At 31.9% G+C, this 57,671-nt stretch carries 41 protein-coding genes, 2 tRNA genes and 1 pseudogene (2 of these 44 cut by a window edge); 24 read left to right on the forward strand and 20 right to left on the reverse strand.

All coding sequences use genetic code 11. From position 1 onward, the window contains the following. The 5 genes from PK35_RS07225 to PK35_RS07245 all read right to left on the reverse strand — a co-directional run. On the reverse strand, positions 1-1,883 hold the 5' portion of the coding sequence (locus PK35_RS07225) for an OstA-like protein (RefSeq protein ID WP_044626011.1). The gene continues 277 nt to the left of window position 1, outside the view; 1,883 of the gene's 2,160 nt are visible here — the first part of the coding sequence; the start codon lies at positions 1,881-1,883; its stop codon lies beyond the left edge, outside the window. A gap of 112 nt (positions 1,884-1,995) precedes the next feature. Beyond that, entirely contained in the window at positions 1,996-3,270 is a 1,275-nt protein-coding gene (locus tag PK35_RS07230; RefSeq protein ID WP_044626012.1) for an adenylosuccinate synthase, read from the reverse strand. A 9-nt stretch (positions 3,271-3,279) separates the two neighbouring features. Then, a complete protein-coding gene (locus tag PK35_RS07235; RefSeq protein ID WP_044626013.1) occupies positions 3,280-3,735 on the reverse strand; it encodes a Fur family transcriptional regulator in 456 nt (151 codons plus the stop codon). Between the two features lie 23 nt (positions 3,736-3,758). Beyond that, entirely contained in the window at positions 3,759-5,984 is a 2,226-nt protein-coding gene (locus PK35_RS07240) for a RelA/SpoT family protein (protein WP_044626014.1), read from the reverse strand. Positions 5,985-6,031: 47 nt separating this feature from the next. After that, entirely contained in the window at positions 6,032-6,625 is a 594-nt protein-coding gene (locus PK35_RS07245) for a non-canonical purine NTP diphosphatase (RefSeq protein ID WP_044626015.1), read from the reverse strand. A 185-nt stretch (positions 6,626-6,810) separates the two neighbouring features. Here PK35_RS07245 and PK35_RS07250 point away from each other — a divergent pair, with 185 nt between their 5' ends. From PK35_RS07250 to PK35_RS07260, 3 genes are all read left to right on the forward strand, one after another. Beyond that, a complete protein-coding gene (locus tag PK35_RS07250; protein WP_044626016.1) occupies positions 6,811-10,986 on the forward strand; it encodes a PAS domain-containing protein in 4,176 nt (1,391 codons plus the stop codon). 9 nt (positions 10,987-10,995) lie between these two features. Further along, positions 10,996-11,412 (forward strand): response regulator, encoded by a 417-nt coding sequence (locus PK35_RS07255; protein WP_044626017.1) that lies wholly within the window; start codon positions 10,996-10,998, stop codon positions 11,410-11,412. 97 nt (positions 11,413-11,509) lie between these two features. Beyond that, positions 11,510-11,809: an HPF/RaiA family ribosome-associated protein gene (locus tag PK35_RS07260; protein ID WP_044626018.1), complete on the forward strand. Its 300-nt coding sequence runs from the start codon at positions 11,510-11,512 to the stop codon at positions 11,807-11,809. On the opposite strand, the gene rlmH is transcribed toward PK35_RS07260, so the two are convergent. After that, a complete protein-coding gene (gene rlmH / locus PK35_RS07265; RefSeq protein ID WP_044626019.1) occupies positions 11,806-12,279 on the reverse strand; it encodes a 23S rRNA (pseudouridine(1915)-N(3))-methyltransferase RlmH in 474 nt (157 codons plus the stop codon). The two genes, PK35_RS07260 and rlmH, sit on opposite strands and share 4 nt — an antisense overlap. Positions 12,280-12,408: 129 nt before the next feature. On the opposite strand from rlmH, the gene nadC reads away from it, so the two are divergent. The 7 genes and pseudogenes from nadC to priA all read left to right on the forward strand — a co-directional run bounded on the left by nadC (position 12,409) and on the right by priA (position 19,477). Continuing rightward, complete coding sequence (nadC, locus tag PK35_RS07270) at positions 12,409-13,269, forward strand: carboxylating nicotinate-nucleotide diphosphorylase (protein WP_044626020.1); 861 nt, start codon at positions 12,409-12,411, stop codon at positions 13,267-13,269. Positions 13,270-13,364: 95 nt separating this feature from the next. Further along, entirely contained in the window at positions 13,365-14,306 is a 942-nt protein-coding gene (locus tag PK35_RS07275) for a YihY/virulence factor BrkB family protein (protein WP_044626021.1), read from the forward strand. A gap of 452 nt (positions 14,307-14,758) precedes the next feature. Next, on the forward strand, positions 14,759-15,025 hold the full coding sequence (locus tag PK35_RS07280) for a hypothetical protein (RefSeq protein WP_044626022.1): 267 nt from the start codon (positions 14,759-14,761) through the stop codon (positions 15,023-15,025). Positions 15,026-15,314: 289 nt separating this feature from the next. Next, positions 15,315-15,489, forward strand: a pseudogene (locus tag PK35_RS17510) (YhjD/YihY/BrkB family envelope integrity protein); the annotation flags it as partial. A gap of 136 nt (positions 15,490-15,625) precedes the next feature. Continuing rightward, positions 15,626-16,057, forward strand: a complete 432-nt coding sequence (locus PK35_RS07285) for a hypothetical protein (RefSeq protein WP_044626023.1) — start codon at positions 15,626-15,628, stop codon at positions 16,055-16,057. Between the two features lie 13 nt (positions 16,058-16,070). Then, positions 16,071-16,976: a tetratricopeptide repeat protein gene (locus tag PK35_RS07290; protein WP_044626024.1), complete on the forward strand. Its 906-nt coding sequence runs from the start codon at positions 16,071-16,073 to the stop codon at positions 16,974-16,976. 47 nt (positions 16,977-17,023) lie between these two features. Next, on the forward strand, positions 17,024-19,477 hold the full coding sequence (priA, locus tag PK35_RS07295) for a replication restart helicase PriA (RefSeq protein WP_044626025.1): 2,454 nt from the start codon (positions 17,024-17,026) through the stop codon (positions 19,475-19,477). Between the two features lie 119 nt (positions 19,478-19,596). Here the strand turns inward: priA and PK35_RS07300 are convergent, their stop codons facing one another. Next, on the reverse strand, positions 19,597-20,292 hold the full coding sequence (locus PK35_RS07300) for a LytR/AlgR family response regulator transcription factor (protein ID WP_044626026.1): 696 nt from the start codon (positions 20,290-20,292) through the stop codon (positions 19,597-19,599). Positions 20,293-20,499: 207 nt separating this feature from the next. On the opposite strand from PK35_RS07300, the gene rpsF reads away from it, so the two are divergent. The 5 genes from rpsF to hisS all read left to right on the forward strand — a co-directional run bounded on the left by rpsF (position 20,500) and on the right by hisS (position 24,062). Then, complete coding sequence (gene rpsF / locus PK35_RS07305) at positions 20,500-20,838, forward strand: 30S ribosomal protein S6 (protein ID WP_044626027.1); 339 nt, start codon at positions 20,500-20,502, stop codon at positions 20,836-20,838. Positions 20,839-20,841: 3 nt separating this feature from the next. Next, positions 20,842-21,141: a 30S ribosomal protein S18 gene (gene rpsR, locus PK35_RS07310; protein WP_042245715.1), complete on the forward strand. Its 300-nt coding sequence runs from the start codon at positions 20,842-20,844 to the stop codon at positions 21,139-21,141. 13 nt (positions 21,142-21,154) lie between these two features. After that, positions 21,155-21,598, forward strand: a complete 444-nt coding sequence (rplI, locus tag PK35_RS07315; protein ID WP_044626028.1) for a 50S ribosomal protein L9 — start codon at positions 21,155-21,157, stop codon at positions 21,596-21,598. A 214-nt stretch (positions 21,599-21,812) separates the two neighbouring features. Further along, positions 21,813-22,283 carry a DUF6495 family protein gene (locus PK35_RS07320; protein WP_044626029.1) on the forward strand — a complete coding sequence of 157 codons (471 nt, stop codon included), beginning with the start codon at positions 21,813-21,815 and terminating at the stop codon, positions 22,281-22,283. 111 nt (positions 22,284-22,394) lie between these two features. Further along, a complete protein-coding gene (hisS, locus tag PK35_RS07325) occupies positions 22,395-24,062 on the forward strand; it encodes a histidine--tRNA ligase (protein WP_044626030.1) in 1,668 nt (555 codons plus the stop codon). A gap of 85 nt (positions 24,063-24,147) precedes the next feature. On the opposite strand, the gene PK35_RS07330 is transcribed toward hisS, so the two are convergent. The 9 genes from PK35_RS07330 to PK35_RS07370 form a co-directional block, all read right to left on the reverse strand. Continuing rightward, positions 24,148-25,230, reverse strand: a complete 1,083-nt coding sequence (locus PK35_RS07330) for a GDP-L-fucose synthase family protein (RefSeq protein ID WP_044626031.1) — start codon at positions 25,228-25,230, stop codon at positions 24,148-24,150. Positions 25,231-25,284: 54 nt separating this feature from the next. Further along, positions 25,285-26,412 (reverse strand): GDP-mannose 4,6-dehydratase, encoded by a 1,128-nt coding sequence (gene gmd, locus PK35_RS07335; RefSeq protein ID WP_044626032.1) that lies wholly within the window; start codon positions 26,410-26,412, stop codon positions 25,285-25,287. 164 nt (positions 26,413-26,576) lie between these two features. After that, positions 26,577-27,377, reverse strand: coding sequence for a 4'-phosphopantetheinyl transferase family protein (locus PK35_RS07340; RefSeq protein WP_044626033.1), 801 nt, complete (start codon positions 27,375-27,377; stop codon positions 26,577-26,579). Further along, complete coding sequence (locus PK35_RS07345; protein ID WP_044626034.1) at positions 27,343-31,365, reverse strand: non-ribosomal peptide synthetase; 4,023 nt, start codon at positions 31,363-31,365, stop codon at positions 27,343-27,345. The genes PK35_RS07340 and PK35_RS07345 overlap by 35 nt, the downstream gene beginning before the upstream one ends. Positions 31,366-31,430: 65 nt before the next feature. Further along, on the reverse strand, positions 31,431-37,667 hold the full coding sequence (locus PK35_RS07350; protein ID WP_052825918.1) for a hybrid non-ribosomal peptide synthetase/type I polyketide synthase: 6,237 nt from the start codon (positions 37,665-37,667) through the stop codon (positions 31,431-31,433). Positions 37,668-37,817: 150 nt separating this feature from the next. Then, positions 37,818-43,238, reverse strand: coding sequence for a type I polyketide synthase (locus PK35_RS07355; RefSeq protein WP_052825919.1), 5,421 nt, complete (start codon positions 43,236-43,238; stop codon positions 37,818-37,820). A 394-nt stretch (positions 43,239-43,632) separates the two neighbouring features. Further along, on the reverse strand, positions 43,633-44,613 hold the full coding sequence (locus PK35_RS07360) for an Acg family FMN-binding oxidoreductase (RefSeq protein ID WP_044626035.1): 981 nt from the start codon (positions 44,611-44,613) through the stop codon (positions 43,633-43,635). A gap of 186 nt (positions 44,614-44,799) precedes the next feature. Then, positions 44,800-44,884: transfer RNA gene (locus tag PK35_RS07365), tRNA-Leu, on the reverse strand. A 77-nt stretch (positions 44,885-44,961) separates the two neighbouring features. Continuing rightward, positions 44,962-45,034: transfer RNA gene (locus tag PK35_RS07370), tRNA-Lys, on the reverse strand. Between the two features lie 140 nt (positions 45,035-45,174). Between PK35_RS07370 and PK35_RS07375 the strand changes: the two genes are divergently transcribed. Continuing rightward, the gene (locus PK35_RS07375; RefSeq protein WP_044626036.1) at positions 45,175-45,696 is read left to right on the forward strand and encodes a shikimate kinase; all 522 of its coding nucleotides are present in this window, start codon (positions 45,175-45,177) and stop codon (positions 45,694-45,696) included. Here PK35_RS07375 and PK35_RS07380 read toward each other — a convergent pair. Beyond that, positions 45,688-46,191, reverse strand: a complete 504-nt coding sequence (locus tag PK35_RS07380; protein WP_044626037.1) for a phosphoribosyltransferase domain-containing protein — start codon at positions 46,189-46,191, stop codon at positions 45,688-45,690. The genes PK35_RS07375 and PK35_RS07380 overlap by 9 nt on opposite strands. Before the next feature lie 30 nt (positions 46,192-46,221). After that, positions 46,222-46,593, reverse strand: coding sequence for an RNA-binding S4 domain-containing protein (locus PK35_RS07385; RefSeq protein WP_044626038.1), 372 nt, complete (start codon positions 46,591-46,593; stop codon positions 46,222-46,224). An 82-nt stretch (positions 46,594-46,675) separates the two neighbouring features. Here PK35_RS07385 and PK35_RS07390 point away from each other — a divergent pair, with 82 nt between their 5' ends. After that, positions 46,676-47,689 (forward strand): FKBP-type peptidyl-prolyl cis-trans isomerase, encoded by a 1,014-nt coding sequence (locus PK35_RS07390; RefSeq protein WP_044626039.1) that lies wholly within the window; start codon positions 46,676-46,678, stop codon positions 47,687-47,689. Between the two features lie 56 nt (positions 47,690-47,745). On the opposite strand, the gene PK35_RS07395 is transcribed toward PK35_RS07390, so the two are convergent. Next, positions 47,746-48,339: an outer membrane beta-barrel protein gene (locus PK35_RS07395; RefSeq protein WP_044626040.1), complete on the reverse strand. Its 594-nt coding sequence runs from the start codon at positions 48,337-48,339 to the stop codon at positions 47,746-47,748. A gap of 244 nt (positions 48,340-48,583) precedes the next feature. On the opposite strand from PK35_RS07395, the gene tgt reads away from it, so the two are divergent. From tgt to PK35_RS07430, 7 genes are all read left to right on the forward strand, one after another. Next, positions 48,584-49,714, forward strand: a complete 1,131-nt coding sequence (gene tgt / locus PK35_RS07400; RefSeq protein ID WP_044626041.1) for a tRNA guanosine(34) transglycosylase Tgt — start codon at positions 48,584-48,586, stop codon at positions 49,712-49,714. A gap of 75 nt (positions 49,715-49,789) precedes the next feature. Further along, positions 49,790-50,866 (forward strand): LptF/LptG family permease, encoded by a 1,077-nt coding sequence (locus tag PK35_RS07405; RefSeq protein ID WP_082048544.1) that lies wholly within the window; start codon positions 49,790-49,792, stop codon positions 50,864-50,866. Beyond that, entirely contained in the window at positions 50,853-51,749 is an 897-nt protein-coding gene (locus tag PK35_RS07410) for a DMT family transporter (RefSeq protein WP_044626043.1), read from the forward strand. Before PK35_RS07405 ends, PK35_RS07410 begins: the two co-directional genes overlap by 14 nt. 69 nt (positions 51,750-51,818) lie before the next feature. After that, complete coding sequence (locus tag PK35_RS07415) at positions 51,819-52,772, forward strand: acetyl-CoA carboxylase carboxyltransferase subunit alpha (protein WP_044626044.1); 954 nt, start codon at positions 51,819-51,821, stop codon at positions 52,770-52,772. A gap of 168 nt (positions 52,773-52,940) precedes the next feature. Further along, the gene (dnaB, locus tag PK35_RS07420; RefSeq protein WP_044626045.1) at positions 52,941-54,479 is read left to right on the forward strand and encodes a replicative DNA helicase; all 1,539 of its coding nucleotides are present in this window, start codon (positions 52,941-52,943) and stop codon (positions 54,477-54,479) included. A gap of 46 nt (positions 54,480-54,525) precedes the next feature. Then, positions 54,526-55,539, forward strand: a complete 1,014-nt coding sequence (locus PK35_RS07425; protein WP_044626046.1) for an AI-2E family transporter — start codon at positions 54,526-54,528, stop codon at positions 55,537-55,539. 228 nt (positions 55,540-55,767) lie between these two features. After that, the gene (locus PK35_RS07430; protein ID WP_202903821.1) at positions 55,768-56,985 is read left to right on the forward strand and encodes an asparagine synthetase B; all 1,218 of its coding nucleotides are present in this window, start codon (positions 55,768-55,770) and stop codon (positions 56,983-56,985) included. 638 nt (positions 56,986-57,623) lie between these two features. Here the strand turns inward: PK35_RS07430 and PK35_RS07440 are convergent. Beyond that, a protein-coding gene (locus tag PK35_RS07440; protein WP_131474400.1) for a hypothetical protein crosses the window boundary here: on the reverse strand, positions 57,624-57,671 show its final stretch. The gene runs 396 nt beyond the window's last position; the window shows 48 of its 444 coding nt (coding positions 397-444); its start codon lies off the right edge, out of view; its stop codon occupies positions 57,624-57,626.

The following is a 57,671-nucleotide window of genomic DNA, read 5'->3' on the forward strand; positions in this document are numbered from 1 at the left end:
AAATATCCGTTTTTTGAGCCAGTTCCTACAATTTTTGTTGCTTCCAAAGCTCCATTAGGCGCACTTATACTATTTGATTCTACTTTAACCTGATGTTTGGCCCATTTAGGATTGTTAAAATCATTAAAAAACTGTAACAAGTTTTTATTGGAAATGTCTTTGTTTAATTTTGTTGTTACATTGTTTAGTAAGTGAGGAGACATTTTACCTGCCAATTCAATACGCCCCATCATTTCGTCATTAAAGAAGACATCTTGCGGTACATAATCTTCTAAACCTTTGATAATAGGTAATTCAAAAGGCGGATCGTCTTTAAATAAATCCTCAACACTAAGCGGTCGCTCGTCTTCTCTCCAATCAAAATCTTTAAGAATACGTTCTTTTTCGGGTGATTTTGATTCAGGTGATAGGGTACCATCAACTTGATTAAATCTGGTATATTCTTCAATGTCTCCATTGGCGAAAAGCATGGTAATACTTCCCGATTTTGCTTTATCAATACCAATAAGGGCTTGTTGGTCATCTCTAGCCCAAATAATAGATTCTGCGTTTTTGGTTATATCGACTTGTCGTAGTTGGTTTTCATCATTAAATAGACCAACTAAACTTAAGCCTTTTATTTGATTAAACCCTGTTTTACTAATGGTATCTTGACTAATAACAAAGGCATTATTAAACACCAAAAGCGAATCGAGTTTTTCCGTTTCGTTATTCGATATTAAATGAATGGTATCACCCGTCATTTGATTTTCATAATTCCATAAAATAGGTTTTCTTTTAGTTGAAAACTTATCGTTGGTTGCTAATTTTGAAATGTTGATAAGCTTGGTTAATCCAGTTTTTTGGTTGGAGTAAATTGAATCGGATTTTCCGCTAATGTCCGATTTATAAATTTTAGCATTATAATAAGCATTTACAATACGGTTTTCGGGCTTACCTGTTACCATAATTTTATCGGCATGCATGTAAATAGAATCATTTTCTTGAACAGTAATAGCCAAGGCTCGCTTGGTTATAAAAACGGAATCTTTGGCTTTGTAAACTTCGGCGTAATGCCCTTTTATAATACTATTATTTAAAGTATCGGTGACTTTAATATTATTTGTAGCCGAAGCAAAACTTTTATTATTATCGAAATACAAACTATCACCTTCAACAATTCGATTGTCGTAATGAATTTTTGAATTCTTTACAGCGTAACCTGTTTTATTTTTGGTGTCGTAGAAGCCTTTTTCGCAATAGGTTTTACTTTCAGGGTTTGTTATAGTTGAAGGACCAAAAAGATAGGCGTGACCAGAATCGGAATAAAAATCGAAGTAGTTGGAGTTTACGGTTGTACTATCGTTTGCTAAAACAACATCTTCAACGAATTGATATTTTTTCATGTTCATGTAGTAACGTCCAATTTTACTCGTAATGGTTCCTGAAGAATCCTTAACTACTGTGCCGCCGGTTCTATAAAAAGCCTGTTGATTTAGTTTATCATAATATAAGGTATCTGTTGTAATTGTTGAATTTGGGTCTTTTAAAACTACATCGCCATGAGCAAAAGCTAATTCGGTTAATCCACTATATTCAATGTATTTTGAAGTCATATTGATGGTGTCTCCTTGTATTAGCTTAACATTTCCATAAGCTTCAATAAAATCTTCTTTACCATAGTGAATAGCTTTGTCGCACCACATATGTGTTCCTTGATGATGTATTAGAACTTGTTGGGCATCATCACGGGTTAAAATTTTAGCTCCAGGGTAATTGGCTTCATCAATAGTTAATTTACCAGCATATTCGATTTCAATTTTTTTGTTTTCTTGAGAAAATGTGTTTGAAACAGAAATAAAACTAAAAACGAACGCTAAAAATAGAACTTGTAGTGTATTCAAAATATTAAAAGTTTGTCGCAAAAATAACGATAAATATGATGTTTAATTGCTTGTAAACAAAAAACGCTCCAAATTTATATTGAAGCGTTTTTTGAATATTAATTTAGAATTATTAATTCCTAAAAATAGTTTGTTTTCTATCTGGGCCAACAGAAACAATAGTAATTGGAATTTCTAATTCTTTTTCTAAAAATGCAATATAATCGTTTAACTCGCTTGGAAGTTGCGACGCTTCAGACATACCAGTTAAATCTTCATTCCAACCTTTAAATTCGGTATAAATAGGCTCAACATTTTCAGGTTCGATATTGTATGGTAAATGAGCAATTTCTTCACCATTATATTTATAAGCGGTACAAACTTTAAGGGTTTTAAAACCTGAAAGCACATCGCCTTTCATCATCATTAATTGGGTTACGCCATTTACTTGACATGCGTATTTTAAAGCGACCAAGTCCAACCATCCGCAGCGACGACGACGACCTGTGGTTGCACCAAATTCGTTCCCTACACGTCCCATAGTTTCACCATCTTCATCGAATAACTCGGTAGGGAATGGACCAGAACCAACACGGGTAGTGTAGGCTTTAAAAATACCAAATACATCGCCAATTTTGTTTGGAGCAACACCTAAACCTGTACATGCTCCTGCAGCGGTTGTGTTACTAGATGTTACAAATGGGTATGTACCAAAATCTATATCTAAAAGGGAACCTTGAGCGCCTTCTGCTAAAATAGATTTTTCATCCTTTTGAGCTTGGTAAATATATTCTTCAGAATCGATAAAAGTTAAAGATTTTAAAACTTCAACAGCATTAAAAAACTCTTCTTCTAATTCCTTTAAATTATACTCAATATCAACATTGTAAAAGGCAATCATCGATTCGTGCTTATCGGCTAAATTACGGTAGCGTTCTTTCCAGTCGCTAAGTTCTAAATCGCCTACGCGAATACCATTACGTCCAGTTTTATCCATATACGTTGGACCAATACCTTTTAAGGTAGAACCAATTTTAGCTTTACCTTTCGAGGCTTCGCTAGCAGCATCTAATAAACGATGTGTTGGTAAAATTATGTGTGCTTTACGAGAAATGAGTAATGTTTTTTTGTAATCTATATTTTGCTCGTCCAGCTTATCTAATTCGCCTTTAAAAATTACAGGATCGATAACTACGCCGTTACCAACAAGGTTGATGGCATTATCGTGAAAAATTCCTGAAGGAATAGTATGTAAAACATGCTTTTTGCCGTTAAAAACTAATGTATGTCCTGCATTTGGACCACCTTGAAAACGTGCAATAATATTGTAATTTTGGGTAAGCACATCAACAATTTTTCCTTTGCCTTCGTCTCCCCATTGAAGTCCTAGTAGTAAATCTACTGCCATTGTAAAAAGTTAGTTGTTTGTATTAGGTTTTCTGTTTCCGTAAAAATAAAGCGAGTGGTTGTTTATTTCGATGTCGAAAACTTCTTCGATTGTTTTTTTTATAGATTGAATTCTTGGATCGCAAAACTCAATAACTTCACCTGTATCTGTTAAAATAACATGATCGTGTTGTTTATCGAAGTATGATTTTTCGTACTGAGATTGGTTTTGCCCAAATTGATGCTTTCTAACTAAACCACATTCTAAAAGCAATTCGATGGTATTATAAAGCGTAGCACGAGACACACGATATTTTTTGTTTTTCATGTTTAGATATAGTGATTCTATATCGAAATGCTCGTTGTTATTATAAATTTCTTGAAGTATAGCGTAACGCTCGGGTGTTTTACGATGCCCCTTTTTTTCTAAAAAGTTTGTAAAAACACTTTTTACTATCTCTTGGTTTTTATCTGCTGTTGTCTCCATAATATCGTCGCAAATTTACACTTTTATACTCTTGTAACCTTATCTATACCATTAATTTTTTTAAGTTTTTGAAGAAGTGTTTTAATTATTGTATTATTTTTAACAATTACGCTAACTTTTCCCGAAAATAATCCATCATTGCTTTTAAAACTTATACTTTGCATGTTAACATGCATGTTTTCTGATATTATTTTGGTGATATCGTTAACTAAACCAATATGGTCTATTCCTGTAATAACAATTTTTACTAAAAATTCTTGCTGAGTGGAATCGATCCATTTAGCCTGCATAATACGGTAGGCGTAGTTAGATTGTAAGCTTACAGCATTAGGGCAGTTGTATTTATGTACTTTTATTCCTTCGTTTACAGTTAAAAAACCAAAAACAGCATCGCCAGGAATTGGGTTACAACAATTAGAAAGTTTATATTCAAGTTTTTCTTCTTCTTTACCAAAAACAATTGAGTCATAGTTTACTGTTATTTCGGGTTTATCGAGTTCTTCCTTTTTAATTGGGGTTTTTCTAGATATTTTATTTTTTATGTACGACATGATACTATTGCTTCTGGAGGAAGCAAAGTTTTTTATCATTGTATTGTCGATAGATCCAACACCGACTCTGTAAAATAGATCTAAGCTAGTTTTTAAGTCGAAAAAGCGTACTAAATCGTTTACAGCTTCTTCGTCGAGGTTAATTTTGAGGTGCTTTAATTTTCGTCTTAAAATTTCTTTACCATCTTCACCAATTCGTTTTTTATCTTCTCGTAAAGCCGATTTAATTTTAGCTCTAGCTCTAGCGGTTGTTGCATAATCGAGCCAGTTAGCGTTTGGTTTAGAATTTTCTGCAGTGATAATATCGACTTGATCGCCACTTTTTAAACTATGACTTAAAGTAACAAGTTTACCATTTACTTTTGCACCACGCGTACGCATGCCAACTTCGGTATGTATGCTAAATGCAAAATCGAGTGCTGTGGCACCTTTTGGTAAGGATTTTAGTTCTCCTTTGGGCGTAAAAACAAAAATTTCTTTGGAGTAGAGATTAAGCTTAAATTGTTCTACAAAGTCTACCGCATTTAATTCTGGGCTTTCTAGAGCTTCTTGCAAACGGTTTATCCAGCTTTCTAAATTATCTTCTTTTTCGTTGGCTTGTTTGTATTTATAGTGTGCTGCGTAACCTTTTTCGGCAATCTCGTTCATTCGGTTACTACGAATTTGTACTTCAACCCAGCGTCCTTTTGGCCCCATAACCGTAATGTGAAGTGCTTCGTACCCTGTACTTTTTGGTGATGAAATCCAATCGCGCAAACGGGTTGGGTTGGGTCTAAAATGATCGGTTACAATGGAGTAAATTTTCCAAGCTATAAACTTTTCGGTTTTAGGGTCGGCATCACATTGATAAATAATTCTAATAGCAAATTTATCGTAAACTTCTTCAAAAGGCACGCCTTGGTTGAGCATTTTTCGGCGGATGGAAAAAATAGATTTTGGACGTCCTTTTATGGTATAATCAAGGTTTTCTTTGTTTAAAGAATTCTCGATAACTTCACTAAACTGTTCAATATATAAATCTTGTTCTTCTTTACTCTCTTTTATTTTACCTAAAATATCATTGTAAACATCGGGTTCGGTATATTTTAAACCTAAATCTTCAAGTTCGGTTTTTATGTTATAAAGCCCAATACGATGTGCTAAAGGGGCATAAATATATAATGTTTCCGATGCTATTTTTATTTGCTTATCGGATCGCATGGAGTCCATAGTTTGCATATTATGCAATCTATCGGCAATTTTTATAATAATTACACGTACATCATCATTTAATGTAAGCAGCATTTTACGGAAGTTTTCTGCTTGTAGCGAAACATCCATATCTTGCTCTTTACTAAGTGAAGAAATTTTGGTAAGTCCTGCCACAATGGTAGCTACAGTTTGCCCAAAAAGTTTTTCTATGTCTTCAATTTCGTAATCTGGACTGTCTTCAACAACATCATGAAGTAGAGCAGAGGCAATTGAGGTGGCATCTAACCCAATTTCTTGAGCTACAATTTTAGCCACGGCAATAGGATGAAAAATATAAGCTTCACCCGATTTACGGCGTTGGTTTTTATGGCCATCTAAGGCAATATCAAAAGCTTTACGTATAAGTTTTTTGTCATCATCGGTTAGGGTGGTGTAGCTAACTTTTAATAACTCTTTGTAGGCTTTGGTAATGGCAATATTTTCTTTTTCTATAGCTTCTTCAGTCATAAATTAAATTTATAACAATATTGCTTAATTCGCAACAACATTATTCATTATTTGTTCGAGGCTAATAGTTTTTTGTTAAGATATGTAATGAGTTTTTTTGTTGCTTTACCGCGATGTCCTATTTCATTTTTGAGTTTTAAATCCATTTGGGCAAAAGTTTCGTCAAAATTTTCGGGCTTAAAAATGGGGTCGTACCCAAAGCCGTTATCTCCTGCTTTAGAGTGTGTAATTATGCCTTTACAAATGCCTTCAAATGTAAAAATACTATCATCTACAGCTAATGCAATAACCGTTTTAAACTGGGCATTTCTGTTTTTGTTTTTAGATAAATTAGTGAGTAATTTATTCATGTTATCGTCTGCGTTTTTTTGTAACCCAGCATATCTGGCAGAAAACACACCTGGTTCGCCATTTAATGCGTTAACTTCAAGGCCTGTATCGTCTGCAAAACAGTTGTATCCATACTTGTTTTTTATATAACTTGCTTTTTGTTTGGCATTTCCTTCAATAGTGTTTTTAGTTTCAGGAATGTCTTCAAAACACCCAATATCTTTTAAACTCAAAATGGTTAAATGCTTAGGAAGTAATTTTTTGACTTCAATAATTTTGTTTTTATTGTTGGTTGCAAAAACAAGTTTCATAAGGTTTCGTGTTTTTTTGATATAAAATAACTATATTTACTACAATACAAATCTCAGTTCTATAAATTATTTAAGATTTTCTCTCACCTTAAGATTTGTATTTATAGATCAAAGATAAAATGAAAATGAAATTTATTTAGCTTCAAGCAAAGAATAAATTACAATGATGAATTAATGAGAGAATAATGAATCAAACAGCCAACCTAGTTAAAAACTACCATAAGCTTATTGTAGAACAAGCTCCTGTATCTATTGCCATGCTAGATACAAACATGGTATATATTGCCGTTTCGAACAAATGGTGTAAAGATTATAAAAAAGAAAAAGAAATTATAATAGGAAGATCGCATTATGATGTTTTTCCCGAAATAGGAGACGATTGGAAAGAAAAGCATAAGGCTTGTTTAAATGGAGCAATCGATGTTTGCGATGAAGCGCCGTTTGTAAGGCGTGATGGGACAGTACAATGGATTTATTGGGATGTTAGACCTTGGTATAATGAAGACGACAGCATTGGAGGTTTATTAATGTTTACAGGCGACATTACAGACCAATACAAATTAAAAAAAGAAAGTGATAAGGTAAAAAAAATATTGGATAGTACCAATAAAATTTCTAAAATAGGTATTTGGGAACTTGATTTAGCTACAGATAATTATACCTTAAATTCTGTTGCAAAAGAAATATTAAAACTACCTGATAATTACCAGCCCAAAGGAAAAGATACCTTTAATTTTCTTAGCGATAATAATAAAAAACGTTTAGAAGAGGCTGTTAAAGAAGTTATTGTAAATAAAACACCATTTGATATTGAGCTTCAAGTTGAAACCTATACAGGCGAGGTAATTTGGATTCGAGATATTGGCCAAGGCGAGTTTTTTAACGATAAATGTATAAGGCTTTATGGTTGTTTTCAAGATGTAACGCATATAAAAGAGGAAAATTTAAAGACTCAAAAGCAAAATGAAAAATTAAATGAAGCGCAAAAAATTGCTAAGTTAGGTCATTTTAGCATTAAAATTCCAAGTGGACAGGTTGTCTGGTCTGATAACTTGTACAATATTATGGGAATGAGTAGAGGTGTTGAAGATATTTCTATTAACACCGTAATTAATTTAACTGTTGAAGAAGATCGTGAAAAATTAAATAAACATTTTGAAAAAACTCTTGCAGAAAAGCAATTTGGAGAAGAGTTAGTACATCGTGTTTTAACACCAAAAGGCGATTTAAAATATATTCGTGTTTTAGGAGAGGTTGTAACAAATGAAGACTCAAGTATAACGGAGGTTATAGGTACTTGCCAAGATATTACGCAACAACATGTTGCAGAATTAAAGTTTAAAGGTTTACTAGAATCTGCTCCAGATGCCATGATAATAGCCAATGTTAACGGTGTAATACAAATTGTAAATAAAGAAGCTGTAAAACTATTTGGATATGAGCCTCACGAAATAGCAGGTAAACCAGTTGAGGTTTTAGTTCCAGATAGGTTTTTGGGGCATCACAAAAGTTTACGAGATGGATATCATAAACAACCTAAACATAAACAATATCTTCAAAATAAAGATTTGTTTGGAAAGAAGAAAAATGGAGAAGTTTTTCCAATACAAATAAGCTTAAGCCCAATACAAACCGAAGAAGGAAAGTTGGTATCTGCTGCCATACGTGATATTACCAGCCAAAAAAAAGCAGAACAGGAAATTTTAGATAAGAATAGAATGCTAAATTTTACTGAAAATTTGGCTAAAATGGGAAGTTGGGAGTACAACCTAGAAACCAATATTATAAAGTGGTCTAATGGTATGTATAAGTTGTTGGATTTTGAAGAAACAGGTTTTCCAATTACATTAAAATATTATTATTCTTTTATTCACCCAGAATACAAAGAATATGTAGAAAATGAATTTGTAAATATTTTTAAAACCAAATCTTACGGTGATGTAAAAGAATACAAAATTATAAGTAACACAGGTGCAATAAAAATATTACAATCTAAAGGGGAATTAATAAAAAATAGCAACGGACGTATAATCTCCATAAAAGGCACAAGTCTAGACGTAACCAAAGCGAGAGAAATAGCTCAAGAGATTGAGAAAAAACAAGAGATGTTAACTTTTGCAGAAGATTTGGCTAAAATTGGGAATTGGCAATGGAGTGCTAAAACAGATGTGTTTTATTGGTCGGATGGATTATATAACTTATTAGAACTAGATAAAGCTACTGTGCCCAAAGTTATAGATGCAGATTATTACTTAAAATTTGTTCACCCAGACGACCTTGAATATGTGTTATTAGAAATAAACAAACTATCCAAAACAAAAAAGAAAGAAAAAGTAATAATTTATCGGGTAATTACAGCAAAAGGCAATACTATAATTGTAGAAGCTAAAGGAAAAGTTGTATTAGATGTTAATGGTAACATTGAACTGGTTAAAGGTACCATGCAAAACGTTACCAAAGAAAAGGAATTAGAATTAGAGCTAACCAAAAAAAACGATATGCTAAATTTTGCCGAAGATTTAGCAGTGATGGGACATTGGCAATGGGATGTGGTTGATGGTACAACGAAGTGGTCTAAAACAATGTACAAAATTTTTGGTGTTGATAAATCTTTAAAAGCAATAACTGATAACTTTTATTTAAAGTTAATTCATCCAGACGATAGGGAGTATTTTAAACTTCATATGGAAAAAGTAATGCGCGTTAAAAAGTTTTCGGGTACATTAGTTTATAGAATTTTAACCAATAAAGGTGTGGTTAAAACAGTTCATTCCAAAGGTAAAATTTGGCTTAATAGTATAGGAGATATTATTAAAATAAACGGCACAACTCAAGATGTAACTAAACAAAAAAAGCTTTCTGAAGAAATTACGGAAAAAAACGATATGTTAAGTTTTGCCGAAAACATCGCTTTGCTTGGTAATTGGCAATGGAATGTGCAAACAAATTCCGTCGTATGGTCACAGGGATTTAATAATATTATGGAAATAGATAAACCAATAGATAATCCAACTTTTGAGTATTATTTCGAGAATTTTATTCACCCAGACGATAAATTACGTTTTGCAGAATATGTTCAAGAAGTAATTACTAAAAAATATTTTGATGAATCTATAGAAGTTAAGGTTGTAACTGCCAAAGGCAAAACAAAAATTATAAGTGTAATAGGCGAAGTTATAATCGACGAAAACAACGAGGTTTTAATATTAAAAGGCGCAGCACAAGACGTTACAAAGCAAAAACTTAATGAAATAGAATTGCGGGAAAAAAATAGAATGTTAAGTTATTCTGAGAATTTGGCAACTATTGGGAATTGGACTTATGATGTTAATAATGATGATTTTACATGGTCTCAAGGGGTGCTAAATATTCTTGAAATAACAAGTCCTCCTAAATCTATTTCATTTTTTAATTATTATGTAGCAGAATTTGTTCATCCTCAAGATAAAGAAGAACTTATTAAAAGGTTTAATAGAATATTAATAGATAAAGAGTTTGATAATGATATTGACCATAGAATAATAACCAAAACGGGTAAAATAAAAGATATTGTTATTGAAGGAGGTGTAGTTTTAAACAATAATGGAGATATTGTAACAATAAAAGGCTCGTATCAAGATCTAACTAAACATTTACAGGAACAAAAACGTATGTTAAAAACAAATTTGAGGTTAGAAGTTTTAGCAAAACGTCTTATTAATCAAAATAAACAACTATCAGACTTTGCACAAATTACATCACATAATCTTAGAGCGCCGGTTAGTAATTTAAATTCGCTTTTAGATTTATACCATACGAGTGAAACGAACACCGAAAAATCTCAACTATTTGATAAGTTTGAAAATGTCGTAGGGCATTTAACCACAACCTTAAATACCCTGGTTGAAGCTTTAAAAACTAAAAACGATGCTTCAAAAATTACGGAAATTAAGTTTAGTAATGTTTTGAAAAAAACACAAGAAACACTGGTGGCTCAAATACACGAAAGTAAAGCTGTTATACATTCCGATTTTTCAGAAGTAAGTAAAATTTCATATAATAAATTTTATTTAGAGAGTATTTTACTTAATTTAGTAGAAAATGCCATAAAATATAGAGCAAAAAACCGCAAGCCAGAAATTTTTGTAAAAACAGAGTTAATTAATGGTAATATTAAATTAATGGTAAAAGATAATGGCTTAGGTATTAATTTACAACGGCATGGTGACAAATTATTTGGTTTAAATAAAGTGTTTCATAGGCACCCAGAAGCAAAAGGAGTAGGTTTATTTATGACTAAAGTGCAGGTAGAAACCATGGGAGGTAGTATATTTGCAACCAGTGAGGTAAATGAGGGCTCAACCTTTACTGTATTATTTTAAAATATATATATGAATAGCAATTTAAATATTTGCATAGTTGATGACGATGAGGTGTATCAATTTACAGTAGCAAAAGCTTTAGAAACTATCAATTTTAACAAAAACATTTTAGCGTTTTATGATGGTGAAGAAGCATTTAACTATTTAATAGAGAACCTCGATAATTCTAGCCAACTTCCTGATGTTATTCTTTTAGATATTAATATGCCTATAATGGATGGTTTTCAATTTATGGAGGAGTACGTAAAAATTAAACCCAAAGTAGGTAAACGTATTACCATTTATATGGTGTCTTCATCTGTAGATCCTTACGATTTAGAAAAAGCAAAAAGTATTAGCGACATATCCGATTATATTATTAAACCTATTAAACGTGGCGAACTTACAGCCATATTTAAAAAATTAAATGATAACGGGAATATTTAATGGTTACAATCTTTTTGGTTTTATGATTTTTATCACAAAATAAAAGTTGTTAAAGCGTTATATTTACAATATGCAAACCATGTAAACTATAACAAATATGACAGTAAATATTCAGTACGTAGGGCTAGATACTAGCGAAACCTTATCAAATTTCACAACAGATAAGCTATTAAATTTATCGAATAAATACGAGTTTTTAATAAGTGCCGAGGTGCATTTTAAACAAGACGAAAAAGATTTTAATAAAGGTAAAATTTGCAATATAGAATTGAGTTTACCGGGACCGCGACTTTTTGCTACATCTAACACACATAATTTTGAGGTTTCAATTAGGGAAACTATTAGCGAATTAGAGCGCCAAATAAAAAAAAGAAAACATATTTTTAACGTGCACTAGCGATGGTGGTAGGGTTCGTTACGTAAAATAGTGAATCCCCTATATAATTGTTCAATAAAAAATAAGCGAATCATTTGGTGGGAAAATGTCATTTTAGATAGTGATATTTTCCCATTTGCTTTTTTATAAACATCTTCAGAAAACCCATAAGGACCTCCAATAACAAAAACAAGTTGCTTTATACCCGAATTCATATGTTTTTGTAAGTAATTGGCAAAATTTACAGAATCAAATTGTTTGCCGTTTTCATCAAGTAAAATTAAAACGTCTGTATTGTTAATTTTATTCAAAATGAGTTCACCTTCCTTTTGTTTTTGTTGTGTTTCACTTAAATTTTTTACGTTTTTTATATCTGGAATAATTTCAAAATTAAATTTTACATAAAACCCCAATCGCTTTTCATATTCTGCAATTAAAGAAAGTAAGGGTTTGCTGTCGGTTTTTCCAATGGCAAGAAGCGTAATCGTCATAAATGTAAAAGTTATAGTACGAAATTATGAATAATGAATTTAAATTCCACATTAATACCAAATTCATAAAAGTAAAATTTAATAAAGTCGCGCAATTTTTTATTTTTGTTCAAAACTAACTACAAAAACATGATTACACAAGAGCAGTTCGATACAGAAGTTAAAATGATAATTGCTAATGCCATTAGAGAAGATGTTGGCGATGGCGATCATAGTTCTTTAGCCTGTATACCAGAGAATGCCCGCGGACGTGCAAAACTATTAGTAAAAGATAAAGGTATTATTGGCGGTGTAAATTTTGCCAAAAAAGTATTTGCTTATGTTGATAAAAATTTGCGTCTTGATGTAAAAATTGAAGATGGTACCGAAGTATCATTTGGTGATGTTGTTATGTATGTTGAAGGACCTTCGCAATCTATTTTAAAAGCCGAACGTACCGTTTTAAATGCCATGCAACGTATGAGTGCTATAGCTACTAAAACAAAAATGTTTGTCGATTTAATTGAAGGTACTGGCACAAAAATTTTAGATACTCGTAAAACAACACCAGGTATTCGCGTGTTAGAAAAATGGGCTGTAAAAATTGGTGGTGGCGAAAACCATAGGTTTGCACTATACGATATGATTATGCTTAAAGATAATCATATTGATTTTGCAGGAGGTATTACCAAAGCCATCGAAATGACTAAAAATTACCTAAAAGAAACGGGTAAAGACCTGCAAATAATGGTTGAGGCTAGAAACTTAACCGAAGTTGAAGAAATTTTACAAAATGATGGTATTTATCGTATTATGCTCGATAATTTCGACTACGAAGATACTCGTAAAGCCGTAAAGTTAATTGGTAATAAATGCTTAACAGAATCGTCTGGAAACATTAATGAAGCTACTATTAGGTTTTATGCCGAGTGCGGTGTAAACTACATTTCTAGTGGAGCATTAACGCATTCGGTTTACAATATGGATTTAAGCCTAAAAGCGGTAAAATAGCATTTGGTAAAAATTAGGTTTGTTTGTTTTTTTTTTTTGAAGGTGCTTCAACGTATACTTTTATTAACTTTGTAATAAATTAATGCGACGTATAAATGAGTAAACCTATTGAAGACAAATTAAATAAAATACCAATTATAAATGTCTTAGTTAGGTTTTTAAAAAAAATTAAATTGCCAGGACTAGTTGGCCTTTCATTTTACGATTTAATAGAACTTTACATTACAGGCATTGTAAAAGGAGCTTTAACAACACGTGCAAGTGCCATAGCCTTTAGCTTTTTTACGGCTTTGTTTCCGTTTTTATTGTTTGTACTCATTATTATTCCGTATATACCAATAGACGATTTTAAAATAGAATTTTTACGTTTTTTAGAATCGTTTTTACCACCAACAACATCCGATTTTTTCTTTACTAATATTTTCGAGAATATCGATAATTCGCAACGCGGCGGTTTATTATCATCAGTTTTTGTGTTGTCGTTGTTATTAATGGCAAACGGGGTAAATGCCGTGTTTTCGGGTTTTGAAAATTCGTATCACGAACAGTTAACCCGTAACGTATTTAGGCAGTACATGTATGCCTTAGGCATTGCTTTAATTTTGGCTTTTTTACTTATTTTAACCATTGCCGTTTTAGGATATTTTCAAATTTATATCGTACAAGGTTTGGTCGATGCCTTAAAAGAAAGTAGACTAGAGGTAGACGTAAATGGCGTGTTTTGGGCCAACGTTGTAAAATACACTTTCTTTGTTTTAATGGTTTATATAGCAACATCTACTTTGTATTATTTTGGAACACACGAGGGCAAACAATCAAAATTTTTCTCGGTAGGAGCCTTATTTACCACCGTTTTAATAATGCTTACTTCTTTTTTATTTGGAGTTTATATCGAAAATTTTAGTCAGTACAATAAACTTTACGGATCTATTGGGGCATTATTAATTTTACTTTTCTATTTGTGGTTAAATGCTAATATTTTATTACTTGGCTACGAACTTAATGCGTCGTTAAATAAGTTAAAGAAGACGTCCTAATTAGGTTTCTTTAAAATTTATAAATAAGAAAGATTAATAGGTTACCTAAAAATCACAACTTAGTTTTAAAAGCATGGAGCAACTTTTTGATTTTACATGTTCTTTTATGTTTTTTAGTCTATAAAATGTAAGATAAACTCGTTAATATGACATTACGCGTAAAAGTAAATATTTATATTTATCATGCTATTAATTAACCATTTAAGTTAGTCAGGATTTAAAAAAAAATGAAAGTTGAACTTATTTTTTAAGTTATTCTATTTACAGAGCTAAATTCATTTTATTTTATGAAACACACTTTAAAAAACTGAAAAATATAGATACATAATTTTATTAAAAGGATTAAATGAAATCCAATTTGATGTTGTCATATATTTTATGAAATTTAGTGTTATTTTGAATTGATAAGAGTGCAGTAATTGATAGTTTTTAGTGATTAATTTATATTAAAAATGAAAAACATGAGAAAAAAAATTACGTTATCAATTGTTGTAGTAGCTATGCTAGTTTTTACTAATTGTTCTGAAGTCGAAGAAGCAAAAGACACCTTAGATGGCTTAAGTTGTTTAAATAAATTAGCAAGGTTAAGCGATAATGACGATGATTATACTTGCGAGGAATTAATAAGGGAACTTAATAAACTTAAAGGTTCTTGTTCTTCTATTTCAGAAGATATTCAAGATTATATAGATGCTTTTGAAAGTAGCTGTGAAGATTAATTTAAAAGCGGCCTTTATAAAACTATTTTTCTTTTCCACAGCTTTAATATGTTAAGGTAGAACAGTCAATTCTAAAGGTTCTAAATACCTAAAGAAATGTTCAGGTTAATAATTCTTTAATATGTATTAACTTTAGCATTTTTTAAGTGTTGTTTTTTTGCTTAATAGCAATAATGCTGTTGTTTATTTAAGCTGATTAATTGAATAAATTTTAAATTGATATATTTTATGATTTAAGACTGCATAAGAATGGCAGTCTTTTTTCTTTAAAATATTTTAGGTTTTATAGGGAGTTTATATCGAAAAATTAAAGTCAGTATAACAAACTTTACGGTTCTATAGGAGCATTATTGATTTTGTTATTTTATTTATGGTTGAATGCCAATATTTTACTGCTTGGTTATGAGCTTAACGCCTCACTTCATTTTTTAAGAAAATATCCTAAAGAAGATTCGGGTATTTAGGATAATTCTTATGGTTTTTCCATCACTCTTTAGCTAAAAAAAATACATTTCATCGGTTGTAGTTGTTAGCAAATTTCCTTTTATCTATTTTCATTAATCATTTAGATTAGCTATTAACCTTAACAACCAATTATTTATGCGTAATCCCTCAACCAAAAGTCCTATTCTGATATTAGTTTTAGCATTTTTATTTTTCCTTCCAGCAAATACTTTTTCTCAAGAGAACAGATTACAACCTCCAAGACGAGAATCGAAAATTAAAAGTACCGATCACTTTGTAGAAAAAACCTTTAGCCTATATAACAAGGTTTTTGTTTATGATAGTCTTACAAGAGCTGGAGTTGAAATTCCTGTCGAGCTTGAGGATGAATTGATGGAAAGGGCTGAACAAGATATTGATAGCCTATGGGATGTTGTGCCCGATATTGTTGATGATATAGCTGATGCTTCATTTATGAAACAAGCCAAAGCAACCTTAAACTTAAACAGGGCGAAAAAAGCGCTGAAGTTTTGTGGTGATTATGTAAAAACATCCATTTTAGGAACAAAAGAAGAAGAGGAAGATTAAAAAAGAATATGAAATGAAAGACTCTAAAATAATAATTAAGCCTTTATTTTCAATTACAATCTTGTTTATTTCCTTTGTTGTCAATTCTCAAGATTATGCTGAAAATTTTAAAGGTGATATCTGTCAATGCATGCAAGAAAAGGGTGTAAACCTTAAAACAATTGACAATGTTTATGAAGATTGTTTTAATGCCAGTTTAGTATCGTATGCCAGTTTGATTGACTCTGAGTTTAATGATGAAAATGTAACCGTTAAATTTTCCAAGGGGCAAGTAAAAAGAAGGGAATTAAAGGCGCAATTTAAATATGAACTAATCTATAACTGCGATATTTATTTTAGTACAATTAATAGAGGTATTGAATTGGTGAAGGAAAAAGCGAGACTAACTTCCGATGCTTCCCAACTACAAAAACAAAATGAATATGTTGCTATGCACCCCTCATACATTTCTTATTTTCAGCGTGCTCAACTACACTATAGATTGGATGATTTAGAAAACGCAAAAAAAGATTTATTTAAAAGCATCGAGTTGGATTATTCAGGTAAAAATGACAAAGGAGCTCGCGATCAAAAATTACTTTTAGCTCAGATATATGAAGACCAAAAGCAGTTTAATAAGGCTATAGAGATTTACGATAAGCTATTTTTAAATGTTTATGATCACAAAGTTGGTCTTCTAAAAGCTATTGCGGTAAAAAAAAGCGGTGGAAAATATATTCCTTTTTCATCTGAGACTAATAAAAATTCTGTTGCAACTGAGACTGAAAACGACCAAACCTCCGCAGTTAGTAGAAGGGTAAACAATGCTTCAAGCAAAAATGTAACATTACCCGAACAATCATCTGCAAAAGTCAGGGAAAAATCTAAAGATTCAGTGTCTAAAAAGAAATTGCGTTCTCTTTTTAAGTTAGATGATTAGTGTCATAATAAAATAGGTTTTTATTATAAACACTATTACCTTTGGGTATGCCAAATTTTGTTGATGTCATTATACCCATTCCGTTGCAAAAACTGTTTACTTACAGTATTTCATCCGCTGAAGCAGATTTTTTGCAAGTAGGTGTTCGGGTAGCAGTTCCGTTTGGTAAAAGTAAAATTTATACAGGTATTGTTTACCGGATTCATACCGAAGCTCCAACTGCCTATGAAGCCAAGGAAATTCATCAAATTTTAGATGGCAGTCCCATTGTAAATACAAAACAGTTGCAACTTTGGCAATGGATTGCTAATTATTATATGTGTACGTTAGGAGATATAATGCGTGCTGCTTTGCCAAGTGCATTTATTTTAGAAAGCGAGACATTAATTTCAAAAAACAATCAAAAAACCATTGATGAATCAATGCTTAAAGATGATGAGTTTTTAATTTACGAAGCGCTTCATCATCAATCATCTTTAAAAATTCATGATGTTTCTAATATTTTAAATAAGAAAAATGTACTGCCGGTAATAAAAGCGTTAATTGAAAAAGAAGCAATTAAAGTAGAAGAAGAAGTTTATGAGAAGTATATTCCTAAACTAGTTCGATATGTAAGGTTGCATTCAAAATACAATTCAGATGAAGCGCTTCAAGGATTATTAGAAGATTTAGGAAGAGCTCATAAGCAAAAAGAAGTTGTTTTAAGTTTGTTTTCTTTGGCAGCCAAAACTAAAAAACCCGTAAAAGTATCGGATTTGTCGAGTGCTATTGATGCGTCATCAAGTATTATAAAAACTTTAATAGACAAAGAAATATTTGAGGTCTATCACATTCAAACCGATCGCGTTACCTATTCGGGAGAACAAACTGAAGCTAGTAAACAGCTTAACACGCATCAAAATACAGCATATAATGAAATAGTAGAATCGTTTAAAACTCAAAATGTAACGCTTTTGCACGGTGTAACATCTTCTGGTAAAACCGAGATTTATGTTAAATTAATAGAAGATGCTTTAAGCAAAAAGCAGCAAGTATTGTATTTGTTGCCCGAAATAGCTTTAACCACGCAATTGGTAAACCGTTTACAGAGTTATTTCGGAGAGCGCGTGGCGGTTTTTCACTCAAAATATTCAACGCACGAACGCGTTGAGGTTTGGAATAATGTTTTAAGCAATTCTAAAAAAGCACAGATAGTTTTAGGAGCGCGGTCGTCTATTTTTATGCCTTTTGATAATTTAGGATTAATAATTGTAGATGAAGAACATGAGCAATCCTTTAAACAATTCGATCCTGCGCCACGATATCAAGCGCGAGATACGGCTGTGGTTTTAGCAAATTTACATAAGGCAAAAGTCCTTTTAGGATCGGCCACCCCAAGTTTAGAGAGTTATTATAATGCTAAACAAAATAAATACGGTTTGGTAGAGCTTTTTCAGCGATTTAATAATGTGCTTATGCCAGATATAGAATTGGTTGACGTGCAAGATAAACGCAAAAAAAAGCTAATGAAAGGACATTTTAGCGACCGGTTAATAGAAGAAATGAGCGAAGCTTTAAGCGAGGGCTACCAAGTTATTTTGTTTCAAAACCGTCGTGGATTTTCGCCAATTATAGAGTGTAATACCTGTGGTAATTCGCCACAATGCCCAAATTGCGATGTAAGTTTAACGTTTCATCAATACAGAAATCAATTGCGATGCCATTATTGTGGCTATAACACCACCATGGTAAAAAACTGTATGGCATGTGGTAGCCCAGAGTTGGATAGTAAAGGTTTTGGAACGCAGCAAATTGAGGAAGAGGTAAAAATACTATTTCCAGATTATAAAGTGGCGCGAATGGACTTAGATACCACACGCGGAAAATACGGATATCAAAAAATAATTACAGCGCTAGAACAACAAGAAATAGATATTTTAGTAGGCACGCAAATGTTAACCAAAGGTTTAGATTTTAGAAATATTAAACTTGTGGGTATAATGAATGCCGATAGTATGCTTAACTTTCCCGATTTTAGAGCGCATGAGCGTAGTTTTCAGCTTATGCAACAAGTATCGGGTAGGGCTGGTAGAACAAAAGAACGTGGTAAGGTACTTATACAAACCTATAATCCGCATCACAAAATATTACAGCAGGTTTCAACAAATAACTATGCTGAAATGTTTAAGGAACAAATGGACGAGCGTTTTAATTTTAAATATCCACCCGTTTACAAACAAATAAAAATAACATTAAAACATAAAGATTTTAATAAGGTAGAAACAGCATCAATTTGGTTTGCTAAATCGTTAAGGCAAGTTTTTAAAAACAATGTTTTGGGGCCAGAAGCGCCACCTGTGGCTAGAATTCGTAATCAGTTTCATAAGAACATTTTAATAAAAATACCTAAACAGCAGTCGTTACAAAAAACAAAAGAAGCTATTATTAAGATAAATAATAGCTTCCAGAGTATAAAAGATTTTCGGTCGGTTAGAGTAATTCTAAATGTCGATAACTTTTAGTGAAACTTATGTTTTATACCTAAATAAAACATGTTTGTTAAACTAATCCAGACGAAAGTCAGGACTTAATTAAATATTATGAGTAGCTGAAAACGAGTTCAGCTTCAGAAGCTAAGCTTCTAAATATTATTTAAAGCATCAACAAGTTGTGTTTTTTTGTTTCGGCTTAACGGAATTTCGTAAGCACCAACTTCAACATTTTTACTGTTAAATCTGTCAATTTTATCTAAATTAACAATATACGATTTATGAATTCTTAAAAACTTACCTTCAGGTAATTCTGCTTCAAACGATTTCATTGTAGATAAAACCACTAAGCTGTTTTCTTCGGTTACAAGTTTTACATAATCACCAAGGGCTTCAATCCACTTAATGTCTTTAATATAAACTTTACGTTTTTTAAGGTTACTTTTTACAAAAATATGTTCACCTTCTTCTTCATTAAAGTCTAAAGTCAATCTATGTTGCTCAATAGCTTTATCAACTGAGGTGTTAAAACGTTCTCTCGTAATTGGTTTATGTAAATAATCGGTAGCATCGTAGTTAAATGCTTTAAAAGCATATTCGGTTTTACCAGTTACAAAAATAATTTGAGGTTTTTTGTTTAATACGTCTAACAATTCAAATCCGTTTAAAACAGGCATTTCGATATCAAGGAAAATTAAATCGACTTGATGCGTGTTTAAACCATTTTTTGTTTCAAGAGCACTGCTGTATTCAGCAATTAAATTAAGTGACGGATGATTTTCTACTAGCTTTACAATAGAAAGACGTTGTATTGCTGAATCATCTACTACTACACAGTTTAAAGTCATAACATTTTAAATTATTTCGGTTAAGATATCGACAATATTACAATAAATTCCGCTAAAAACCAAAAATCATCGGTGAAATGTGGTTTTTAACATTTTTTTAACAATTGGGTTTTGTTACTTTTTGCAATATAAAAGAGAGAATAGTTGTCTAATATACAAATATTATTTATTTTTGCAGCCAATTTTTAATTTTTAAAAAATATATTTATGAATCATTATGAAACTGTTTTCATCTTAAATCCCGTTTTATCTGAAGATCAGATAAAGGAAACAGTAAAGAAATACGAAGATTTTCTTGTTTCTAACGGTGCTAAGATGATATCAAAAGAAGATTGGGGCTTAAAAAAATTAGCTTACCCAATTCAAAACAAAAAAAGTGGCTTTTACCATTTATTTGAGTACACTGTACCAGGAGAAGTTATTACTACTCTTGAATTAGAGTTTAGACGCGACGAGCGTTTTATGCGTTATTTAACTGTAAAGTTAGATAAGCACGCGGTAGCTTGGGCAGAACGTAGAAGAGAAAAACTAAAAGTAAAAGCGTAAATCATGGCAACATCTATAGAACAACAATCTAAAGGAAAAAAAGATGGTGAAATTAGATATTTAACACCATTAAATATTGAAACAAACAAACAAAAGAAATATTGTCGTTTCAAAAAATCTGGTATTAAATATATCGATTATAAAGATCCAGATTTCTTATTAAAGTTTGTAAACGAGCAAGGTAAAATTTTACCACGTCGTTTAACAGGAACTTCTTTAAAATACCAAAGAAAAGTATCTGTTGCTGTAAAAAGAGCGCGTCATTTAGCTTTAATGCCTTACGTAGCAGATTTATTAAAATAAAATACCGATAACAATGGAACTTATATTAAAACAAGACGTTGAGAATTTAGGATTTAAAGACGATGTTGTAACAGTAAAGAACGGTTACGGTAGAAACTTTTTAATTCCTACAGGAAAAGCTATTTTAGCAACTGTGTCTGCTAAAAAAGTATTAGCTGAAAACTTAAAGCAAAGAGCTTTTAAAGAAAAGAAAATTGTTGATGATGCTAATGCTATTGCAGAAGCGTTAAAAGCTTTAGAAGTAAAAATTGCAGCAAAAGTTGGTGCTGGAGATAAACTTTTTGGTTCGGTTAACAATATTGATGTTGCCGAAGCTTTAGAAAAAGAAGGTCAAAACATCGAGAAAAAATTCATTACTGTAACTACAGTTAAGCGTTTAGGTAAATACAACGCTAGTGTACGTTTACACAGAGATGTAATTGTAGATTTACCTTTTGAAGTTATTGCACAAGCATAACAACAAGCCAAAAGCTTAGTATAAAATTAAACCACTCTGTTACGGGTGGTTTTTTTATGCTTATATTTTTCGATTAATACCTTATATGCTTAAATTTGCGCTCCAAATTTGACGAACATTTTTATAAGCAAGTATTATTTTCATAACTTTTTTAGTCAATAAATACCAAAAACCGATATAAAAATTAAAGAGTTCGAGAATGCTATTATAAAATATGAAATATAGAAGATTAACTAAAGAGCAGTTTGAAGAATTACACCAAGAATTTATAAACTTTTTGGCAACCCAAAGTATAACACACGACGAATGGGAAAACTTAAAAGTGAATAAACCAGAATTAGCCGAAACCGAACTAGACGTGTTTAGCGATTTAATTTGGGAAGGTGTTTTAAATAAAGCTGAATTTTTAGAACATTTTGCACCACAACACATGTATTTGTTTCATTTAAAAGAAGATAAAATGCATGCCATAGTTGTGAACGTAAAAAACGAAAATATCGATATTACAACACAAGAAGGCTATGACTGGCTTCGTGAGCATTTAATGGACGATAGCGTAGAGTTTTTACAAGCCGATAAAGATTATACCGACGATAAAAATGCCGATAAGTTTAAAATGATTGAGCAAGGTGCGGTTATAACTAAAGGTGAACTTTACAGCTATTTTAATAAGTTGATAAATTAATTAGTCATTCCTGCGTAGGCAGGAATCTTTTCAATTAAAACTGTTATTTTTGTTTTTTAAAATAAGTACGGAAACTAATAAATAGATCCCCATTTTCATGGGGAATTAAATATGGCCCAAAAACCAAGTATACCAAAAGGAACCCGAGATTTTGATCCGCAAGAAGTCGCCAAACGCAACTATATTTTTAATACCATTCGAGGTGCATTTGAAACCTTTGGATTTCAACCTATTGAAACGCCAAGTTTTGAAAACTCAGATACTTTAATGGGAAAATATGGTGATGAAGGTGATAGATTGATTTTTAAAATTTTAAATTCTGGGGATTACTTGTCGAAAGTAAAACAAAGTATTTCCTATGACTTAAAGAGGGTGTCTAGAGAATTTTGTGGAGATCAAAATCTAAATGTTTCGGAGAATATAGATACTGATGATATCTTTATCGGTGTTAATTTTAAGGAATCTAAGTATATTTATCTTGACCAGAATGATATTGAGGTTATAAATAAGGCCTGTCTAAGTAGACTTCGAGAACCTGTAAAGGACTATATTAATAATCACTTTGTTGGAAGAAATTGGGATGATGGCGCCTTTGCGAATTTTGTAGAAGCTGTTTTTGAAAAACTGTTTAATTTATTCGTTGCTCAATGGTTTGTAAAATTAAGCTCTACAAAGATAGCTAATGATATTTCCGAAAAAGCACTACGTTACGATTTAACTGTTCCTTTTGCGCGTTATGTGGTACAACACCAAAACGAAATAGAGTTTCCGTTTAAACGTTACCAAATTCAACCAGTTTGGCGTGCCGATAGACCTCAAAAAGGACGTTTTAGAGAATTTTATCAATGTGATGCCGATGTGGTTGGCAGTACAAGTTTGTGGCAAGAAGTTGAGTTTATTCAACTTTACGATGCGGTTTTCTCTAAATTAAACCTTAAAGGTGTTACCATAAAAATTAACAACCGTAAAATTTTATCGGGAATTGCCGACGTAATTGGAGCTAGCGATAAGCTAATCGATTTTACAGTGGCTTTAGATAAGCTTGATAAAATAGGAGAGGAGAAGGTAAAAGATGAAATGCGCTCAAAAGGTATTTCTGATGAAGGTATCGAGAAGTTACAGCCTTTATTTACATTATCGGGTTCGTTTGAAGATCAAATTGAAACTTTAAAATCTATTTTATCTACTTCTGAAGATGGTAAAAAAGGCATTGAAGAATTAGCATTTATTGATGCGGCTGTTAAAGAACTAGGTCTTTCCACAGCTACATTACAATTAGATGTTACTTTGGCACGTGGTCTTAACTATTACACTGGCGCTATATTTGAAGTGTCGGCACCAGATGGTGTAAACATGGGATCCATTGGTGGCGGTGGTCGTTACGACGATTTAACGGGCATTTTTGGGTTAAAAAATATGAGTGGTGTTGGGATTAGCTTTGGGTTGGATAGAATTTATTTGGTTTTAGAAGAACTTGATTTATTCCCCGAAACCGTTAATAACAACGTAGACGTATTGTTTATAAACTTTGGCGACAAGGAAGCTTTATTTAGTTTGAAAGCTATTAAAAAGCTAAGAATTGATGGTATAAACGCCGAATTATATCCTGATGCTGCCAAAATGAAAAAGCAGATGACGCACGCCAACCGCAGAAATATTCCATACGTTGTGCTTGTAGGCGAAGAAGAAATAGCCTCGGAAACTTATACTTTAAAGCACATGATAACTGGAGAGCAGTTTAAGGTAACAATAGATGAATTAATAAAACAGATTAAATAGTAAGTAAAATTTAGAATAATAAAAAAAGCACTAAAATTAATTTTTTAGTGCTTTTTTTGTTTAATTATATTATATATACTTATGACTAATTTACAAACCAGTCATAAACTGTTTTAATACCGTCTTCAAGTTCTATTTTGTGTTTCCAACCTAGGTTGTGAAGTTTTGATGGATCGGTTAGTTTTTTCATGGTGCCATCTGGCTTTTCAGTGTTAAAGTAAAGTTCTCCTTCAAACCCAATAATTGATTTTATTAGTTCTGCTAAAGCTTTAATACTAATGTCTTTTCCTGTGCCAATGTTAATATGTGTATTTCGTACTTCTTTACTGGTGGCATCAAAACAATCACTAAAATTTCTGTTTTCCATTAAAAAAACGCAAGCGTCCGCCATATCTTCACTCCATAAAAATTCACGCATAGGGTTTCCGCTACCCCAAACCTCTAATTGTACGGTTTCATTATTCTGTTTTATACCATATTTGTTTAGAATATTTAAAATGTCTGTTTCTGAAGCTTCTCCGCTAATTCCTTCAATTGGCATTTTATTTAAATCATCTTTAATGGCGTTAAAATCATTATTAAATAACGCTTTTCCAAGATGCATTTTTCTAATTAAAGCTGGTAAAACATGCGATTTTTCCAAATCGAAATTATCGTTTGGTCCATACAAGTTTGTAGGCATAACCGAGATAAAATTGGTGCTATACTGTAAATTATAGCTTTCACACATTTTAATGCCCGCTATTTTTGCAATGGCGTAAGGCTCATTTGTATATTCTAATGTATCCGTAAGTAAATAATCTTCTTTCATTGGTTGCGGACAATTTTTAGGATAAATACAAGTACTTCCTAAAAACATAAGCTTTTTTACACCATGTAAATAGCTTTGATGGATTACATTATTTTGAATACTTAAATTTTCGTAAATAAAATCGGCTCTATATACATTGTTAGCCACAATGCCTCCTACCTTAGCGGCTGCTAGAAAAACATATTCTGGTTTTTCAGTTTTAAAAAATGTTGCAACAGCTGTTGTATCGGTTAAATCTAGCTCCTTATGTGTTCGGGTAACAAAATTACTATATCCTTTGGCTTTTAAGTTTTTTAAAATAGCACTACCTACTAAACCACGATGACCTGCAATATAGATTTTGGAATTTTTTTCCATATAATGTTTACTTACTTATTAATAATATGATTGCAATTGAAAATTCACAACCGTTTATTCAAGTTGCTTTAAAATTTTATGTCCTGCTTTTAGTAAGTCAACATCTTTTTTCATTAGTTTAATATCAGATTGCATCATATCTTTCACCAATCCTTCTAAATCATACTCAGGAATCCAACCTAATTTTTCTTTCGCTTTACTTGGGTCTCCAATTAATAAATCAACTTCAGTAGGACGGAAATATGTTGGATCGACAGAAAGTATTTCCTTGCCAATTTCTAATTGATAGTCTTTATTAGTGCAAGCTTTTACAAAAGCTTTTTCGTCTACGCCAGAACCTTTAAATTCTAGTTCTATACCTACCTCAAGAAATGCCATACGAACAAAATCGCGTACTGTAGTTGTAACTCCAGTTGCAATTACCCAATCTTCGGCCTTATCGGCTTGAAGAATCATCCACATCATTCTAACATAATCTTTAGCATGACCCCAATCGCGTTTTGCTTCAAGATTTCCTAAATATATCTTTTCTTGTAGGCCTAAAGCAATTTTGGCAACGGCACGTGTAATTTTTCTGGTAACAAATGTTTCACCACGTCTTGGTGATTCGTGATTAAATAAAATACCATTACAAGCATAAATGTTGTACGCTTCACGGTAGTTTTTTGTTATCCAAAACCCATAAATTTTAGCAACTCCGTACGGCGATCGCGGGTAAAATGGTGAGTTTTCATCATAAAACCCTTTTTCATTTTTATTTTCTGGTAAACCTCCGTATAATTCAGATGTGGAAGCTTGATAAACTCTAGTTTTCTTTTCTAAACCTAAAATACGAATGGCTTCTAAAATTCTTAAAGTTCCTAAACCATCAACATTACCAACATATTCGGGAGAATCGAACGATACTTTTACGTGAGACATAGCGCCTAAATTATAAATTTCGTCTGGTTGACATTCTTGAATAATTCTGGTAAGATTCATTGAATCTGTTAAATCTCCATAGTGTAGTTTTAATCTTTGGTTAGGATCGTGAGGATCTTGGTATAAGTGATCTATTCTATCGGTATTAAAAAGAGAGGATCTTCTTTTTATACCATGAACCATGTAACCTTTTTCTAATAATAATTCTGCTAAGTAAGATCCGTCTTGACCTGTTATTCCTGTAATTAAAGCGACTTTCATATATTGATAAATGTATAGGTTTTAAATTTTTTCTTTAAAATTGTTTTGTTAATAGCTTTTTTAAAATAAAATTAACATAATTAATTAGTTTACGAAATAAGCTTTAGCTAAAAGGTTAAAAAAATGGATTACTTGTATTATTTCTTAGTTGTTGTAGGGTTAAATTAGCTTGAAATTGAAAATAGTGATTCTAATAATTTATATTCTTGAGGTAACGAAAATAATATCAAATTAGGTTTTGAGAGACTATCTGTTTCGTTTGAAATAGCACAAACGTAATCATTAGTTATATAAAAATTCTTAATGTTATAGTTTTTATTGAAAAGCGGCTTTGTTGAATTTATGTGGTGATAGCCATCTAAACATGGAATATCAATAAAATTACTATCAATACCTTGGCCAGTTGTTTTAACGAGAGCTTCTTTTCTAGTCCATAGTTTAAAAAATGTTTCAGTAGGTTTTACTGAATTATGAACATAGTTAATTTCGTTTTTACCAAAAACTGTCGACATAGATTCTAGAACATCATAAGATTTATTTTTAAATTCAATATCGATACCAACTGGAATATTGGCAATTGCAATTAGTCCAATTTGATGTGAATGACTTAAGTTAAAACATACTTTTGGATGTGATTTTAAAAAAGGTTTTTTATTTTTAAAAAAACTAAAATTAATGTTTTTGGGTAATGATTTTGTATAAACAGCTAGTAGTAATTTTAAAAAACTTCTACAAACAATAAAACTTAATCTGTCTTCTTTCTTATAAAATTTATTTGCTCTAATGAGCTCATCATTGTTTAAAAAAACAGATAAATTATTTATGGCATTAGCATAATTAGTAATATTGAATTTAAATATTAGAATATTCGAAGGGTTTATAAAACGCTCGAAATGAAAAATATTTTCCTCCCTTAAACTTTCAACAGTACTAAATTGCAGAAAATTGTTCGGCGTCTCTTTCATCTAGTATATTTTGTAAAATAAGCGCTGATTTTTTATCGTTTGGAGGAGAAAAAAGCTGTACATGATCTCCCGGAATGTTATGAACTTCAACCCCTTTTCGTGCTATTTTATTCCATCCAAGGAACTCCCGATCGTGCATGTAATAACTAGAATCCTCAACTCTAAACAAATCAACTTTAAAATCGCCAGGTTCTATTTTATATTTTCTAATCGCTTCCATATTCATTTTATCTAAAAGATAAGGTTGATTATTAACAGTTTCGTGTTGTTTTTCTTTACCGTATTTTAATCTTAACATTAAGTTTTTAAATGCTCTTTTCTTACTATTAATTCTAATTTTGCTATGTTCCCAACTGGTAATCATTTGGGATAATACATAGAAATTACTTTTAACTCTGTAATTTAAAGCCGCAATTTTTTTTCTAAATCGAGATTTGTAATTATATGCAGGAGATACATAAGTATCTAACATTGCGAGCATTGTTAGGCGTTTACCTTTTTTTTGTAATTGTTTAGCCATCTCATAAGCTATAATGCCACCAAAAGAGTAACCAGCTAATGCAAATGCACCATTTGGATTTTGTTTTAAAATAGCCTCTATATAATGGGCTGCCATTTCTGGAACAGATTCATGAGGTTTATCTATACCATTTAATCCTTTGGCTTGCAAAGCAAATACAGGCTGGTCGTCATCTAAGTTTTTAGCAAGTGCATTAAAAATTAAAACATTCATGCCTGCTCCATGTACGATATATAATGGTGTTTTACTTCCACCTTTTTTTATAGGTACTAGCGAATCCCAAGTTATAAAACGGTTATCCATATCTAATAAAAGGGCGAGCTTTTCAATTGTTGGATGACTAAAAAGCGACGCTAACGGTAATCGTTTTCCTGTTTCTTCTTCTAAAAGGGTCATAACCTTAACCGCTATAATAGATTGTCCTCCTAATTCAAAGAAATCACTAAAAATGTCTATTTTCGGAATGTTTAAACAGTTTTGCCAAATACTACTAACAATTTTTTCTGCTTTTGTGCGTGGCCCAGTAAAGGTCGTTTCAGGAATTTTTTCGGTTTCTGGTTTATGTAGCGCTTTCCTATCAATTTTACCATTTAAGGTTTTTGGAAGATTGTCTAAAATATTAAATTCTTGAGGCATAAAATAATCTGGCAAATTATCGGCCATTTCATTTTTAATATCGCTTATTTTAATATCACCAGGAGTTAGTCCTTTTTCTAAAACAATATAGGCTATTAATTTATTGTTTTGGGCAATTACTGCTGCAGATTGAATTTCGTTGGTTAAAGTTAAAGCTTGTTCAATTTCTCCTAATTCAATTCTGAAACCTCTAATTTTAACCTGCTGATCGGACCTTCCTAGGCATTGTAATTCTCCATTAGGAAGTAGTTTTCCTAAATCTCCAGTGCGATACAGGATAGGGTTATTGGCTATATTAGTCGAAAAAGGGTTTTTAACAAATTTTTCGGCAGTTAGCTCAGGTCTATTAAGGTAGCCTAAAGCTACGCCATCGCCAGCTATAGTTATTTCTCCAATTTCACCAGGGGATACAAGTTCTAAATTTTCATTTAAAATGTAAATTTGAGTGTTGTCAATGGGTTTACCAATGGTTATTAGGTCGTCGTTTAATTTAATTTGTTTCGTTGAAGACCAAATAGTGGTTTCAGTTGGGCCATACATATTCCAAAGCTCGTCACATAAATTTAATAATTTAGTCGCTAAGCTTAATGGAAGCGCCTCACCTCCGCACAATACTTTTAAGGGGATGTACTCTTTCCATCCTACATCTATAAGCATTTGCCACGTTGTAGGGGTGGCCTGTAGAATAGAGATGTTATTGTTTTGTAATAATTCTAATAATAAACGTCCGTCTTTGGCTGTGTCGTCATCAGCTAGGTGTAAGGTAGCTCCATTAATTAATGGTAAAAATAATTCTAGTCCGGCTATATCGAAAGACATTGTTGTTATAGATAAAAGCGTGTCTGTTTCGGTTATACCTGGTTCTTTAGCCATACTTGTTAAAAAGTTAACTAAATTTTTATGAGTTACAGATACGCCTTTAGGTTTACCCGTAGAACCTGAAGTGTAAAGTATATAAGCTATTGTTTCTTGACTTAGGCTTAAGTTTAATTTTGTTTCAGGAAAACTTTGGACAGTATTAAATAAATTGTCTATAATCAGCTTTGGTTGTTCATCTGAAAATGCGTTTTCTAAATTACTTGCAGTAATAAGGTACTTTGCACCACAATCTTCTAACATAAAATCTAATCGCGATTTCGGGAAATTGGGGTCTAATGGCACGTAGGTTGCTCCACATTGCAAAATAGCAAGAAGTATGGGAACTAGTTCTGGACAACGTGATAATGATACAGCAATTGTATCACCTGGCTCAACATTTTGAGTAACTAAATAATGCGCAATTTGATTGGTCTTTACAGATAATTCACTGTATTTAAAGCTATTTTCTTTAAAAGTAAAAGCTAAATTATTTGGTGTTTTGTTTGCTTGGTTATCAAATAATTCATGAAGCAAAAGGTTTGGAAAAGCCGATTGCGTATTATTTAATAAATTATATTTATCGGAGTTTTTATTTTCAAATATTTGGTTTAATGGTACATCTGGTGCTTCAATTAAATTGTTGATTAAAACTTCAAAGTTACCCATCATGTTTTTAATACTACTCGGCTTAAATAAGGATGTATTAAAATTTACACCTAAATTAGGCCCATCTTTAAGGAGGTGAGCTTGTAATTCAATTTCAAAAGTGGCGTAATTTCTATATGTTTTTAACAATTCATGTTTTACTCCTTCAAAAGAAAACGTTCCTTCTAGTCCGTTATTCAGCTCAATATTAACCATTACAGGAACTAAAGGAATTCTTGAAAAATCACGAGGAACTTTAAGCTTTTGAAGTAAATGGCCAAAACTAATACCTTGATTTTCGTAAGCATCGTAAAGGCTAGTTTTTTTGCTATTTAAATATTCATTAAAGGATACTGTTTTATCAATTTTACTTCTTAATGGCAGAACATTGGCGGTATGGCCAATCATACCTATCATGTTATATTCGGCTTGTCGTGATGTGCTTAAACCAACAACTAAATCGTTTTGTTTGGTTAATTGATTTAGAAAAATTTCGAAAGCACTTAAAAAGGTAGTTACTAAACTAGCCCCATTTTGTATACCAACTTCTTTTAATTTTTCTAATGTACTTGGTTTAAGTTTATGGTGTAAAATCCCGTTGTTATATGTTCTAATTTTAGGACGGTCAAAATCAAGAGGTAAGTTAACCTCTGGGATGGAGTTTTGATACATGTTTAGCCAAAACGCTTCCGATTTATTAAAAGCATCACTATTTAAAAATAGATTTTCTTTTATGGCAAATTCGCTATACGGTTTAATTTCAGGGAGTTCTGGCTCTTTGTTTAAGGTATATGCCGAATAACATAAACTAAGTTCTCTTAAAAAACTATCAACAGATAGTCCATCACAAATGCCATGGAAAAAATTGATTAGTAGATAATATTCTGAGGTGTTACTTTTTAATAAATTAATATTAAACAATGGACCGTGAATTATATCGAATAAAAAATCGGCATTATTTTTAATTTTTTCATCAATAATTTCCTGGGCTTCGGTTGAAGGTAAACTCGAAAGGTCATCATAATTAATTTCGAAGTCAATATCTGTAAAGATATTCATATACTCGCCGTTTTCGCTAAAACTAGATCTTAACGATTCATGGCGTTTTATTAAAGTTTTAACAGCAAGATTTAAGGCATCAACATTTAATTGTCCATTAAATTTTAAGGTGCACGGAATATTAAAGGCTTTTTTTGCATCATCACCACCTAATTTGCAATCTAATAAAATTTCAAATTGAGCTTTAGTTGTTTTAATAACATGCTCAATTTCAGGGCCATAAAAGGGGTTGAATGCGGTGTTTTTTGGTATGTCGGTTAATTTACTCATTACTTGGTTAATAGCTGGAATCAGTTAAAGTATTGATATTTAACGTAATAAAATGTTAATTTTTGTTAAAAATTTATTTTTATAAAATTGCCTTGATTATTATTATCTGGTACAAACCAAGCAGGATTTCCTATTTTATCTCTACCAAGTTTAGCGTCTTTACTTGGTGCATTGCTTGGTTTAATTGAAAATTTATTAATATTCAATTGTATTGACGTACCGTTGTTTGTATGGTTTGGATTATTATTGTTTTCAGAGATAAATTTAGCCAGTTGATTTAAATTTAATAATTCTTCAGTTAATTTTCTAAAAGAAATTTCAATGTTAAATTCATCTCTAAGTTTTGATGCTAATTGCGTTAGCGATAAAGATTCTAATCCTAATTGTAAAAACGACAAAGTTGAAATATCCTGATCGTATTGAATTCCTGAAACTTCAGAAATTAAAGTAGTTAATTTTGTTTTTAAAGCAGAATTTTCTTTTGAATTCGTATTGTTTACATTACCATTTAAATTTACCTTGCTTTTATTTACTTTTTCATTTGTGAGGTTAACTGAATTTGAAATAGTTGTTTTCGGTATGTTAGGTTCAACCCAATATTCTTGTTTGTCGAATGCGTAATTGGGTAAACTAACATGTTTTTTAGGTGCATGTTTATAAAGTTTATCCCAATCAGGATTTATACCATGTAACCATAGTTCTCCTAGGGCATTATACATAGTTTTATAGGTGTCATCTTCAGAACCATGCTTCTTAATAGATAAACTTTGTAATGCCGTTATAGGCTTTATTCCAGCTGCTTGCAAATGTGTTAAACTTACTAACGACTTCCCTGGGCCAGATTCTAACAATACAAATTTGTCCATATCTAATATAGTCGAAATGGCATCTGCGAACCTTACGGTATTTTTAACATGATTAACCCAGTACATGACATCTGTGGCTTCAGTATCCAATAATAATTTGCCTGTTACTGTCGATATAATGGGGGTATTAGGAGTGTTTAATTTTATATTTTGAAATGCTTTTTTAAAATCTTTTAACATAGGTTCCATCATAGAAGAATGGAACGCATGACTCGTAAGAATAAGTTTGTGCGGAATGTTTTTAGCTTCTGCAATTTTTGCGACGTCTTCAATATCATTAATTCTTCCAGAAACAACACACATTTGTTTAGCGTTTACTGCTGCAATTGATAAGTTTTTAGGTAGCAATGAACTTAATTCTTGCTCACTAAGCCTTATAGACATCATACTTCCTTGTTCTAACTCGCTTATCAATTGGCCTCTTTTACTTATAATAAATAATGCATCTTCTAAGTTAAAAATACCAGATAAGTGGGCGGCTACTAACTCACCAATGCTATGGCCACAAAATAGCGATGGTGTAATGCCCCAGCTCATCCATAATTTAGCCAATGCATACTCAGTAATAAATAAGGCTGGCTGCGTATATAACGTGTTTTTTAATAAATCATGGTTATTTTGAGTATCCGATTCGGGAAATATAATAGTTCTAATATCAAGGTTTAGGTGTTGCTTTAAGATTTCTGAACAAGTATCTATAGCATGGCGATATACTTCTTCATTTTCATAAAGCACTTTACCCATATAAAGGAATTGAGATCCTTGCCCTGGAAAAAGAAAACCTACCTCTTTTGGTATATTATTTAAGTTTGAAGTTTTTGCGGTATCGAAATTATAAGTGGTTAAATCAGTTTCAACGTCATTATTATTTATAACTATAAACCCGCGATGTTTGTAATTATGTCGTGTTGTATTAAGGGTATAACTAATGTTTTCTAGGTTATTGGTGCTTAAAGAATTTAAATAACTATTTAATTTATTTTGATAATTATTAAGACTAAACTCTGATTTGGCAGACCATTTTAGTATTTGATAGGGGTTAGTAGTATTAGTATGCGGTTCTGGCATTGTATATTCATCTAAAATGATATGGACATTCGTGCCGCCAACCCCAAAAGAGCTTATTCCCGCTCGTCTAATATTATTAGTACTCCAATCGATTAATTTATTGTTAACGAAAAAAGGACTATTTTCAAAATCGATATTAGGATTTGGATTATTAAAACCAACAATTGGGGGAATTTTTTTGTTTTTGAGAGCTAAAAGTGTTTTAATTAAACCAGCAGCACCTGCAGCAGCACCAGTATGGCCAATATTACTTTTAACAGAACCAATAGCACAATATTGAAGGTTTTTTTGTTTCCCATACGCCATTTTTAAACCCTCAACTTCAATAGGATCTCCAATGGGTGTTGCCGTACCATGAGCTTCAACATATTCAATTGAATTTGGTAAAACTTGGGCATCATTTAATGCATTCATTATAGCTCCTGCTTGACCTTCTGAACTAGGCGCAGTAAAACTACCTTTATTGGCTCCGTCGTTATTTATTCCAATACCTTTAATAACAGCATAGATAAAATCGCCATCTTTTTCGGCTTCCTCTAAACTTTTTAAAACAAAAACACCTGCACCATCGCTAAAAATAGTACCTTGACCTTTGGCATCAAAAGATCGGCAATGTCCATCTGGACTAAAAATTGAACCTTCTTCGTATAGATGACCTCTTTTTATAGGAGCAGAAATACTTGATGCTCCAGCTAAAGCCACATTACATTGTCCAGCCCGAATTGCTTTAACACCTTCGGCAACAGCTAAAAGTGCCGTTGAACATGCCGAATGCACACTAACAGCAGGACCTTTTAAATTTAAATGATAGGCAACTCTTGGCGCAATAAAATCTTTAGAATTTGTAATATAAACTTGATAACTACCTACTTGATTAACAATGTCACTATTTGATAAGATATTATTAGTATGATAAGAAGTGTTATCGCAACCGGCATAAACTCCAACAATATTGTTTTTGTTTGTTAATTGCCCCGATTGTTCTAGAGCTTCGTAGGCTATTTCTAAAAATATACGTTGTTGAGGATCCATGGTTTTTGCCACCATCGGGTTTAAACCAAAAAAGTTAGCATCGAAGCTTTTAGCATCTTTTAAAATACCTCGAGCTTTTACATAATTCGCTTTATCCTTTTCTTGATTAGGTATGCTAATATCTAAGTCTTCATCTGAGAAAAATGAAATGGATTCTTCACCATTTTTTAATATTTCCCAAAATTCCTCTAACGTTTCTGCACCAGGAAATCTTCCAGAAACACCGATAATTGCTATATCTTTATTTGAATTAGATTGAGTTTCTTCCTTTAATGAGAATTCATTGTTTGCGTTTGTATCTAATTTTAAATACTCTGAAAATTGCGCAATAGTTGGAAACTGAAATAACTTAATTAAAGGTATGTCCGTTTTTAATTTTTTTCTTAATTCAGAAATTACTTTCTGAGCTAAAATGGAAGAACCACCAATTTCAAAGAAGTTTTCTTCTAATCCAATAGTATCTAAACCTAAAAATTCACTCCAAACATCTGATAATTCTTTTTCAAGTTCGGTATTTGGCTTTTTTATAACTTGATTAGCTGTAGCTCTTTGTAATACGGGTTCAGGGAGTTGTTTTTTATCGATTTTACCATTTGGAGTTTGAGGAAATTCTTTTAGCCACATATATGTTTTTGGGACTAAAATTTCTGGTAAAATGGATCTTAAACTTTGTTTTACCGCTTTTGTATCTTGAAAGTTGTTTTTTGATGTTAGATAAGCTACAATTTTTGGCTCTATACCAGAATTGTTAATTACAACAGCCGATTGTTTAATATTTGATAAAGCGTTTAGGGTAGATTCTATTTCACCTAATTCAATTCTATGGCCTCTTAATTTTACTTGATTATCAGCACGACCTAAACATAAAATTTCTCCATGAGGTAGTAATTTACCTAAATCACCAGTTTTATAAATTAGTTCAGGTAGGTTCTCGGTAATGTTCGCTGTAAAAAATTTACTTGAAGTTAAATCTGGACGTTTTAAATAACCATTAGAAACACCATCACCAGCAATACAAATTTCACCAATTTCACCAGATTTAACTAGGTTATTTTGTTCGTTTAAAATATAAATTCTTGTATTATCAATAGGTTTACCTATGGTAATGTTATTTGCGTTTTTTTCAACTTTTTTAATGGTCGACCAAATAGTGGTCTCGGTTGGGCCATACATATTCCATAGCTCTATGCATTTTTCTGTTAGCTGTTTTGCCAAGTTTAAGGGCATGGGCTCACCGCCACATAAAGCTTTAATAGGTAAGGGGGTTGTCCAGTCCGAATCTATTAGCATTTGCCATGTTGTAGGCGTGGCTTGCAAATAAGTTATTGATTTTGTTTTAATTAAGTTTAACAATTTCCATCCGTCACTTGCAATGGTATCGTTGGTAAGGACTAGTGTGGCACCCTGTGTTAACGGTAAAAATAATTCTAATCCTGCAATATCAAACGAAATAGTTGTAATAGATAGAACCCTATCTTTGGTTGTAATTCCTGGCCGTTTTGCCATAGAATTTAAAAAATTAACCAAGTTTTTATGAGTGACTTTTACACCTTTAGGTTTTCCTGTAGAACCTGAGGTGTACAGTACATATGCCAAATCATTTTTACTTACTGGTGAGGTTACAGGTGTAGTTGGTGCGTTTTTACAATCCTCAAGTATTTCTTCTATTAAAAGTTTTTCTGTATTCTTCGAAAATGAAGCATCTATGTTTTTATTTGTTATTAAAAATTTTGCTTCAGAATCTTCAATCATAAATTCCAAACGAGATTGCGGAAATTTAGGGTCGAGAGGAACATAGGCGGCTCCACATTGCAAAATAGCAATTAAAATGGGAACTAATTCTGGGCTTCTATTTAGAGAAACCGCAATTAAATCACCTTTTTTTACAGATTTACTTTGTAAAAAATGAGCAAATTTAGTAGCCTGCTCAAATAACTCTTTATATGTTAATTTAACCTCATTAAATTCTAGAGCTAAATGATTTGGAGTATTTTGTGATTGCTCAAATATTAAATTATGAAGGCATTTTTGAGGGAAATCTACCTTTGTATTGTTTAATTTATTATAAGGATCAATTAAATTATTACTTATTAATTTGTTTATAGGTTGTAAAGGGTTTTCAACTAAGCGCTTTAATATATTTTCAAATTCCTCTAAAAGATTTTTTATAGTATCTAATTTAAATAGCGTGGTATTATAATTTACAATTAAATTAGGACCATCGTTATTCATTAGAGCCTGTATTTCAATTTCGAAAGTTGCAAAATCTCTATGATTAAGTATAATTTCGTGGTTTAAACCATTAAATGAAAACAGGTTTTGTAAATTATTGTTAAACTCAATGTTTAAAACAAACGGCACCAAAGGAACCTTAGATATATTGGTAGTAATTGGTAACTTTTGTAATAACTGTCCGAAGCTTACAGATTGGTGTTCAAACGCATCTAATATTTCCGTTTTTCTAATTTTTAGATACTGGTTAAAATTTAAGTTATCGTCTATAACAGATTTTATAGGTAATAGGTTAACACCATGACCAATTAAGCCAGCCATGTCATGATATATATGTCTGGAAGTGTTAAGGCCAATTACTAAATCGTTTTGTTGAATGATTTGTTTTAAAAACAGTTCGAAGGCACTCATAAATGTTACTACTAAACTCGAACCAGCTTTTACACCTAATTGTTTTAAATCGTTAAATAGAGTGCTGTTTAACTTATAATTGTAAACGTTATTATTGTATGTTCTAATTTGCGGTCTTTCAAAATCTAATGGAAGTTCTATATTTGGAACAAAATCTTTATAAAGGTTCAACCAATATTGTTCGTCATTATGGTTAACTTCGTTTTCTCTTTTTGCAAATTCGCTATAACTTAAAGCTTGGTTTAATGGTGGCAATTCGTTTATAGAGTAAGCATTATAGCAAACCGCTAATTCTTTAAAAAATTGATCGACTGATAAGCCATCGCTTATGGCGTGATGAAAAGTAGTAATAAGTACATGTTCTTCGGTACTTAATTTTATTAAACTAAACTTAAATAAGGGACCATGAGTTAAATTAAAAATAAAATTGGCGTCATTTTTAATTAAAAGATCTTGTTGATTTTCTTTTTCAACCTTATCAAAATTTGATAAATCATGAGTGGTTGTTTCGAAACTAATATTTTTGAAAATGGTCATAAAATTACCATCGTCGCTAAAACAAGCTCGCATAGATTCATGCCTTAATACAATTGTATTTAACGATTGATTAAGCGCAAAATCATTTAGTTCACCTCCTCCTAATTTTAAAGAATAAGAAATGTTATAAGCTCTACTGGCATCATTTCCGCCCAAAGCACAATCTACTAAAATCTCTGATTGAGCTTTAGTAGGCGTAATTACTTTTTCGATTTCTGGGCCTGCAAATGGGTTAAAATTTGTTGTATCGATAATTTTATTTTTTAGAGTTGAGGGTGGTTTAAAAAATGAGAGAAATTAATTAAATTAATTTTCAACCTTTATATAATTACCTACTTGATTTGGGTCTGGTACATACCAAGCAGGATTTCCATTGGGATCTCTGCCTAGTTTAGCCCCAACAACTGGAGGTGTGTTTGGAAAAGTGTTGTTTTTTACATCATGTTCCGAAATTATGTTTTTAACTTCAGAACTATTGGATTGATTATTAACAGTTGTTGAATCTAATTTGTTTTGAAGAGATTCAATTTTACTGTTTAATAATTGTAATTGAGTTAAGATACCATCTAAATTAATATTTTGCTCAGGTTTTACAACTTGCGGAGCAACTATAGTTTCAACAGTATTGTTATTGGTGTTGCTTATAGTACTCGTATATCCGTTTTTATCGATATGATTAGCTAATAAATTTGGCGTTGCCAATTCTTCATTTAATTGTCTAAAAGTAATTAATAAATCAAATTCTTTTTTAAGACTTGCAGATAGTTGCGCGAGTACTAACGAATCTAACCCAACTTCTAAAAATGTTTTAGAGTAAGTATCGGGAGTTATATTAATTCCACAAGATTTTTTAATAATTTCTGAAATTTTATTTAATATTTCGTCTTTATTATTGTTTGTGTTTGGTACAATTTCTTGCTGAGGTTGTGCAGCCTTAGGTGTTATAAATGAGTTAGGCGCGTTTAATTTTATATATGTAGCTAGTAAATTTGGCGTAGCTAAATCTTCGTTAAGTTGCCTAAAAGTTATTAGTAAATTAAATTCCTTTTTTAAACTTGCCGATAATTGCGCTAATACCAACGAATCTAGTCCAATTTCTAAGAATGATTTTGAATGTAAACTTTCGTTTAAGGTAATTCCGCAAGACACTTTTATCATTTCAGACAACCTAGAAAGGATGGCGTCGGAATTACTAACTGTTTTACTTGTTTGTAAGCTTGGTGTCTCTTGTGTTTTTGGTTCGTTATTTTGTGTTTTATTTGTAATGTAACCAAAACCATTTAATCCGTTATATACTTGCGGCTCAACCCAACAAGGTTTACGGTCGAAAGCATAACTTGGTAAATTTATTCTTTTTCGTTTTTGTTGTTTATAAAAGGCATTCCAATCTATATTAAACCCGCGAGACCATAATTCGCCAAGTGCATTTAGAATTGAATTATATTCGGCATGGGCCTCATTATCTTTATTAAAACTAAAGCTATGAAATGCAGCTAAAGCTTTGCCACTAGCTTGTTGGTAAGCCAAAGAAGTTAAAGCCTTTCCTGGGCCAATTTCTAATAATACAGGAGCGCTATCATCAAAATTAACAATGGTATCTAAGGCGTCAGCAAATCGAACGGTATTTTTAACATGGTTAACCCAGTAGGTTACACTTGTTGCTTCGGCATCTTTTAGCCATGTACCTGTAACTGTTGATATTATAGGTAAGCGAGGAATGCTAAAGTTGATGTTTTTTAATGCGTCTTCAAAATCTTTAAGCATTGGATTCATCATTTCAGAATGAAATGCGTGGCTTGTAAAAAGTGTTTTGTTTGGTATTTCTTGTTCTGTTAAAAGAGTTGAAAATGCATTGATTACTTCATCTTCTCCAGCAACAACACATAATTGTTTTGAATTTACTGCAGCTATCGATAAATTTTTAGGTAGTATTTTTATAACCTCATTTTCTGGCAATCTAACAGAAAGCATGCTACCTCCTGGAAGCTCACTTACAAGTCGGCTTCTCGTTGTTACTATATATAGGGCATCTTTTAGACTAAAAACTCCGGCCAAATGAGCAGCAACAAACTCACCAACACTATGCCCACACAGCATGGTTGGTTTAATGCCCCAACTAAGCCATAATTTTGCGAGTGCATATTCTGTAATAAAAAGAGCAGGTTGGGTGTAAAATGTATTTCTTAAATCGTTTTCGGCCTTTTCCGTATTTACTTTTGGATAAATAATATCTCTAATATCTAACTTTAAATATGATTTTAGTATTTCGGCACACGTGTCAATAGCTTCTTTAAAAACAATTTCATTGTCATAGAGTGTTTTGCCCATTTGCAAATATTGAGCGCCTTGACCAGGAAATAGAAAGCTGATTTCTGAAGGTATTTCGGTTAAATTATGCGATTTAACTTGCGTTTCAATGTTCGAAGTTAAGTGCTCTAAGGCATGGTTTTTTGAGTTGGTAACTAGAAAACTTCTGTTATTAAAATCTTCTCTTGTATTTGATAAAGAATAAGCAATATCGGCAATACTGGTATTATTTTCTTTAATAAGATAATTGCTTAAGCTCGATTTATACAAGTTTAAACTGTTTTGAGATTTAGCCGACCAAGTTAATAGGTTGAAAGGTCTACCTGAATCTGTTTTTATTTCAGGATTATCATATTCTTCAACAATAACATGAACATTTGTGCTTCCAACTCCAAAGGAACTTATACCAGCTCTTCTTGGACCATTTTTTGCTTCCCAAGGACTTAAGTTGGCGTTAATGTAGAATGGACTATTTTTAAAATCGATGTTTGGATTCGGATTTTTAAACCCAACTAATGGAGGTAATTGTTTATGTTTAAGCGATAGCATTACCTTAATTAAACCCGCTACTCCTGCAGCAGATGTGGTATGTCCAAAATTACCTTTTATAGAACCTATTGCGCAAAAACCGTTGTTTTCTTGTTTACCAAAAGCTAATTTTAGTCCTTCTACTTCTATAGGATCCCCAACAGGGGTAGACGTTCCATGTGCTTCGACATAACTTATTGTTGAGGGCAGGATTTGAGCATCGTTAAAAGCTCTTTTTATAGCTTCAGATTGCCCCTTTGAGTTAGGAGTCATAAAACTACCTCTATTTCCTCCATCGTTATTAACTCCTGTTCCTTTTATAATACCATAAATGGTATCGCCATCTTTTTGGGCTTCTTCAAGACTTTTTAATACTACAACTCCAGCACCATCACTAAAAACCGTGCCTTTACCAGAAGCATCAAAAGGTCTTGTATGGCCATCGGGATTTAAAATATAGCCTTCGTCGTAAACATGGCCACTATTAATAGGAGAAGTTACGCTAGAGCCACCAGCAAGTGCAACATCGCATTGCCCACTTTGTATTGATTTTACAGCTTCAGCAACGGCTAATAAAGAGGTAGAGCAAGCTGAATATAAACTTACCGCTGGACCTTTTAAATCTAAATGATATGACACCCTAGGTGCTATAAAATCTTTACCGTTAACAGAATAAATCTGCATGTACCCTAATAGATCCTTTAATTCTTCATTTAAAAACACATTACTTTCGTAATATGAATTTACTTCGCTTCCAGCATAAACCCCAATTTTTCCTTTATAATGTTTTGGTAAATGCCCCGATTGTTCTAAAGCTTCCCAACAAATTTCTAAAAACAAGCGCTGTTGAGGATCCATCGCTTTAGCTAATAATGGATTTAACCCAAAAAACTCAGCATCAAATGTTTTGGCTTCTGGTAATACTCCTCTTGCCGAAACATATTGTGGGTCGTTTTTTAGATAATCAGGAATACTTGGGTCTAATTCTTCTTTAGTAAAAAACGATATCGTTTCTTTTCCTTCTTTAATAACCTCCCAGAGTTCATCAATAGTAGCGGCACCAGGAAATCTACCTGACATTCCAATAACTGCTACTTCTTTAGGTTTTATATTATTTTTTTCTAATGTAAAAGTAGCATCATTAAACTGCTCAATGGTTTCAGATAATTGTTTAATTGTGGGATTGGTATAAATTTTTGATACAGAGAATGAATCATCAATATTTTTAATCATAGATGCAGTAACTTTTTGAGCCAATAGGGATGTGCCTCCCATGTCGAAAAAGTTATCATTAATACCAACTTTATCAATTTTTAAAGCGTCACTCCATATACTTGCAATCTCTTTTTCAATAGAGTTACGAGGTTTTTCATAGGCTAGGGTAGCATCTTGTCTTTTATATTCTGGCGAAGGTAAATTCTTCTTGTCAACTTTACCATTGGATGTTAACGGAAATTTTTCAACCCATACAAATAATGAGGGAATCATATATTCGGGTAAAATATCTGCTAATTGAGTTTTTAACAAAGAAGTATCTCCATGAGATTCTGTTGGTTGAACATAAGCAATTAGCCTAGTTTCCCCATCTAATTGGTTGTTTGTTAAAACAACAGTTCTGTTAATTTTTGGTAATGAATTTATAGCAGATTCAACTTCTCGCAATTCTATTCTATAGCCACGAATTTTAACTTGATCGTCTACTCTTCCTACAAATTCCATTTCACCATTTGGTAAAAGTTTGGCTAAATCTCCGGAGCGATACATTCTTAGGTTAGGGTCATTTATATCGGCAGTAAACCTTTCGTTGGTTAGTTCTTCTCGATTTAAATAGCCTCTTGCAACACCTAATCCAGAAACATAAATTTCTCCTGTTTCTCCAACAGCTGTTGGTTTTTTATTTGCATCTAATAAATGTATTGCTAATGTTTGCAGTGCTTTACCAATATTTGAAATATTGCCGTCAATTTCGGTTTCACCAATTTCTTTATACATGGCATGTACGGTAATTTCTGTAATACCATACATATTTATAAATTTAGTTTTTGGATAGCGATTGTACCAAGTTTTTAAATATTTTGGATATAACGCTTCTCCTGCAAATATTATATAGCGCAATGCTAAATCGGGTTTAGTAATATGGCTAGTTGTTTCTACTAGATTTATGAATGCAGAAGGTGTTTGGTTTAAAATTGTAATTTTTTCTTCCTCAAGAAAGGTTAAAAATTTAATAGCATCTTTAATAATTGGTTTATCTAGTATAATAAGTTTACCTCCAAAAAATAGAGCTCCATACATTTCCCAAACCGAAACATCGAAACAAAACGAATGGAACATGCACCAAACATCATTTTCGTTAAAATCATACAACGTATCACCGCTAAAAAGTAAGCTAGTAATATTACGATGTTCTAGCATTACACCCTTAGGATTTCCAGTAGTTCCTGATGTATAGATTACATAACATAAACTATTTACTTTAGGTGTTATGTTGTGTTCTAAAGATTTGCTTTGAGTTTTCTGATTGTCAATGAAAGCGTTAACAAAGTCATTATCAACTGTTAGTTTACATTTACTGTCTTGTTGTATATAATCTCTTCTTTGTTTAGGGTAATTCGGGTCGATAGGCACATAAGCCGCACCCGATTTCAAAATACCAAGAAATGCAATTATAATCCAATGGTTAGTATCAATTGTTACAGATACTAAATCATCTAATCCAACAGTAAAAGAAGATGTAATGTAATTCGAAAATTGATTTGAAAGTATATCTAACTCTTTATAAGTAATTTTAGTTTTGTTATAAACAAGAGCTATATTGTTCGGGGTTTTTTCAACTTGTTTTTGAAACAAATCGATTATAGTATATTCAGGAATATGATTAATCTTAGTCATAAGATACTATTATTTTCTTTAGATAATAAACATAAATTACCAAAAACCAAACAAATTTGTTTGGTTAAAGTTGTTAAAAAAAATGGTGCTATTAATCTAAATTATATTTTAGACTAGAGGGATGTAATCTAATTTCAAATATAAAATAGGAATTTTAAATTTAATGTTAAAATCTGCTGATAGTATTTAAAAATCGATAAAATGTTAGTATTAATGGAATTAATCAATTTTATTGGTTGTAATAGGAATACATAGCTTGAAGAAAACGAAGCTTTAAGAATTTAATTAGTCTAAATAAAGTTTAAAAAGTAATTAAAAGTATAGATTTAAGTTCAAATCTTTATTTGCTTAGTATCAAATTTTTCGTGATTATTCTTATAAAATTAATTGATAATTAGTCATGTAAAATATGCTCAGATATTGATTTTCTAACAGAATATGGCATTTTTTTTGAATAACCAAGTCTTAGAATAATCATTGGGTATTCATTTTTTTGTAATAACGTATCAGTTAGGTCTTTTGATATTTGAGGTACTTCACACGGTTGGTTTAAATAGGTGAAACTTATTCCTAATTGTGTGCATTTTAGGCAAAATCTTTGTAAGTTTCTTCCTGTATTAATCCAATTATTTGTGGTGTTACCTAAACATGTAAACAAGGCCATGTGAGACGATGAGTTAATGTTTTGTAGTGTAATATCATTTTGTTTTTCTGGTGTAAAAGCATTAAGTAACATGGCTTCTCCCACATCGCGAGGTAACTCTGGTAACCCAATAGTTTCATAGGTTAATCCGTCATTATGTTCAACTAATTCTTCCTTGTTAAATCGAATCCATTCCAGTAGTTCTTTTTTGAATTTTTCGTTATTAAAAAGTATATTATTGCCTTCACAAATATATTGCGATAATTTATTGAAGGTTTTTGAATCTTTTTCAATCAATAAGAGGTTGGTATGATTTTCTAGAATTAAACTATCGAGAAGTTCGATATCGGATTTTGGAATTAAGGTATGGTTATATTTACTTCTATTTGTTTGTCTTAGTTCTATTTGTTCAAATAAATAGTTTGCTTTTGGAGATACGGCGACTTTTAAATAGATTTTAACACTATTTGTATTTGTAAATTGTACATTAAAATCATACCCCAAATTCGTGGCCGAAATACAAATGTTTTCTAAGGCGCAACCAATACTTATATATAATTCTCGATGATCGCTATCAATTATTGGGAGTGATTTTTCTAAGTTAGGAATTATCTCAATATAGGAATTATCTATTTTAAAAAACCAAGGTTGAGTATTATGTCCAGAAGCAGCTTTATGTCCGTATGTTATTATGGTTTTAAAATCTGCTATTGTTTTACTTGAGGTAAACATTTTCAATTTTATAAAATAGTTATTAGTTGGGATTGACAATTTAAATAATTAAAGTGAGAAAACAAGTGTTAAAATTTATTATTTACATTGTACCCGAGAGTAATGGTGTAAGCATTAACTCAAAGCGCTAAGAGAATTTAAAAAAATAAAACCAACCAGAGTAGAATTTTGGTTTTACAAAAAAAGTGCGCACGAGAAGACTCGAACTTCCACGACCTAAACGGTCACTGGCCCCTCAAGCCAGCGCGTCTACCAATTCCGCCACGTGCGCTATTTATGTCTTGCTAAAATAAGTGTTTATTATAAATTTAAGCAAAAAAAAACCTTGTTAATTTAACAAGGTTTTTGTGACCGGGCTGGGGCTCGAACCCAGGACCCTCTCCTTAAAAGGGAGATGCTCTACCAACTGAGCTACCCGGTCTTGCAAGGCTTATATTGTTTGCGTTTGCGGGTGCAAATATAGAACCTTTATTCAATTAAACAATACTTTTTTTAAATTTTTTTTCGTTTTTTTGCACCCACTTATTCTATGTTTTTAATAATCAATTTGTAAGGTAAAAAATGATAATAATTTTAATTGGATATATGGCTTCTGGGAAGTCTACAATAGGTAAAAAATTGGCTAAAAAACTAAATTATGATTTAATAGATTTAGATGATTATATTGAAGAAAAGGAACAATTAACCGTTACAGATATTTTTAAAAACAAAGGCGAAATTTATTTTAGAAAGCAGGAAACACATTATTTAAAACAACTTTTAAGTGCTAATGAGTCGTTTATTTTATCATTAGGAGGCGGCACACCATGTTTTGGTAATAATATGGAGCTTATTTTAAATGAAACCAATGCAAAAAGTATTTATTTAAAAGCTTCATTACCTAAATTGGTTAAAAAACTGATTAAAAAGAAAGCGAAGCGCCCGTTAATAGCGCATATTGAAACAGAGGAAGCGCTTACCGAGTTTATTGGTAAGCATTTATTTGAACGTTCGGCGTTTTACAATCAAGCCGAAGTGGTTGTCGCTACGGATGGCAAATCGAAAAAAGAGATTGTTAACGAAATTGTTTCAAGGTTATTCTAAAACAGCTTCAAAGGTTTTGCCTTCTAATACAATATTAATGTGTTCGTGAAGCGAGGTAGAAAGTGAAATCCCTTTAAAATCGGCTTTTACCGGATATTTTTTGTGATTTCGGTTTACCAAAACAGCCGTTTTAAATTGTTTTAAAGGCACATTTAAAAAATGTTTAACACCATAAATTAGGGTTGTGCCCGAGTTTAAAACGTCATCAACCAGAATAACCGATTTATCTTTATAATCTTCAGCCGAAATTGAAGTTTTTATTTCTGCTAACGGATTTTTTTTATCAATACTAACTTTACAAAGTATAGGTGTGATGCTCGATATTTTTTCAAGCATATGTTTTAGTTTTTTGGCAAATATATAACCGTTTTTATCAATTCCAGCCAAAACCACTTCGGTTTCATAAACGTTGGTTTCGTAAATTTGAAAAGCAATGCGTCTTATCTTATCATTAATTTCATCATGATTAAGTATTACATTATTCTTCACCGTCATAATAATAAATTGTAAAATTAAGCTATAAAATTACTCATTTTCATCATAAAAATCATCAATATCGCGTCTATCTTTTTTAGTAGGTCGTCCAGTACCTTTTTTACGATAATAATCTTTCGAGAATTTTAGGAGTTCTTGCGCTTCAAATTCGGTTTTTGGGGTTAAATCGGTTCTATAAATATCAACCAATTTTGCGCCAACACGATTTGGTGGTATATCATTTACTTTAAGTTTATAATTTATTTGGTTCTTTCTAACCTCTATGGTGTCTTGTGCATAAACCTCTCTGCTAGGTTTTATAGCGTCGCCATTTATTTTAACTTGTCCTTTTTTACAAGCTGTAGTGGCTAAACTACGGGTTTTGTAATAACGCACGCACCATAAATACTTATCAATTCGCATATTTTTATTGTAAAAACTACGTTAATGTTATTGTGCAAGAATATATTAAAATTGTATCTTGCGCCTTCAAAAATAAGCAATAATGAGAATAGAAAAAGTTACTTTATTAATTTTAGTATTAATTGTTGGTTTTGTGTCTTGTAAAAAAGATGATGATGCTGGGTCTACAGTTGTTGAAATAAGAGATCGTGGAGAACAACAAATAGCCGATAACGATTCTATTATAAAATATTTGAGTACACATTATTTCAATAAAAGCGATTTTGATGGAAATACCAATCCTAAAATAGCCGATTTACGAATTACCGAAATTACAACTGAAAATATATCTGCTGATGCTGATTCTATTTTAATAAATCAATTAAGAGATGTTAATACTAATCCAGATGGTAAATTAGTAAAATACGAAACAGTGTTTGCTGATACTAATTATGAATATTATGTTTTAATATTAAACGAAGGTTATTCTGAAGCGCCTTCTCCTACTTTTGCCGATAATATTTTAGTTACTTATGAAGGGTTTACATTAGATAATGAGGTTTTTGATAGTTCAATACTACCTGTTGAATTTGACCTGATAGGTGATGGTGTAAACACAGCAGGTTTAGTGCCTATTTGGAGGAAAGTGTTGCCTAGATTTAAAACTGCAGAAGGCTTCGTTGAGCAACCGGATGGTCTTGTAGAATATTATAATCACGGTACAGGAGTTATGTTTGCGCCTTCAGGTTTGGGGTATTTTGCAACGACAAGTGCAGGAATTCCTTCGTATTCACCTTTAATTTTTAAGTTTGAATTATTTAAAAAATATGAGAATGACCATGATGGTGATGGTGTACCGTCTTATATGGAAGATATAGATGGTGATGGTGAATTTACTATTAATTATGATGATTTAAGTGGTGACGATACCGATGATGATACCGATGGAGATGGCACACCAGATTATATTGATATTGATGATGATGGCGATGGTATTGCAACCATTTATGAAGATATAGATGAGGATGGCGATCCAACAAACGATGACACTAATGGAAATACTATTCCGAATTATCGAGATCCAGAAGATACATTATCGAATTTAGATAACGACTAAAACATAAAAAACCTCGCCATTTGCGAGGTTTTTTTATGCTTTAAAGTTTTTCTGTTTTATAAAATAATAGATAAACTTAAAATTAATTGGTCTGGACGCGTATCTAGTCGGTTAGTGCCGGCACCATTATTATCTAAAAAAGTGGCTTCATTTTCGCTAAACCCACGTTCGTAGCGTAAATCAATACCAACTTTTTTTAAGCTTAAGCCAATACCAAAGTTTAGGCCAACCGAGAAATCTTCTTCAATTTCTCCAAGGGTAATATCATCAAATTCCGAATCTAATATATATTGTAATGAAGGGCCAGCAAAAACACTAACAGGGCCTATAATTTTAGCACCTAATAATAAGGGCGCATCTAATTTTTGCATGCTAAATTCGTCTTCTCTATAATCACTTTTTGTGCTGGTATAAACCAATTCTGGTCTAAAAAATACTTTGGTGCCTACTTTACCAAAAATACCAAAATGGTAACCAATATTTCGTTCTGGGTGTTCGTACGAATCTGCTGCAGAGTTAAAATAATCGCCATTTGCATTGTAATTTATACCGCCTTTAAAACCAAAACCACTTGCAGTTTGTGCCATTGTTATGGCAGGAATACTAACAATAGCAATTAATACTAAAATAAACTTTTTAGAAATTTTCATAATGTTCGTTTTTAAGATTTTGTTTGTACAATCAAAAACGTTGCCAAACGGATATTATTTTCTTTTCGATTGAAATTAAATGAATCATCATTCATGTTAAAATTAATTAATTTATCTAAATTTTTCAGAATTAAAGCTCATAATACTGATTTGAATTTTACGCAAAACGCCATTAAGAAAATCAACATTAATAATTAATTTCATTTTTCAGTGATTATCTTTGCAGCCTTACAGAATTGAACTGATGAAATTTGAATTAAAAGCAAACGACCCCAATAGCAAAGCACGAGCAGGAAAATTAACTTTAGATCACGGTGTTATTGAAACACCTATTTTTATGCCTGTTGGTACCGTTGCCACTGTAAAAGGCGTGCATCAACGTGAGTTAAAAAACGATATAAATCCCGATATTATTCTGGGTAATACCTACCATTTATATTTACGTCCGCAAACACCAATTTTAGAGAAAGCAGGTGGTTTACATAAGTTTATGAACTGGGATCGAAACATTTTAACCGATTCTGGAGGTTACCAAGTGTATTCGCTTTCGGCAAACCGAAAAATTAAAGAAGAAGGTGTAAAATTTAAAAGTCATATCGATGGCAGTTACCATACGTTTACACCAGAAAATGTTATGGAAATTCAGCGTACCATTGGTGCCGATATTATTATGGCTTTCGATGAGTGTACACCATACCCATGCGATTATAATTATGCCAAACGCTCTATGCACATGACGCATCGTTGGTTAGATAGATGTATCAATCATCTTGAAAAAACACCTTTAAAGTATGGTTATAATCAGGCGTTTTTTCCAATAGTTCAAGGTAGTACTTATAAAGATTTAAGGCAACAATCGGCCGAATATATAGCCAACGCAGGCGCTTTTGGTAATGCTATTGGCGGACTTTCGGTGGGCGAACCTGCAGAAGAAATGTATGCCATGACCGATGTAGTTTGTAATATTTTACCAGAAGATAAACCAAGATATTTAATGGGAGTGGGTACACCAATCAATATTTTAGAAAATATTGCGTTAGGTGTAGACATGTTTGATTGCGTAATGCCAACCAGAAATGCAAGAAACGGGATGTTATTTACCGCCCATGGAACCATAAATATTAAAAATTTAAAATGGGCTGAAGATTTTTCGCCTATAGATGAAATGGGGATAACATTTGTTGATACCGAGTATAGTAAAGCCTATTTAAGGCATTTATTTACGGTTAACGAATTGTTAGGTAAACAAATAGCAACCATTCATAACTTAGGATTTTATTTGTGGTTGGTTCGAGAAGCTAGAAAACATATATTAGCAGGAGATTTTGCAGTATGGAAAGATAAAATGGTAAAACAAATGGACAAGCGTTTATAGTTTTTACCTGCTTAAAATCTTACTTTAAATAGTTGTTTAAAACAAAAAGTGCTTCTGTAATGAAGCAATTAGCGAATGAAAATATTAGACTGGTACATATTAAAACGTTATTTGTTTACCTTTTTTATGATGTTGCTGTTGTTTATACCTATTGGAATTACAGTGCATTTAGCAGAAAAAATTGGTAAAATTCTTGAAAATGAAGTACCATTAAATGAAGTGTTACTGTATTTATTAGACTTTACTATTTACTTCGCGCACATTCTTTTTCCATTGTTTTTGTTTATTTCGGTAATATGGTTTACATCAAAATTGGCCAATAATACCGAGGTGATTGCCTTTTTAAGTTCGGGCGTATCGTTTTATAGGTTTTTACGTCCTTATATGATTGGCGCAACCATTGTGGGCATTTTAGCGATAATTTTAGGGTTATTTTTAGCTCCAAAGGCAAGTGAAGGCTTTAATAATTTTAGCTATAAATATTTTAAACGGAATAAAGGCGTTGTTGAAAACACCAATGTTTTTAGGCAAATTAACGATAACGATATTATTTATGTAAGTTATTTTGATGTAAAACGAAATAAGGGTTCTAATTTTACTTTAGAGCATTTTGAAGATGACCAATTAAAATATAAAATGTACGCTTCAAATATTGTTTATAATGAAGCCGATTCAACTTACACCTTAACCAATTACGTAAAACGAACTATAGGTGAAAATAATGACGAACTCGAAATTTTAAAGAAAAAAGATACTGTTTTTAGTTTCGAGGTAGACGATTTAATACCCGAAATATTCGCCGCCGAAACTAAAATGTATGGCGACTTAAAACGCTTTATTGCTAAAGAAGAGGCCAGAGGATCATCAAACGTTGGGCGTTTTAAGTTGGTATTATACCGTAAGTGGAGTTTACCGGTTTCGGTGTTTATTTTAACGTTAATAGCGGTGGCTGTATCGTCAATAAAAAGGCGAGGCGGTATGGGAGTAAACCTAGCATTAGGAATTTGTATTGCTATGGTTTTTGTGTTTTTCGATAAGATTTTTGGGGTAATGGCAGAACAATCAGATTTTTCCCCAATTATTGCAGTATGGTTTCCTAACTTTATTTTTAGCATTTTAGCTATATACCTTTTATATAATGCCAAACGCTAACTTAAAAAGTTACCTGCATTTACATCTTTTAGTATTTATTGCAGGTTTTACGGCTATTCTTGGTGAACTTATTTCAATTTCTGCAGTTCCTTTAGTGTGGTTTCGTATGGTGTTTGCTTCGGTTTTAATGCTTATTTATATTAAAGTCGCTAAAATTAGTTTAAAAATTCAGTTAAAATCTATTTTTAAATTGGCTTTAGCTGGTGTTATTATAGCTTTACATTGGATTACTTTTTTTGGAGCCATCGACGAAGCTAATATTTCCATAGCCTTAGCTATGTTTTCCACTGGAGCTTTTTTTGCATCTTTTATCGAACCTATCATTTACAAACGTCGAATTATATGGTACGAAATTGTATTTGGTTTAATTGTGGTTTTAGGAGTTTTTATTATAACTCAAAGTGAAATAAAGTATATTACGGGAATTGTTTTAGGAATTTCTTCTGCATTTTTTTCATCATTATTTGCTGTTTTAAATGGAAGCTTTTTAAAGAAGCATTCGGCTACAGTAATATCGTTTTACGAATTTTTAAGTGGTATCGTATTTATTTCGTTGTATATTTTAATTTTTAAAGACGGATTTTCAACTCAATTTTTCAGTCTTAGTAAGCCAGATTTTATCTATTTGTTTATTTTGGCATCGGTTTGTACCACTTATGCCTTTATCGCTTCGGTTTATATAATGAAAGATATTAGTCCGTTTACGGTGGTGTTAACATACAATTTAGAACCTGTTTACGGCATTGTTTTGGCCGTAATTTTATTCCCTGAAAAGGAAAAAATGACTTCTAATTTTTACATTGGAGCGGCAATAATATTAGCAGTTGTACTGTTAAATGCCTCATTAAAATACCGAAGAAAACGAAAAAGAAAACTTAGTTAGCCGTTAAAAGCTATAAAGTTTTTATATTTGTACACTAACCAAAATTTAAAATTACATTAAAAAATTCTTATGGAATATTTAGAATTTGAACTCCCAATAAAAGAACTTGAAGACCAATTAGATAAATGTAAAGTTATTGGTGAAGAGAGTGAAGTAGATGTTACTGAAACCTGTTCACAAATAGAAAAAAAGCTTGCAGATACTAAAAAGGAACTATACAAAAACCTAACGCCATGGCAGCGTGTGCAGTTATCGCGCCATCCTAATCGTCCGTATACCTTAGATTATATCAAGGCTATTTGTGGCGATTCTTTTTTAGAATTACATGGCGATCGTAGTTTTAAAGATGATAAAGCTATGATTGGTGGTTTAGGTAAAATTGGCGACCAAAGTTTTATGTTTATTGGTCAGCAAAAAGGATATAATACAAAAACAAGACAATACCGAAATTTCGGGATGGCAAATCCTGAAGGCTACCGTAAAGCATTACGTTTAATGAAATCGGCAGAGAAGTTTGGTATTCCGGTGGTTACACTTTTAGATACACCTGGTGCTTACCCTGGTTTAGAAGCCGAAGAACGCGGACAAGGTGAAGCTATTGCTAGAAATATTTTAGAAATGACACGTTTAGAAGTGCCTGTAATTACTATTATTATTGGTGAAGGTGCTTCTGGTGGAGCTTTAGGTATTGGTGTTGGTGATAAAGTTTTAATGCTTGAAAATACTTGGTATTCTGTAATTTCTCCTGAATCTTGTTCGTCTATTTTATGGCGTAGCTGGGAATATAAAGAACAAGCTGCTGAAGCTTTAAAGTTAACAGCTTCAGACATGAAAAAACTTAAATTAGTAGACGAGATTATTAAAGAACCTCTTGGTGGTGCGCATAGAGATCGCGAAAAAACATTTACAACAGTGAGTAATGCTATTGTAAAATCGTACGAGGCTTTAAAAACGTTATCTCCTAAAGATTTAGTAGCGCAACGTATGGATAAATACTCGCAAATGGGTGTTTTTAAAGGTTAAACGCGTTTTACATAAAAAATTTAAAATCTGAAGTGTCATGACTTCAGATTTTTTTTATGCTTATTCACAATTTTTTTAAGTTATTAACAGTTAAATTGTTAAACCTTAGTGAACAAACCTCATGTTTTTTTAAACTAAGTTCACTTCTTTTTACTTACTTTCGTAGTTATGAAACAACCCAATCAGTTACAAGGATATAAAGTTGATAAAAGCACATTAATCAACTTAGAGAAAGGAAAAATACCGCCACAAGCTCTTGATTTAGAAGAGGTTGTATTGGGGGCGATGATGATTGATAAAAAAGGGGTTGATGAAGTAATTGATATTTTAAGCTCGGATGCATTTTATAAAGAAGCTCATAAACATATTTTTGAAGCCATCTTTCAGTTGTTTGAAAATAGTGAGCCAATCGACTTATTAACAGTATCATCGCAATTAAAGAAGAATGGAAAACTTGAACTTGCTGGTGGCGATTTTTACCTTATTTCGTTAACTCAAAAAGTATCGTCTTCGGCGCATATCGAATTTCATGCACGTATTATTTTACAAAAATTTATTCAGCGAAGCTTAATTAAAATTTCAAGTGAAATTATTGAAGAAGCTTATGATGAAACTAAAGACGTTTTCGATTTACTAGATACAGCCGAATCTAAACTGTATGAAGTTACCCAAGGAAACATTAAAAAATCGAGTGAGACGGCGCAAGAATTAGTAATTCAAGCTAAAAAGAAAATTGAAGAAATCTCGAATAAAGAAGGGTTAAGTGGTATTCCAACAGGTTTCACTAAACTCGATAAATTAACATCTGGTTGGCAGCCTTCCGATTTAATTATTGTAGCGGCACGTCCGGGTATGGGTAAAACGGCTTTAACGCTTTCTATGGCGAGAAACATAGCGGTCGATCAAAATCAAGCTGTGGCATTTTTCTCCTTAGAGATGGCTTCAGTACAGTTAATTACGCGTTTAATTTCTAGCGAAACGGGGCTGTCTTCAGAAAAATTAAGAACAGGAAAACTTGAAAAACACGAGTGGGAACAACTTAACGTTAAAGTTAAAAGTTTAGAAAAAGCGCCGTTGTTTATTGATGATACACCTTCTCTTTCAATATTCGATTTACGTGCAAAAGCGCGTCGTTTAGCATCGCAACACGATATTAAATTAATTATGATTGATTACTTGCAGTTAATGACTGCAGGTGGTGGTCATGGTGGTAATCGTGAACAAGAAATTTCGATGATTTCGCGAAACCTTAAAGCTTTGGCAAAAGAGCTAAACGTACCTGTTATTGCTTTATCACAGTTGTCGCGTGCAGTTGAAACCCGTGGAGGTAGTAAGCGCCCGTTACTTTCAGATTTACGTGAATCGGGAGCGATTGAGCAGGATGCCGATATTGTAAGCTTTATTTACCGCCCCGAATATTATAAAATTGATGAATGGGATGATGAAGAACGTTCTCCAACCGAAGGTCAAGCCGAATTTATTATTGCAAAACACCGTAATGGTGGTTTGGAAAATATCCGTTTAAAATTCTTAGGGCATTTAGGTAAGTTTGACAATTTAGATGATTTCGATTCGCCTTTCGAGTTCCATTCAAAAATGAATGAAGGTTCAGATGATGGTTTTTCGGCAAGTAATTTTAGTGCTTCACCAGACCAAGCTTTTGGTAGTTCATTAAATAGTCAAGACGACGACGATGTTCCGTTTTAACGCTTATTATAGCTTTTCTTTAAAATTTTCAATCCCAAATTAAACGATGCTAAACGAGCGTAAAACCACCAATATTCTACTTTTAATTATAGTAATTCCTATTGTGTTTTATTTATTAAAGGTGTTATCTTTTATTTTTATTCCATTGGTGTTTGCTATGTTTATTGCATTGTTGTTTTTACCAATAATGCGTTGGTTAGCCAAACGGCGTGTGCCAAAAATATTGAGTATTTTAATTGTAATATTATTGATATCTGGAGGTTTGGCTGTAGGTGTTGAACTGGTTAAATTGTCAAGCAAACAAATTTTAGCCGGTGATTCTACATTTTTTTCAGATGCGGAAATAAAGCTGAATGAAGCCACTTTGTATTTAGAGAACACCTTTGGTTTGGTGTTGGAAAAGGATGAAAATTTTTTAGCACAATTCATCAAAAAAGAAAACATTGGAACAACTGTAAGTTTTTTAAATAAATTTTTAACTGGTTTGTTAATGACGGTGTTTTTTGTGGTATTACTGCTAGCTGAATCTGTAAACGTTCACGATGTTTTAAATAAAACAGTTTTAAAAAAGAAACGAACGAGTTTGCTAACTTATGGCAAAATCCAGAAGGAATTAAACACCTTTATAAAAGTAAAATTTTTAGTAAGTTTTTTAACAGGTCTAGGTACGGGTTTAGCCTGTTACTTTTTCGATGTTAGCTTCCCAATTTTTTGGGGCTTATTTGCTTTTGTTATCAACTTTGTACAAATGGTAGGCTCGTTTATTGCTGTAATTGCACTTTCAATTTTTGCTTTTGTTGAAATTGATGCCATGAGTACATTACTGTTTTTTATTATTGCTATTTCTGGAGTTCAGGTGTTATTTGGTGCTATTTTAGAACCTATTTTTATGGGAAAATCCTTTTCAATAAATGTTATAACTGTGCTTATTATGCTTATGTTTTGGGGATTTCTTTGGGGTATTCCAGGACTTATAATGGCCATTCCAATTACGGTTTTTCTAAAAATTATATTTGAACAGTTTCCGAGTACTAAAAAAATATCCGAATTAATCTCGTAGTAAGGTTTTCAAGTTTCTTCATTACGTTTTAAAATATTTACTTTCAGTTTATAAAAAAAACTAATCTTCAGCACTTTTTTCTGAAAACATTTCGATTTATTTGTTTTTACCTAACAAGAATAATAAAATAGATAAGCATTACTTAGCGTTATCTAAATATTGCCTCAATTTTTTTATTTTTACTTAATGAAAAAGAATCTACTTTTATTAGTCCTATTTTGTTTTTGCATGAAAACTTACGCATCCTATATTCTTATACCAATGGATGCCGATTCGCAAAAAAATCATCTTAAAGCCTACGGGATAACATACTGGACTTTAAATAAGGAGTTAAAAGTAAAATGGCTGTTAAATTATAGAGGAGGTTCGTTTTTATTACCAGATACCGAAGCTATTCAACGCGAATGTCAAATACGAGGCGTCTCGTTCGAAATACTTTCTAATAGCAAAACTGAAAGTATTTTACATGAAATAAGTAGTCCAAGTAAAAATATGGAAGCAGTTGTGTTAGAAAAAGCGCCTAAAATTGCTGTTTATACACCCGATGGAAAGCAACCTTGGGACGATGCAGTTACAATGGTGTTAAAATATGCCGAAATTCCATATGAAACAGTTTACGATGAAGAAGTTTTAAACGATGGTTTGTTGGCGTTCGATTGGTTACACTTACACCATGAAGATTTTACTGGACAATTTGGTAAATTTTATGCGCAATACCGTGCAGCATCATGGTATATTGAAGAAAAAAAAGCGGCTGAGAAATTAGCTGAACGTCTAGGTTATAATAAAGTGTCACAAGAAAAATTAGCCGTAGCTTTAAAAATTAGAAACTATGTTGTTGGAGGTGGATTTATGTTTGCCATGTGTAGTGCGACCGATAGTTTTGATATTGCGCTTTCGGCTGAAGGGGTTGATATTTGCGAACCTATGTTTGATGGTGATGGCAGTGATGCAGCTTATCAAAATAAAATTGATTACAATAAAACCTTTGCATTTACCAATTTTACTTTAGAGCGTAGTCCCACTACTTATGAGTTTTCATCTATCGATATGACTCAAAAAAGAAGGATTCCAAAAACTAGCGATTATTTTTCGCTTATGGAATATTCGGCAAAATGGGATCCTATACCAACCATGTTGTGTCAAAACCATACGGCATTAGTGAAAGGTTTTATGGGGCAAACCACATCATTTACTAGAGATGAAATTAAATCGAATGTTTTGGTTATGGGCGAAACTAAAGTAAATGGAGAAGCCAAATACATTCATGGCATAAAAGGGAAAGGTTTTTTTACCTTTTACGGTGGGCATGATCCTGAAGATTACCAGCACAGAGTAGGGGATGCTAAAACTGAGCTTGATTTACACCCAACATCTCCTGGATATAGGTTAATACTTAATAATGTATTATTTCCTGCAGCCAAGAAAAAGAAACAAAAAACATAAAAGAGAGAGATGTTATTGGGGTTTTTTATTAGTGTTATTGGTCTATTATTTTTAATTATTAACACAGTGCTATTCGTTAAAAATAGAATAGTCAGAAAGAATGTTTCAAAAGTCTTTATAGTTTATTTAGTGGTTTTATGTGTCATTGAAGTCTTTTGCCATGTAATAGGCTACTTAAAACCAAACTCAAATTTCTTTTTGTCACATTTCTATTTCAATTTTCAATTTCTGTTTTTAAGTTATTTATACTTCACGTTGTTTAAACATAACAAGGCAAAATCGTTAATTATTATTGGTTTTATAACCGGTTTTTTAATAGTGCTATCAAGTTATATTGTAAATCCGAATGTATTTTGGCAGTTCAATGAATTGGAGATAATAACAACCTCTAGTTTGTTAGTTATTTTTGCCTTATGCTTCATCATTACTAATATTGAAAAACGACACGATTATTTTAATTTTTCAATTGGATTAATAATGTATTTACTGTGTAGCATTTTAATCTTTTTAACAGGAAATACTAATTTAGTTTTTATAAAAAACCCATACATTGATATATGGGTTTTTAATTCGTTATTTTATATTTTATTTCAGGTTATGATTTATAAAGAATACATGCATTTAAAGAAGGATAAAAATTAATCAACTTCAACTAATATTCTTGTAAACTCATACGAATAGCCATC

The sequence above is a fragment of the Neotamlana nanhaiensis genome (assembly GCF_000943555.1).
Lineage (GTDB): Bacteria > Bacteroidota > Bacteroidia > Flavobacteriales > Flavobacteriaceae > Neotamlana > Neotamlana nanhaiensis.

Excerpts from the sequence above, each read along its gene's own strand:
- PK35_RS07230 (WP_044626012.1), bottom strand. The coding sequence starts at position 3,270 with ATGGCAGTAGATTTACTACTAGGACTTCAATGGGGAGACGAAGGCAAA.
- PK35_RS07235 (WP_044626013.1), bottom strand. The coding sequence starts at position 3,735 with ATGGAGACAACAGCAGATAAAAACCAAGAGATAGTAAAAAGTGTTTTT.
- PK35_RS07240 (WP_044626014.1), bottom strand. The coding sequence starts at position 5,984 with ATGACTGAAGAAGCTATAGAAAAAGAAAATATTGCCATTACCAAAGCC.
- PK35_RS07245 (WP_044626015.1), bottom strand. The coding sequence starts at position 6,625 with ATGAAACTTGTTTTTGCAACCAACAATAAAAACAAAATTATTGAAGTC.
- PK35_RS07250 (WP_044626016.1), top strand. The coding sequence starts at position 6,811 with ATGAATCAAACAGCCAACCTAGTTAAAAACTACCATAAGCTTATTGTA.
- PK35_RS07255 (WP_044626017.1), top strand. The coding sequence starts at position 10,996 with ATGAATAGCAATTTAAATATTTGCATAGTTGATGACGATGAGGTGTAT.
- PK35_RS07260 (WP_044626018.1), top strand. The coding sequence starts at position 11,510 with ATGACAGTAAATATTCAGTACGTAGGGCTAGATACTAGCGAAACCTTA.
- rlmH (WP_044626019.1), bottom strand. The coding sequence starts at position 12,279 with ATGACGATTACGCTTCTTGCCATTGGAAAAACCGACAGCAAACCCTTA.
- nadC (WP_044626020.1), top strand. The coding sequence starts at position 12,409 with ATGATTACACAAGAGCAGTTCGATACAGAAGTTAAAATGATAATTGCT.
- PK35_RS07275 (WP_044626021.1), top strand. The coding sequence starts at position 13,365 with ATGAGTAAACCTATTGAAGACAAATTAAATAAAATACCAATTATAAAT.
- PK35_RS07280 (WP_044626022.1), top strand. The coding sequence starts at position 14,759 with ATGAAAAACATGAGAAAAAAAATTACGTTATCAATTGTTGTAGTAGCT.
- PK35_RS07285 (WP_044626023.1), top strand. The coding sequence starts at position 15,626 with ATGCGTAATCCCTCAACCAAAAGTCCTATTCTGATATTAGTTTTAGCA.
- PK35_RS07290 (WP_044626024.1), top strand. The coding sequence starts at position 16,071 with ATGAAAGACTCTAAAATAATAATTAAGCCTTTATTTTCAATTACAATC.
- priA (WP_044626025.1), top strand. The coding sequence starts at position 17,024 with ATGCCAAATTTTGTTGATGTCATTATACCCATTCCGTTGCAAAAACTG.
- PK35_RS07300 (WP_044626026.1), bottom strand. The coding sequence starts at position 20,292 with ATGACTTTAAACTGTGTAGTAGTAGATGATTCAGCAATACAACGTCTT.
- rpsF (WP_044626027.1), top strand. The coding sequence starts at position 20,500 with ATGAATCATTATGAAACTGTTTTCATCTTAAATCCCGTTTTATCTGAA.
- rpsR (WP_042245715.1), top strand. The coding sequence starts at position 20,842 with ATGGCAACATCTATAGAACAACAATCTAAAGGAAAAAAAGATGGTGAA.
- rplI (WP_044626028.1), top strand. The coding sequence starts at position 21,155 with ATGGAACTTATATTAAAACAAGACGTTGAGAATTTAGGATTTAAAGAC.
- PK35_RS07320 (WP_044626029.1), top strand. The coding sequence starts at position 21,813 with ATGAAATATAGAAGATTAACTAAAGAGCAGTTTGAAGAATTACACCAA.
- hisS (WP_044626030.1), top strand. The coding sequence starts at position 22,395 with ATGGCCCAAAAACCAAGTATACCAAAAGGAACCCGAGATTTTGATCCG.
- PK35_RS07330 (WP_044626031.1), bottom strand. The coding sequence starts at position 25,230 with ATGGAAAAAAATTCCAAAATCTATATTGCAGGTCATCGTGGTTTAGTA.
- gmd (WP_044626032.1), bottom strand. The coding sequence starts at position 26,412 with ATGAAAGTCGCTTTAATTACAGGAATAACAGGTCAAGACGGATCTTAC.
- PK35_RS07340 (WP_044626033.1), bottom strand. The coding sequence starts at position 27,377 with ATGAAAGAGACGCCGAACAATTTTCTGCAATTTAGTACTGTTGAAAGT.
- PK35_RS07345 (WP_044626034.1), bottom strand. The coding sequence starts at position 31,365 with ATGAGTAAATTAACCGACATACCAAAAAACACCGCATTCAACCCCTTT.
- PK35_RS07355 (WP_052825919.1), bottom strand. The coding sequence starts at position 43,238 with ATGACTAAGATTAATCATATTCCTGAATATACTATAATCGATTTGTTT.
- PK35_RS07360 (WP_044626035.1), bottom strand. The coding sequence starts at position 44,613 with ATGTTTACCTCAAGTAAAACAATAGCAGATTTTAAAACCATAATAACA.
- PK35_RS07375 (WP_044626036.1), top strand. The coding sequence starts at position 45,175 with ATGATAATAATTTTAATTGGATATATGGCTTCTGGGAAGTCTACAATA.
- PK35_RS07380 (WP_044626037.1), bottom strand. The coding sequence starts at position 46,191 with ATGACGGTGAAGAATAATGTAATACTTAATCATGATGAAATTAATGAT.
- PK35_RS07385 (WP_044626038.1), bottom strand. The coding sequence starts at position 46,593 with ATGCGAATTGATAAGTATTTATGGTGCGTGCGTTATTACAAAACCCGT.
- PK35_RS07390 (WP_044626039.1), top strand. The coding sequence starts at position 46,676 with ATGAGAATAGAAAAAGTTACTTTATTAATTTTAGTATTAATTGTTGGT.
- PK35_RS07395 (WP_044626040.1), bottom strand. The coding sequence starts at position 48,339 with ATGAAAATTTCTAAAAAGTTTATTTTAGTATTAATTGCTATTGTTAGT.
- tgt (WP_044626041.1), top strand. The coding sequence starts at position 48,584 with ATGAAATTTGAATTAAAAGCAAACGACCCCAATAGCAAAGCACGAGCA.
- PK35_RS07405 (WP_082048544.1), top strand. The coding sequence starts at position 49,790 with ATGAAAATATTAGACTGGTACATATTAAAACGTTATTTGTTTACCTTT.
- PK35_RS07410 (WP_044626043.1), top strand. The coding sequence starts at position 50,853 with ATGCCAAACGCTAACTTAAAAAGTTACCTGCATTTACATCTTTTAGTA.
- PK35_RS07415 (WP_044626044.1), top strand. The coding sequence starts at position 51,819 with ATGGAATATTTAGAATTTGAACTCCCAATAAAAGAACTTGAAGACCAA.
- dnaB (WP_044626045.1), top strand. The coding sequence starts at position 52,941 with ATGAAACAACCCAATCAGTTACAAGGATATAAAGTTGATAAAAGCACA.
- PK35_RS07425 (WP_044626046.1), top strand. The coding sequence starts at position 54,526 with ATGCTAAACGAGCGTAAAACCACCAATATTCTACTTTTAATTATAGTA.
- PK35_RS07430 (WP_202903821.1), top strand. The coding sequence starts at position 55,768 with ATGAAAACTTACGCATCCTATATTCTTATACCAATGGATGCCGATTCG.